Consider the following 57,671-nt stretch of genomic DNA (forward strand, 5'->3'; position numbering starts at 1 on the left):
CGGATATGCTGCTTTCAATATGGATTAGACGTAGGTAGAAAATGAGATGACCAAACACGTCAGGAAGAACCGACTTAAAATAATATATTTCTTCCTCGCTGTTCCCAAATCCCTGTGTTAACACCAACTCGTTCAATTGATGCAACGATCGTTTAGTTATATCAATACTTGCTGAAATGTTTTTAAAAGTAAAACCAGTTACATTCAACTGTAGAAGCTGTTGGTGCAGCTTTTCCCGAATCGCTTCTCCCTGTAGCATAAGGTGCTGATTTATGTGATAGTGATGGGTGTCGGGGAGGGCAAAATACATCAAATCATTGCTTAAGAAAGTGCCAATCAATCCCCGTAGAGAACTGATCCATTCCCGTTTAGGCTGCTCCAATTCCAGCCACTTGCCAGAAAAAACCGTTGGCGATGGGGGTACTAACGCCATGGTATATGTCTAAAATGCCATATATTTAAGTAGTAATTATCCTTAACCATGAAAGGGCTAAACACAATGATTGTCGAAGATCAGAGCGCCATCCGGCGTAATATTCGCTCGATATTGGAAAAAAGTCCTAACGTCGGTAGTATAAATGAAAGTGCCGGAGTGGTCGAAACGTTGGCCATTTTAAAACAGTACCAACCGGATTTGATGTTGTTAGACATCCGCTTAAAAGACGGTACTGCTTTCGATCTTCTCAATATTATTGGGCCTTTTAGCTTCAAAATTATTTTTCTCAGCTCTCACCAGGAATATGCCTTGAAAGCGATCAAGTTTGGGCCGCTGGATTATTTACTTAAGCCAGTGAATACAAATGAGCTACTTGACCTCTTACAGCGGGTAGCGACAAACTTTACTGGTAAAGAAAAAAACATCATCGTCCTTTCTGATGCTGATTGTTTGCATGTAGTAAAAATTGACGATATAATGTATTGTCATAGTGATAATGGGTATACAACGTTTTACTTATCGAATGGTCAGGCCATACTAACGTCTCAACATCTCAAGGCATATGAAGACAGCCTTCCCAAAAATGTGTTTATTCGCCCCCATAAATCCTATTTAATTAACTATCACTATTTGCAAAAATATCGCAAAGATGGTTTTTTAATTTTACGTGACGGAATGGAAATCCCTCTGGCCAGTAGAAAAAAAGAAAGTATTCTGGAATATATCAACAATTTGTAAATAAATATCCAAGTAACCGCTATGCGACACTTTCTTTTTTTACTTGTTGTATTTGCAGCCTGTCAGCAAACGAATAAAATTGGACCAGCATCTCAGACAAACCTAGATACAATAACTCGTCGAATATACAAAACGGTAGAGGCCCATTGGGATAAGGATCTGTGGGATTCCGCGGGACTATATTTGAACCAGGTGAGAGATAGTGTGCAAAAATTAAATTATGGCAAGCTAAATTATATGTGGAACCTATGTAAATCCCAACAGGCAACTATTGAAGGTTTATATGATAGTTCTACTTATTATTTTAATACTGCTTTACAGTTTGGCAACTTCAAAGGAATTCGTACCAAAGACAGCATACATTTTTATTTAGTCTGGCAGCATTTGCTCAAAAAACAGCAGTTGTATGATAGTGCCATCCATCCCCTTAATCAGGCTTACAATATCGCCATATTACGAGACTCCACATATCTAGCTTCAATTTGTTACGAATTAGCTCATGCATACATATCATTTGAAGACTTACCTAACACATACAAATATTTAACACAAGCCTGGAAACTCAAAGACAAAGAACCAGGACAAATCAATCAAATCGCACGGTTGTTTGTCGACTATTATGAAGCCATGAATGATATGGATTCAGCAAGTTATTTTTTGAATGCCTACGGCAATCTTCCTGGTGACGTAAGTCGGCAACCCATTTCCCGTGCCGGTTGGTACGAAACGGTAGGCGTACATTTATTAAAGAAAGGCAGATTTAAGGAAGGGTTGCAAAGCTTGTTGATGGGAAAAAAGATTAGAGATAGTGTGGGAAACCGCAGCGGTTACACCTATAACAACTTGGGCGAAGCATATAGGCAGTTAGGTCAGTTTGACGAAGCCTACGACTACATTGATTCCGCCATACTACTTGGCCAGAAGATAAAAAACTATCATCTTTTAGAACTAGCCTGGCGAACTAAATCGGAAGTGTATTTGAAACAAGATCACTTGAGGAATGCATATACGGCGTTAGATTCTTCCCATACTGCTTACATGTTGCTAATGGATTCATCACTTCGCAATCATGCGCGAGAAGTGGAAACGAAATATGCAGTCCGTGAAAAAGATAACCAAATTAAGACCTTGGAGCAAAGCAATGAGGCTAATGTGAAAATTAGAAATCAGCAACGTTTGTTGATGGCGGGAATGATAATCGGAGGTTTGTTGTTAGGAACCATTGGACTATTATTATGGAATAGAAGAAAGTTAGAAATGCAGCGAGCTGAGACAGTTCTTAAACAACAGTTATTTCGCACACAGATGGAGCCACATTTTTTGTACAATTTTATGTCTGTCATACAAAGTTTTATTTGGCATAGCGAACCGGAAATAGCAGCCGATTATCTGAATAAATTTTCACGCTTGATGAGGTTGAATTTCGCTAATTCCCAAAATGACTTAGTTAGCCTACACGATGAGGTAGAGGCACTGGAGAATTTTTTATCTCTTCAGCAACTCCTGCACGATAGAAAATTTGACTATCACATTGAAACCTCCCTCCCTCATGATGCAGTGTTGGTTCCCCCAATGATTATCCAGCCGTTCGTTGAAAATGCAATCATGAATGGATTTGCAAATACTGAAAAGGGAGGCATGATAAACATTGCCTTAAAAACCGTAGATAATTTTGTTTATTGTCTAATTGAAGATAATGGTCAGGGTTTTGCCAATGGCTTTAGAGTAAAACCAAGTTCAACAGTAATTACCCAGAAGCGATTAAATATTCTATCTCGTCAGACGGGGCGCAAGGCGAAGTTGTCTGTTATTGATCGCAGCCGGAGTAAGGAGGGGCATGGTGTAAGGGTTGAAATTTGGATGCCATACATGCAAAGGCCGTCACCTGCATACGAAAAGTTTCCTGGTGGAGTTCTGGAGCGAAATTTCACAACTTAATATTTTCGCCTATTGTTAAGTCTTGATCTGGTAAAAATGGAAACCGGACGCCTCCCGGTTTCCAACCTTAAACCTTACATCTAGAAACCAATGCCCGGAAGCCCGGATAATATAGAAACAGTCGAAGCCTAAATATTACCACGGAAAAGACGATTTTCTTTTAAATAAAACAACAGCGGCAGGTGACTATGTTAGTTAGTTGCTGATGAATCTCATTCGAAAACCCTATAAGTTTTACTCAGGGTATTATCAAAATCTTTGCGAAGCTGTTGTGCATCTGTTTTAAAAGATTCTCGAATATTCCTTTTCTTAATTGCATCTATCGCCTCATCAAAAATGGAACTTTGACTGAATAATGCAACCACGCTTGCTACAAAACTGACATGGTAAGAAAACCTTTTTTCAGTGTTTATTTTATAGGATTGTAAATATTTCATCATATGTGCATACGATTAAAAAAAGAAGCCGTCTCAGTTCCTTTTGAGACAACTTCGACAACATTCACTAATAAAGTAAATGAAATAACCCATTATATTTGATAACCCTTTAGAGAAAGGGTATATCTCAAATTACAACTATTATTAAAACACCTCATTGATTATTTTGAACCAAAAAAAATCAAGTTTATTATAGTGCAATACATTTGTTGTACAGATTTGCAATTTGCCTTCGACTTACCCAACAATAACAAATTTAGGATCATATGTCTTGGATTTTAAACCGATAAGATCGCCTTCAAAGAATACGAATAAGCTTCTGTTACGTGTATTCTTAAGTGTGCATAGCATCATGGCAGAGGATATTTCCCGATATTTCTTTACTTGTTGGAAATCTCATCCTTATGCAGGGGCTCAGGTGATCCTTCTAAACATTTTTTTGCGGCCGTTGTTAAACTTCCCCCTTTAACAGATTCATCAGTTTCTTCCCAAATTTTGAGACCAATTTTTCCTGATTTACCAAAAAAAATAAAAGTCTCTGCATTAGAACGAATTCTAGCTTGGAGCGATGCTTTTTTTATTGACAGATGTGGAGCATTATTTCTTAACTCATCAATAATCTCGTCTAAAGTTTTTGCGGTTCCGCACTCGTTTAAAAATTTCTTCACATAGAAAAGAGCACTATGAAATTCATTGCAAAAGAAAACGATATTATCTTGATCATCAATTGACAACTCAAGTTCATTTAACAGGAGAATTTTGCAAAAATGGGTAATTCGGTTAATTTGATCCGGATCTTCAGTTGCTGTGTATAATTTCACTACATGATCCAAGCTCAATAAATATTTACTGTCTCTTTTTTCACAGGTAGTCTTAATAATAAATTCAAAGAATTTGTTCCAATCATATAAGCTGAGTAAATCATTTTTGACAAAGTAAACAGCGCTTAAATTCTTACGGCCGCCAAGTGTACCGATTGCCTCACATAGTAATGAGTGACTAGATTGCAACATGACCCTCAATATTCTTGAATAAAATCCATCATTAAAATTTACACCCTCAGCAGTATTCAATTTGATGGTGTAGTCTTTGTTGAGAATAATAAAGTCGGAGTCGGGGTGATAATGATGGGGTGCATGCAGAAACAGAAAAGAAAATAACCATGAATATAATTTTATATATAGTTCCACATCTCTTTTTCGCCGGTACAAGGCCGAATTGATGTTTTTGGGATTGGCAAAATACGAAAGGAATACCTGCTTGTATTTATCACTGAAGACAAGGCCATTTTGAATAAGCAAATCTATGAGTTGAAAAAAACGAATTGTGCCATCTGTGTTGAGCACACATTCAGGATTAAATAGGTTCGTGCCGGGACCTTTTTTACTAAATAGCTGTACCGCTTTATCATACATTTTAGAAATAGTATGCTCTTCATCATGTTTCACAGCGGAGATGAATTTGAAAATGCACATATCGAGATCTAATAATTCGTTTGCACATTTCTTCTTCTTGGGAGCTATATTTTGACTCCAAATTGTTTTGTAAACCACACCAAACATATCACGAACCGGTATTGTTCCATTTAGTTCCGCGGTAAGGAGGTTTAGACTTTTTCTACTAATTCCCAGGATAGAAACAGCCAAAAGCTGACAAAACATTATCTTTTGTATCGGGGTTGACTTTTGTATGGCGGGATGAATATGGGCTTCGCTTTCATTTTGTCTTAAAAGGTATTTCGCACAGATGGTCGCTAATTCTAAATCAGTTGTAATACTACAACCCTTTAGCGTTCTAAATGTGTGATGTGTTTGCCAGTAGCCAATTATTTGCTGTAACGTGAGTAGGCCATAAAAGGAACACAAACATTTGGCACGGTGACTCATTGTTTCTATTAAAGCCAATTTCTCTAAACTCATATTAATTGAGCTAGAATAACTTTGTGACAGTGTAGTCATAAATATATTGTTCCTTTTAATCAACAAATATCAAAAATGTCTTTTAAAAATAAAATTGACCAAACTCAATATATAATTAATTTCTATTTTAGTGCAGTGATTTTGCTGTGCAGATTTGCAGACTTGGGCACTCAAATATTTAAATTGCTGTCGACTGAATCAATATATGCTTGAAAAAGCGATTTATGTAACTTCTTTCAAAAATATCATGTGAATTTTTATCTTATTCTTGATAGCTGTATTTAATGTATGGTGAGAGATACTTTTCCGTTATGAACGAAATGCATTTTGAATTTGAGTCAGGAAAATTAATTGGCAAGATATGTCCCCATCATAAAGGGTTTCCGCCAAGGGACTTCCATGTTTACAGGTATTGGAACGGTAAGCTCAACACTGGCGTGGGATGGTATTACGACGGCCAACTGATTGAGATAGAAAACCAAGGATGGCGGTTGGAGGGTTCTGTTTTTAGCCCCTACAAGGATCAGATAGTGGAAAGATTGTTGTCATTTAAATGGGAAGACAGTTGATTTTCCCAGGAGTTTCCGTCATTGGCTTGCGTCAGTCCAATTGAAATCCGCTATTCCAAGTTTCACTGCACTAGCTGAGTGAATCAGCCAGTACATGGCCGACGGTCTTGTAAGCATGCACGAGCATACATGTTGCACACTGCCGCAGATTAATAATTAAATCACCTTTTTTCAAGGAAATTCTCTGACTTGGCACAAAGGTCAGTCAGTGATTACTTTTAGCGCGACCCCGAAGATATTCTTCGACTTTTTCCCGATTTTCACCTACCTCGCTTACTGCCTTTTTTACTTCGTCGGTCGATACGCCCAATTTTTCTGCGATATGTTGTAGCTCATACTCTTCGTTAATATTCACGCGGTTACGATCACGTGCGCCGCGATCTTCTTTATTATCTGGCATAATTTTACAGTTTCTAAATATGATTAAAAAATGATGCCAGACTATTCAGACGGTTTAAAGTTTGCATAGCTATTGTGATAGCATCACCCCCCGATAGATACGATACTTTGAATAATGATCATGGCTAAAAAAGTAAAAACGATTGCAAGTAGAGGAAGAAAGGCAAAGATGCCGAGTAGGATTTCACCAATGCTTTGCACACTCACTAAAGAAGTTATCCAAAGTGAAGAGTATTTATATGAAGTCAAATGGGACGGCTATAGAATCATCAGCTACGCAAAAGGAAAGAATGTCCGGATGGATTCGCGGAGCGGGCTTGATTATACGGATAAATATCCACCAATTGTAAAAGCGATCCAGCAACTAAAACATGACGTGATTCTTGATGGGGAAGTCGTGGTATTTAATAAAGAAGGGCTACCTGACTTCGATGCACTGCAATTGTATAACGGACACGATCATCCTATCACTTACTGCGTATTTGATATTTTGTGGATTGATGGTTATGTGCTTAAGGAATTGCCACTAATTGAAAGAAAAGAGATATTGGAGGGCCTATTAGCGAATAATGCAATTATTCGTTTCAGCGAGCATTTTGAAGATGGCAAAGCCTTGTATCAATCAATGCTTGATAGAAATTTAGAAGGTATTGTAGCAAAGAAAAAAAACAGCGAATATATTGAAGGTAACCGCGGCAGCAACTGGTTGAAAACTCCCACGAGAAAACGGCAAGAATTTGTGATCGGCGGTTGGGCAGAATCTGATAAGTCCCGGGCCTTCAGATCGTTATTATTTGGAGCTTATGATGGTAAACAATTGAAATGGATTGGCAGGAGCGGTGGAGGGTATAAAGAAAATGAGATGCCTGGGATATTGAAGCAATTACAGGCACTAGAAGTTACTGAATCGCCATTTGTCAATAGGGTACTTGATACAAAAGGAGCTGTTATACACTGGGTAAAGCCAGAATTGGTGGCTAATTTTGAATTCGCTACCTGGACAAAATCAGGCCGGATAAGGAAGCCAGCTACGTTTTTGGGATTCAGAAAAGATAAAAAAGCAAAACAGGTTGTACTGGAGGTGCCGAAAGAAATTCGTGAAAGTGATACTGAGCAATTGATTGAAGACATTGCGCCGGACAAGAAATCGTCCACAGGAAGGACTCCCCAAAAGACTACTGCTGGAAATAGAAAATTATCCACTTCTGCGAAAAGCAACTGGCCGGAAGTGGAAAAACAGAACCATGAGGATAAGGGCGCTTTTCAAATAGACGACTGTTCAATTGATCTATTTAATGTCGATCGTGAATTATGGAAAGGCGTGAGTAAAGCGGATTTGATCACCTATTATCATAATGTGCATGAATACATTTTGCCCCATGTAAAAGACAGGGCGCTATCTCTGCATGTAAAGTTGAATGGTCCCCAAGCACCTGGCTTATATATAAAGGATATGGAAGGCCGTCAGCCTGATTGCGCACAAATATTTAGTGACAGAAGACGACATGTGGGTGCTGGAAAACGCAAGGTTATCGATTATCTCATATGTAACAATGAGGCGACATTACTGTGGTTAATTAATTTAGGATGTATTGATGTTAATCCCTGGAACGCGCGAATGCAAACACCGGATAAACCCGATTATATTGTAATTGACCTAGATCCAACCGAAGATAAGCTGTCGGTAAAGGGATTGCAACGTTTACAAAATACTGCGATTGCTGCCAAAGATTACTGCGACGAAAACAAGTTAAAAGCATTTGTTAAGACTTCAGGGAAAACGGGAATGCATTTTCTTATCCCATGCAGCGGCTTCACTTGTCCTGAGGCAAGATCACTTGGTGAACAGATTTGCAGGGACATTCATGAACTGGTTCCTGAGGAGGCGACGATAAATATAAATAAATCCGGTCGGGGCAATAAAGTGTTTATTGATTTTTCACAGAATGATTATGCCGATACAATCGCAGCTCCTTATTGTGTTAGACCCTATCATATTCCATTGGTGTCTACACCACTGGCATGGAAAGAAGTTAATTCTAAGCTAGACCCTCGAACATTCAGGATGAATAAAACCATTAGCCGTTTAGAAAAGGTTGGCGATTTGTTTGAAAATATCAGCGATAAAAAATTAATTACGGCAAACAATAAAGTCCTCAGCCGAATGTAATTAATCAGCTTCTGAATATATTATTTTCCGTAAATAACCCCTGGGCTAGTTGTGATCGTGAATTTCCCCGCTAGCATTCTGCCGCTAAATACGCATTACTTTGCCTGTGGCACAGGTCTTTTCATAAAGCTTTTTCTTGTCGCATACGTTTATCTGGTGCATCTGCATAAATTTTTAAAGTGTAAGTGGCGCCAGTAGTGGATATCAAATTTAAAAGAGCATAACGAAAGGTAGCAGCAGCCAGTATTATTACATATTAATACAGCTGCTGCTGAGGTTGTTACATCCCTGAACAACTTCCCATTTCGTTTTTTTATTAATTACACGCCTTCCATATTCAATTTCATTTATTATTGTGATCCTCTTTATTAATTTCTATTGAATGCCCAACAATGTTATAACAGAATCGGGTTTCAGAGGCACATATACTGATAAAGAGAGCTAATTCATCGTAAATATAATTATTGCAAGTTATCCCTCCTTGGAAATCGCTAACCGGTTGGGAATAATTGAACAAAATGTTATAATTAAAGGCATGAGCAAGTCGCCCTAAAATTACGTCTATTTCCAAATCATCAAGATCAAAAGAACCATTCGTCATCCATAAACTATCGCTGGAAGCATTTTCATTATGGTACTTGCGAACAGATAAATTATCATAGATAATGATTGTTTCCCCTTTCTTTAAAGTAAAAGTTTTGTGACTATCGTCTATCACAATATTTCCTGCATAGTTCGTGATTCTGGTTTGCCTTAATTCAGAATGATATGAAACAAATAGATGGTTGGCAAACGATACTCTTGTTTTTTGTTTATTGTTTATGACAAAACTAAATGGCTTATTATTTTTAATAAGATGATCGCCGTACAAAAGAATACTAGAACCTCCCCATTCTCCAATATTATAGCTCTTCGTTCTTTTATACACGTGAAATCCATTAGTATCAATTATCTCCGCTGGCTGATAAAAATGTGATGATTCAGGAAGTACAAATAATCTATTTGTACGGGCTTGTCCCTTAATAGAACTACTTATTAAACAGGCACACAAACAGTAGTATAATAAGCGCATTTTCAAAACATTGATCTATATGAATTACGAACTAACGATTACTATCATTTAAGATACGGGGCATTATTCAACCTTGACGATTATATAATAATTTATGTTTCTTCTTTATTGCAATTACCCAGCTAACCGCCTTCTGTCACTTAGGAAGCAATTCCAAACATTCTTTTTTGCCATATCTGAATCTCGTCTTAATATTTATAACGACTGGAACGACCGGATATACTATATGAAATAAGAAATATTTCAATATTTTGTAAATGGTTGGATTTTAATACAGCATATAAAGCACTCCTTTACACGCTTAGGGTAAATACTTTAAAAGACTGTATGATCCTGAGGGGGCCTATCCAGGGCAAAGTTTGATAATATTATTTGTTTATCTTCTGATTGGACACTTACCTTATTAGATTTTCATTTATCGTTTTGATGGTAGTGCAGGCGACCGAGTAAAATTTATTGGAAATAGTGTAGTACCTGTGGTTGTTAAAAGGTGGATTGAATCTCTCGCTTATGAAATAATAATTAAACGAATCGCCGCTTAAAAATACATACATCTTTAAACGCAATTTTGATTGATACGACAATTTGTATGCAGCTATTGACCTATTTTAAGGCATTCCGGAACCGGACGTGTATCTAGCACCGGGGAGTTCCGCCTTCCGTGAACCATTTACCACCGACAACTATTAAACATGCTCATCAAATACGTTAGCATTCAATGCTAGTTGAAGGCATAGAAAAATAATGCGCTTCAAAATTCAATTCGTCAAAAATCTCAGGACCATCCGCAGAGAAAATACCGCGCAATGTTGGATTGTCATAAGTAAAATGCAGATGGTATTTTTCAGTAGTCCGATACGGGTTGCGCAAAATTCTTGCAATACATTCCTTGTTTGGCAATCGATGCTTGTTCTCGCCATTTGAGCTTATCAGATAATTGTTACAACGAACAATTTCAAATAATGGCAATAAATTATTGGCACTGCTGCCGTGATGTGAAAGTTTTACCCAATCACAAACCAATGGATGCGCTATAGTATAACCAAGTGCTTGTAAAGATCGAACTACTAATGAGGAATGTGCATCAGCCAGCCAGAGGATTTGCTTGCCATTTAGGTTGGTCAATACCGATATGGAACTACCATTCTCAATAGAATTATCTTCGATGTGGCTGTTCAATTCGAAGTCGTTTAGTCTGGTGGCATAGTCATTGTTAACTGCAGCTTTAGCGGCACTCACAACAAAGTCTTCTTCCCGTTCAAAGGGCCTATACAGTTCCGGTGCATATTTCTTTCTTAAAGCCGCTAATGCATTGTCATCTGGCGAAAGAAAGGTGATTTCCAGGCCATGGATATTTAGCAAGCCAGTGGAAGTTGTAACCTCTTTGTGGACTCGCGCCCTGGTTGCGAATAGATAGTTGGCAAGTTGATCTCCCTGTACAACACTTTTTGCAGTACTCACTTCACCGGTGAGAGATATGGAATTTTTCATATTTCCGCGTGGAGGATTATATGCCCAAGAATGAACAATATCAGGAACCAGTCCCTTCTTTACATTTTTTAAATAGGCAATTGCACCCCCAATATGATCATCATGGATATGAGAGATTAGCCACAGATCGATACATCCTGTAGTTTTTACAATACTCCTGATATCAGTCGCAAGCGCGTTTCGGAAGGTGCGTTCAAATCCACTGTCGATGAAAATATGATGAAGGCGCCCATCACTTCCCTGGTACTCAATCCGAGCAGCATCACCGCACTCAGCCTGGTAAATAATTAATTTCATGAGGAAGGTTAATCGTCTGATGTTATAATATTAAATACGCCAGTAATCTTGTCGATATCCAGATAGTAATAACCAGAGATTGTAGAATAAAAATTACCAAATTGATTGTCATCCCGGAGTAGGCTTCTCTTCTCTCCCAAAACTGTCCAAAATATTTCATAACCTTGCTCCTGCAAAAACTGTCCAAGATTTTTCTTGCGTATTAGTAATCCTTTTTGATCGGTAAAAAATGCAACCAATATGCCCTGCTTATCATATATTTCACCATCAGTGTCGCCATACTGCAGTTGCATTCCTTCAAACAACAACTGACACGGCATTTCATAACGGACGTGTGCACCGGACTTATCTTCACTTAGCTCACCAACAGCCTCAGAACTCGCTACCATTATTTTTACTCCGGAATCTTCCAGTACTTTCCATTTTTCTTCGCCTTCACTCTTATAAGCAGGTGACCAATAATTTTCACGGTTGAATAAACTCAGGTTTGCCGAATGACTTTCCGGCATCCACCGGCCCTTGAAATTTTGTTCAGCAAGCCATTTGTGGAATTTGACCTTATCTCGTTCACGTATAATATAGGCTTGGCATAAGTACCAGATGTCTTTTCCATCCCGCGAGTATTTATCTTTTCCCACGGGCTTTGGCTCTTCCCATTTTGCCATTGTGTTCAGATATACCCATATTTCTTCTGAATCGTCTTTTCTTTCGATTACAAAACGTGGATCTGGCAAATCCTGTATAATCGTCGGCCAAGCGTCTCCACCATTATTCCAATAATGATAAGGCTCAAATGCCCACCATGGTGATTGTTCAGCTTCTATCAATTCGTCCTCTTCAGTATCATAATCGTCTTTCTTTGTAATAAAAGAAGGATTAATATCTCGCAAATTTTGCTGCCAAGGACCTTCATAAAATTTAAACTTCTTTCCTCTGTACGTATCAACGCACATTTTATAATTATCTGCAACTATCGCGAATGCCTGGTGGAAGGCTATCCATTGGTATTTTTTTCCAATGGTTGTAATTTTTTCCCTTCCATGGTATCGTAGTTCGTCTACCTGAAAATCATATGTTGTGTGATTAGTAAGACTGTATCCCATCTCATGTACCCGTTTCACCATCCACCTCTTGATAGGTTCGGTATCGAAAGCGCCACGGTGCCAATGCTGAACTTTGTTGATTATATAAGGAATGACTTTTTCTGTCACATATTTATATTGTTCGGTTGTGAGAATTAACTCTAAAATGGCAGGTATTTGAGCGAGGTTCTTTTCAACACCAGCTTTCAACAAGTCAGCCACTTCTCGACCAATAGAATGTTTTCGCGATTGTATTTGTGATTTAGTTTTTGTTAACGATTCAAATAATTTGAGTTGTGCGCGTTGCTTCGGCTTCAATGTTTTCAGAAAAGTTTTATACTCTTCGTCAGCCCTGAAGCTGATCGGGCTGAAACCACTAAAAGCATAATCGACCGTTTTTTCTCCGAAGTCCCACCTTAAAATATCAAATTTGATAAAATTGAACAGGCGGCCATGATTCTCTTTGAACTCAGCGCTTTCGTTGTCAATTTCATAGTTCTTCATTTCTTCTAGGGTGGGAAAGTCTGATAGCATTATACTTCCATACGGTGGACGTATACATTTCACGTCAATTTTTATATCTGCTTTTTTATAGAGAGCAAACTCAACCACATTCCTGGCATAATCCCTCAACAGCACATGTTCAGGTGGAATGCGGTCTTTGAAAACGGTATCATAAATATACTGGGCGACCGAGGCTATCGCAGATGCTTCTTTTGTTCTCAGCATGCACCCGTACGCTACAGCCATTAATCTTTCAGCAATGTACAGATCATCAATATTCTCAAATTTGTTAAGTATATCCAACAACGCTACTGGTTGTTCCTGTAGTAGATTCACCATGGCTTTAGTAGTCTCATCCCGTAGATTGCAATTGGTCGAGGATAAAACCCAAGCAAGGGTTTGCCCCGTTAATCTCGCCGTTTCTGCATCAACGATATTTGATATTCCCGGTTGCCATGCCCAGTCGATCAGTCGTCTGAGTGGAAAGGCACCTCCGTCATCCGCATTATGCGAATAATATCGAAAAAAAATCTGCCATTGGGCGTCCCTTTCAGGCATATCAGAGCTCTCAAGAATCGCGAAAAAACGGTCGCTATTAAATGGGTGCTCCGGTATGGTAGTAAGTTCGATTAGCCTGTTATAGAAAGTATGGTAGTCAATATTGAAATGGTCTCCGTTCACCCAATCGGTCAACTTATCGTTGTCAATACTTTGTAAGGTGCGCCATTTTAAGCTATCGAGGAGAAAATGGTTTAACCAATCGTCTATATTACCAATGAGTCTGTCGTCTTCTGCCGAAAAAGCCCAGTCATACACTTCCACAATTTCTAGTTTGAATTTTTCTGGCAACAAAACGGCCATTGCTTCAAGCAAACCCTGATTATACCAAGACGCACGCTCCAACAATTTACCTAACCGCTGATCTTGTTTGAAAGCGGCTCTAACTTCCACTTGATCTTTCAAGGGTTCCAACAATCGTAAGGCGATAAAAAAGTCTGCGAATCTTTCATAGCTGAAATATAACACCTCCAAATCATCTTCATTTTTACTATCCTTGTACGAGCTTTGTATGAATACGTTTTCGTGAATTAGGTCGTTCAGAATAAATTTGTATCTGGGAAAGCGGGTGTCAAACAACTCAATAGCTTCTTGGAGAGTGATCATCCAACCGTTCTCACGTTCTAAAAAGACTTCAGCGACTGCATCGACGGCCTGTTGTAATAAGTTGGGCACAAGTTCATACTCTTCTCTTTTCTTGGAGAGTTTCATCGATATGGCTCTTTGATAATAAGAAAACAGGTCGATGATGCCATGGAAGCCTTGGGGAAAAGTCTTTTGTCCACTACCACTTACGCCAACACATATGAGCTGTAAAAAAAGCGGGTTAGCAAATTCGGGCGCCAGTATCGGGAAGTTAGGTTGGTGCAATTTGAAATATTCACAGAAACGGCGCAGTGCTTCATACTCGTTACCCCTGAAGCCTTCATGTGTAAGCTGCACAATAGAAGGATTTTCCCGCACCTGCGGAGGGATCGTCGACTTCACGTAAGTTGTTCTTACCGTCGTGACCAATCCAATGTAAGGATACCGCTTAACTTCTTCGATAAAACCGGCCAGTTCATCAGACCATAACGCTTTTCCCGCGCCTTCGTTAAGTGCGTCAATCAGTATGAGACAGCGAGATCCTATCTGTTTGCCAATATTATTAAGACTAGTGAGCAATTGTTCTTTAGTGCATGTCAAATGGAGTTGAGATAACAGCTGGCGCCAAACATCATTGGTGTTTTTAAACAGTTGGCCCAGCAATAATATTGTTGGTTTATTTTCAGCAATCCGTCGGGTGGCTACATCACCCAGTAAGTGTGACTTACCGCAACCAGCTTCACCGGAAATCACAATGCATTTGTTATTGGAAAGCTTGATGTTGATTTTACTAAGGTCATTTAGCAATAAGTTATTGTTTTTTATAATTTCTCTTACTCTTGCTATCTGCTCATCGTAAGGGGGGCGGTAGGAATAATGTTTTTTTTCTTGTGGCGTTTGTTTGGCCATTTCAGCATATTGTAAATCAAATAATGATGACCTTTTCTCATCGAGTTGCTGGTTGAAAGTTAAAAAATCAGTTACGATGGGATCAATAATTATAGATTGCTCTGGACTCCAGCCTAGGGTTTCCACAAAAGCAACTGTCTTTTCCCTTAATTTAAGGTACTGTTCCTCGATATCGACCATTTCTGCATGATCGGTACGGTAGTAAGAAAAGTTGCGGCCGATTAGCCACCGATCGAAGGCAATTAGCAGACGTTTTTTAAACAGATTATCTTTTGCCAGGTCATTGAAGATGTGCGCAATAGGCAGTCTGAAGTTAAGTTCCCTGTTAAAACGTGGACCAAGATTATTAACAGCAACGGAAATATGTTGAGCAAAAAAATGCGTACTTAAGCCGTAGTCACCAAAAAAGGTGAAGGTAAGCAGTGGTCTGTGATGACCATTGAGCAGATCGTTAAAAGCAGCAATATACTGACAATAAATAATTCTTCCCCTTCCTTCTTCCCGATAGCGAGTAAATAAGCCAAACAGATAAGCCTGATTGTCTGTCTGAAGAAACGCGCCGCTGCCCGAGAAGCCGTTCATGCTCCAGTCGTCATAGTCCTCACGCATTTCAAGCTGAAACTTATCAACGGCGGTCATGTGCTGTTTCCATACTGGATGTATAGTGACTAATTCCTGCCCAAGGGCAGCTGCGGGAAATCCTTTGATGATAAAAGTATTGGTGGCTTCCCGTGATTTTAATATCTGCACGGAAGGAACTTTACCTAAAATATTTTCTACTTGTGCCCTGTCCAGCAACAAGATGGCAATATCATTATCCTTGTCGGGATTTATTAGTGCAGTCGATGTAGAGTACGAAAGAGTTTGATAGCGGTTTATATTAGGGTTTAAAATATCAATTTCCAGATCGTTAATAAGATTTGTAAAGGAGTCGGGTTCATCGTAAAGATTGTGGGCAGCAGTAAGGATGTAGATAGTGTCAAGGAGGTTGCTGTTAGAGTATATAATCCCTGTGCCTATCAGTTCTTTTGAAATTCCATGGCGCAGCCGCACAGTAATCTTTGATAAAGTGATATTCTCGTTTGTATTCATTGGCAAAACTAATCTTGTGGTTGGCAATATAAAAGAGTCTGTAGAGATTCTTGCATAGCAACAAAAACGCTCGAATCGTCTAGTGTTTCTGATTGGCAAGTATTCGTTCTATTTCTGCTAATGCGTAATCAATTTTAACCGAATAAATGGGAGATTTGCCATTTTGCGAGGATCTACTCCCGACTAATATGCCAGCAACTCTCCATCTGCGGCTTAATTCGTCTAGTACATAAAATGGCGAGCCTGAAAATCCACCAAGAGTGGAGCCACCCTCAATATTCGTTTCCATGCAATAATTGATTGTGTCCTCCAAGCGTCGGATTGTGTCACCCATCGCACGAACAAATTGGAATTCGTTTTGTCGAAAATCCAGCACTGTTGGCCGAAGCGCTTTCAACGTATCCTCGGAAATATTTTGAATTCCCGGGAATCCAATTATGCTTGTCCTGATCACTTTTCGGAACGGTGGTAGTAACATGTGTTCCACGGATCGCAGGTTTTTGGCGTATGGTGACGATATTGGCACAATGACACAGTCCGGCTCCTCCCATCCAGGTAGGCAAGGTTTCGTTGCACGATATGGTGCTATGTTTACCAAAAGCAAAGGGTAAACACTCTCCTGAGAGACTGCTAACAGCATCGATGTGGGAAAGTTTTCATCTGCGTTGCTATTGGAACATCCTGAGAGCACATGTTTAGCCGTAACCAGGAATAATGAATCTCCTGCCCGAATGAAAAAACAAGAGCCGCCGTGCATTTGGGCGGAACCATCGCCATCCACTGCAACGCCAAATAAATGGTAAGAATAAGGCTTTAGCGAATCTAACGTTAGATCTTGAGCAATTACAGTAAATGGAAAGAATAGTGCAATAATAAAACGCATGTAGGGTTGGGTTTCTCAAATATACTGTCATTATAAGTTTTTTTTGCGGCTTTTCCTCCTAAGTTCGTCACATTTGTAAGTAAGGCGGAATGCCAAGCCAAAAATCTACGAGTATTCGTTAATTTTTGACAATACTTCTTCAAATTGTATATATTTGGCTAGACGCCGTCCGGTCCGCTTTAATAAGTCATCTAAAACCCTCTGTTTCAGAGGGTTTTGTCGTTTAGGTTCATTTCTTAGGTCTGCTACTATTTTCTTCCATTTTGTTATTAATTTCTAATCAATCATTTATACTCTGGAATTTTTCATTTGAATAAAATAACAGGGTGCTTGCCAGGAGGCATAAATTATTTTTTTTCTTGGTATCCCAAAATATATAAATGTTTAGCTTCCATTAGTTTGGTAAAGTTTATGCTGCTTTATCTGTAGGCAGGAACCACCTGCCCGTGACAAGAAAGGAGACTTAATTATGGCAACAAAAATGGCTGTCTATTTTATCGGTAAAAAAGCCAGACTTACCCATCACCAATTACTTCCCATTTACCTGCGTGTGGTCATTAATGGAAAACGTTTCGAAATAGCTACGCACCAACATTGTGATCCTTCACTATGGCTGCCTGTTGCTGGGAAAGTCAAAGGCAATGCTGATTCTGTCAGTCAAACAAATATGGCCCTTGATGAAATTCGCAGACAAGTGTATGACTATAAAGAACGCATTGAAAAGGAAGGGCGCATGTTTAGTGTCCAAACACTTCGCGAAAAATGGTTTGGCCAGGATCGAAATTTACGTACACTTCTGGGGGCAGTTCGTTTAAATATCCTTGACTTGGAAAAGCAGGTAATTAAAGGTATTTATAAAAAATCAACGCTTACGAAATACCAAACAATGGAAAAACACCTTGCCAACTTTCTTGCGTGGCGCAACACTGGCAGTGATATACTATTAAAAGATTTAAAGCTTCCGTTTGCCGCACACTTTGTTTATTATCTACAAGCTGAAAATGGAATGGGTGTAAATTCATCTGCCAAAATGGTCAAAAACCTAAAGAAAATTGTTCGCGATTGTGTAGATAAAGAATGGTTGGATAACGATCCGTTTTTTCGGTATAAGGTTAAGCACATCGATCCCAAAGTGCCACACCTAACTGCGCAAGAACTTCAAGTTTTGCAATCAAAAGAAATCTCAATACAACGGCTTGCAGTAGTGCGCGATATATTTTTATTTAGCTGCTATACGGGGTTTGCTTATGTTGATGTTGTAAACTTAACAAGCGATGATCTTCATATTGACATAGACGGCAAAGATTGGTTAATCAAAAATCGACAAAAGACTAATATTTCAGAACGAGTGCCCATGTTTCCAGTCGTTGCAAGCATCCTTGCCAAATACAAGGATTTTCGTGATAAATCACTCAACAAAAAATTGCTACCGGTTCCCCACCAATGTTAATTTCACAAATAACTGCATCTGTATACACTGTACTAAATACGCACTACCTGAATTGTCAGGAAATTTATAAACTCGCATATTACTTAGTTTTTGCACAGACTCCCGGGCGTTTACAGTTATTGCTTAAAACGACTTATGGCATATTTACCCCTGTAATAGTCACATTTGCACATCTGAACGTCGATGTAATATCCGCAGCTTTGACTTGTCAAAACATTTAAATATTAAAGAGTAATCATTTCAAGCATATCTGGACAATATCAAACGAAAAGTGGTAATTTCGCCAATCAGTTCAAAAAGCTAGCTAAAAAGAAAGGATTCGTAAAGAAAGATGCTTTGACCGAAGAAACAAAAGCAGGAGATCATAAAATGGGTGAAAGAAGATTATGATCGCGGTCATGGACATGCTATGGTATTGGTAGCCTATTTTAAAGGTAAACGGGAATGATGGAATGGAATAAACAACTGAACCTTTATATGCTGGCTCAGTTGTTATAAAAATCATTTAGTTTATTTAAATCTCTTTAACTGCTTATCCCCATTTGTATCGCAAGTTCAACTGGAGAAAGTTCTCCATCCTCATTTTCCTGCATCAGATCTCTCTTAAGCAACAATGAAGGTTGTGCAAGAAAACGTGGCTCTGTGATCCGATGACAACATCGCCAGATTAACACAATTCATAATCCGAACATTGAGTAAAATCTTCATAACTTAGAACTATGGCCCGTCTTTAAATATGTTGAAAGTAAATGTACAATTTGATGTAGGAACTGCAGTAGGACAATTTATAATCGGCCTGATGGTTGCCCATTTTACGTTAACCCCAGGTTGAGTACTTTCAATGGTTTCAACTTTGGGACAAGTAACTGCTCCACCTGGAACATTTGTATTATAGAGACAATATAATGGGTTTTTGGCTTTAAATGCCAATGCGCCGCCAACAACTGCAAGTACAACAAGCGATGTCAAAATTACTTTTGCTCTTTTCATAATATTGATTGTTTTGTTAGCTACAATCTAAATTTTACAAAAACTATCCATCTATTCATTATACAATATTAGATGCCCATTTTTCTTTAAATGTAGCTAGTATGTTAGTATGTTAGTATGCGATGCACTATTATTGAATCTCCCGACATGTATTTTTTATATGAATTACGTTTAATCTGATCTAACAACGTATTGGTGTAAGCTAAAAAGAACAGGGGGATAAATCCATGCATGGTTACGAAAAAAATGCGATATCACACCCTTAGATACTTTTCCAAGCAAGTATAAAAAAACGTATTCATCATCAGAAATAATAAGATCCGTCTTGAATCTAATTAGATAATCAGCGCGTACCGGCGGAAACCTTATCCTATAAAGGATAGAATCTTCATCTACTCTTCGGTAGAAAGTATAGTAGTTTCTTATAGCTATTTGGACTTTGCAGATAGTTAACCTGAAAGTTGATATTGTTGAATTACATTGTCAGATGATTAGGAATAAATCGTATGATGTGCCTTAACCAGCTTTTGCAATCTTCCGGTGGCAATTGTCCGGAGCATCATTCATTCTACATGCAAGTTACATCGCCTTGTTGTTGATTTTTGTAAGAATGTTGTAGATAATTGTTGAATTATTATCGAAAAATGTAACATTCATAACCGTTTCATTGCATATGAAGACTGTCATTGAGATGGTGTCATTTTAAACTCCACCTTGAACGCATCGGCAAACGAACTTTGAGAATGATAAAAACACTTCGATGCCACTTGCTTTTTGGTCACTCCTTCTTCCAGGAATTTCTTCGAGGCTGCAACAAATTTGGAATTTACACTTACAATTTCACATTACTCAAAAGGGTATCATGTATTTAGGACACTTAGAAAACAACCCGTCGTCGATTCCAGTTCAGATCAATTCTATAACATTAGGCAATATCCATTCACCTGTTCAATTGCAACAAGCATCTTCTCAATCAAACCAGCACTTGGTTATGGGAGGGAATTCGGAAGCAATTTTAGAGCTTTTAACTCAACTAGAAAAAGATATTAAAAAGGTAGATTCAGCTTTTCAAGCCGATTTTCAAACTGAAATTGATTATGCACGAAAACAACTTGGACGCTCAAAGTCTCCTGCAGAACAATTGGGAAATATTGGAAGCTTGATCAAAGATGTTGGGATTAATGTTTTGCAAATGTAATAGCATCCCCAATTTACGAGTCAATTAAGCCACTACTATTTCCGTAGTCTAATTATCGGCTTGTATTATCATCAATTTCCTGTGATCACTTCCAGACTTCGATTTTAGTCTCTATTGTATAAATTGGGGGCTTAATTAATTGAGAACCGCGCTAATTTGTTTATCTTTATCAAGTCATGTCAAGAGATGTAAAGACATGTAAGTTTTTTGAAAAAATCAGGATTCGTCGAGGAAGCGTTGAAACCCCAACGATTATACGCTTCATTTTCAATATACTGCATTTCGGATATGGATTCCCGTCCGGTCCGCAAAAGAGGATCATCAGCAATGGTGATCCTTTTTGCATTTTATACCACTTTACTTCCAGCCGGCCTGATTTTCAGTCTTTCATAACAGCGCGGCGCTTTTATTCTTCCGACCTTTTAATTCAGGTAGACACATTGTTAAATCGACCAAAAAATGTTGTTACCGATCAAGCCAATTTGCAGAGCAAAAAGAATTCGAAAAGACGGAACTGCACCGATTTTTTTTACAGTACTGTTTTAGTGCAACGAAACGTACACTATTAAACACCGGCATTTACATCCCACCACAGTACTGGCATCCCAAACAATTACGAGTATCGCTACAGCTACCGCCTGAGTATGGTAGTCCGGTAAAATTGAATGATGAATTACATCGACAAAAAAGATTAGTCGAAGACTTGGTTGCTGAAGCGACCAGAAAACAAATTGCCGATAAGGGGGCATTTGTAAAGAAGGCGTTTTCTCCAACACTCGATTTAAGCGTCCTCGATGAACGCATTGTTACTGTCGCTAAACAGGAAATGGCAAAGAAGGAAGCCAAGCAGGATATTTATTATCAGTTTGACGAGTACATTAAAGCCAAAGAAAGCAAAGAAAGAAAAGTAAGTAAAGCTACATTGACAGTTTATTCAAACGTTAAGGGCCATCTACAGGCATTTGAAAAGTACCGGAAGGAGAAGATCAGCTTCGCCAGTTTCGATTTTAACTTCTACCACGACTTTATTGACTACCTCACCTTTGAGCATGTGCATATGCGTCGCCAGGAAGTATTAACTGGGTTAAAGCTGAACACCATTGGTAAAACCATCAAACACCTGCGCGGTTTTATAAAAGACCGGGTGAAAAGAAAGATCATTACACCCATTGATCTTACCGATTTCAAAATACCCGAAGAAGAATGCGATGCTATTTATTTAAGTCATCAGGAAATAATAGCCATTTATCAAACTGATCTCTCTGCTCATGCTCATCTCATCGAATACCGCGACCTGTTTGTGTTGGGTTGTTTAACCGGCTTACGCTTCTCCGATTTCTCTCGTTAAAGCCCGAAGATTTGCAACGGTATATGCTATATAAGAAGCAGGGGAAATCAGATCACTGGGTGATCATACCTTTACGTGAAGAAGCAAAACACATCTTCACGCGGCAGTTCAAAGAAAAGATACCAGCGCTAACCAATCCAGAATTTAACCGCCATATTAAAACCATTGGTAAACTAGCTGGATTGAACCGCTCTATTAAATTCTCCTACAAAAAGGGAAACAAAAACATAGAGGTCATCAAGCCCAAATATGACTGGATAACTTCGCATACTGCCCGCCGATCTTTCTGCACTAATGAATTCCTGGCTGGTACACCGGTAGAACTGATCATGAAGATCAGCGGCCATAAGCGAACGAAAGACTTTTACAAGTACATCCGCATTTCACCGGAAGAGGCAGCTAATAAAATAAAGGAGTTGTGGATAAAGAGGGATGGGATGCGGTTGGTACAAACCGATACTACAATTGTTTTAAAGAAAGACATTAACCATTAATATAATAAAATGGAAATAATTCAAAGTATTCAATATAGAATTTATGAAATAAGAGGCGAAAGGGTGATGCTTGACAGGGATCTGGCAGCCCTTTACGATGTAGAAACAAGAATATTTAACCAGTCTGTTAAGCGGAATGGAAAGCGTTTTCCCGCCGATTTTATGTTTCAACTAACAAGAGACGAAAGGGAAAGTTTAAGAATGCAGATGGAGAGTTCACAGAAAAGTATGTCATCACAATTTGTGATGACATACCCAAGTAGGCGCCCCAATAGTGCATTGCCCATGCTTTTACTAAAGTGCATCAAGCTTGAAAAGCTCAAACCTTACAAAATACGTTCAAGGCTTTATTTTCTGTGGGACGATATTCAAAAACTACTAAATCCAAGTCAGGCAGGTTGACTAAAGTGCTGGTCAATAAATATGTTGACATACAGATACAAAATTGTATCTAAAACTACTTCAGTTACAATTAGGAGTTAGTCGGCAGAACATACCGTTGGTATCGATGGTTGTCTCTGGATAGAGCAACGACGCAGGAAATCGAAAACATCAAAATACAACGACTGACTTAAAGAGCTCGCTGCTATTTGCGACATTGCGAAGGTGCTGACTACACACGTCGCTTGTCACACGTTTGCTACGAATTTGACCTTGTTACAATTTATACCGCAGGTCGTTGTGGATATGCAACCCCGGTGTTCGTATCGGACGAGCACCGGGGATCAGAAAAGGATCAAGACCAGTGATGATAAACGGCTTAAGCTAACATCTCCCTGAGTCCGTAGGCTTCCATGGTCTTGTTGAATTCAATCTGCGTGCCTTCGTTGATGGCGCCGATGAACTGCCCGGTGGTCGGGTCGACCACGGTTCTTACCGGTCGCTCACCCTTCGGCGCGCCGATCAGTTCGACCACCGCGTCGGCGATATCCTGTGGGTCCGGCTTATGGGTCTCAAAAAGCTGGCCGATGGCGCTAAATATTTTTCCGGGATAATCGTCAAGCGCTTTGTAGCCTTCGGCGACTGCGATGTCAGTACCCGTCTGTACTTTTGAACCCATTTCGGTGGGAAAGCCACCTGGTTCAAGAATGACCACATCAACGCCTAAGGGCCTGAGCTCGTAATAAAGGCCCTCACTCAGCCCTTCCAGGCTGAACTTTGAAGCACAATACATGGTAAAGAACGGGAAGCTGACCCGTCCAAAACCGCTGGTCACGTTGATGATCAGACCGTCAGACCGTTCACGCATCCCGGGCAGGGCCAGTTTCATCAGTCGCCACGGGCCGATTACGTTGATGTCCAGCATGCGCTGCAGATCGGCGGGGGTGGACGTTTCTCCTACGCCGAACATACTTGCTCCCGCATTGTTCACCAGAACATCGACCTTTCCTTCCGCGGCGATAATGCTGTCGAAAGCTTTTTTGACACTTGCTTCATCGGTCACCTCAAGGTCCACGACGGTAACATTCTCCACCCGGGACAAGGCCTGTGCCTTTTCCGCATTTTTACCTGCTGTATCTCTCATGGTGGCATAGACCTTATGCCCCAGGGCTGCGACACTTTGAGCCGTCAGCCAGCCGAACCCGCTGTTGGTACCTGTGATCAGTACGACTTTTTTACTCATTTTTTACCATTTATACAAATGTTGGAATCTTTTACTCGTAACTGTTTATCATATGGTAAAAAATGAGCTAACGCAGATTTTTTCTGATCCTGCTGAGCGATTGCTGGGTAACGCCGACATAGGAAGCGACGTAGGCCAGCGGGATGCGGGTGACCAGAGTGGGAAAGCTTTCAAGGAATGATAAATAACGCTCGGTAGCATCGTTGGATACCATCGGACTGCGTCTCGATATGGATTCGTTCAGGCATTTTTTTACCATTTTGGTCTCTATGGCCTCCCAGGTCACGATCGTCGCCAGCAGTTCGTCCCAGTCTTTCCTCGTAAATACGAGTAGTTTGCAATCGGTGACGGTCTGTATGTATTCAGCCGAAATGATCTGCGCCTCGAATCTTGGAAAATCCGTGATGAACTGGCCTTCGCCGACAAAATAGTGGGTGACCTCCTGACCTTTATTATTGTAATAGCAAAACCGAAGTACGCCTTCCAGAATGAAGCCGACCTGCTTTGGCACTTTGCCTGCTTCGGAGAAGTAAGCCTCTTTCGGAAGTTCGAGAAGGTTGGCTTTGCTGGTCACCAGTTGCGCCTGCTGTTCATTCAGTGTACCGAATTGCTGTAAATAATCAAGGAGTTCTTGCATACAATAAAGATCACAATAATTTCAGGGCAAACATTTACCATATGGTAAAAAATAACGACGCTAACGATTCAGGCGAGTATCGCTTTATCCCGGCCGGCCGTATGATCCGGATCTGCAGATTGCTGCTGCGAAGTCGTCCAGCTAAAAAAAAATCATCGGCATTGAGCTCCAGTGATCCGTCGGTTGCGTTTTGCTGCAGTCGACATAGAGCAGGCTCCATGAATGGTGTAGCGCTTGTCGTTGGTGAGATAGCCGAAGCCACTATCATTAGAAAAAAGAAAAGACCTATCTTTAATTTATATGACATCTTTTCACTTAGCCTATTTGTCGCTCATACTTTCAATGATAGGTTTTGGGATCCGGGCGAGCGCCCAGATCTTTGAAAAAAAACCTATACTACATGGGGATTCTATTGTCTTTCCATTGATACTAATAAACGGATATCCGTTCATTACAGGATCCGTAAACGGTGTAAGCGGCAAATTTATGTTCGATACAGGCTACGGGACATCAATATCGCTAAATGATAATTTGATCAATCTCCCCGACAAAAAAACGAAAAGTACCGGTATCACCGGCAGCGGGCATGGCTTCACGACCAATACAAATGATACCATCAAGGAAGTCACATTCACAAACGGTATTATCTATCGAAATCTTGAAAACATCAGCAGTGGAAACTATGATTTTCTGGAAAAATATATAACGCCTGATTGCCTTGGCTACGTAGGCCATGATTTCTTTACCGGCTATCTTTTTAAGCTGGACTATATCCACAGAAAGGTCACCTTCTATAAAAGCTCTGCTGAAAGGAACAAACACAAGGATTTCCTCAAGGGCGAGAAGGTATTGGCGGTTATCAGTTTTGAGAACAGAAAATTGCCGAATCACCCGATGGTCAAACTATCGATAGAAGGGATCAGTGTTTTAGGGGCCTTTGACACGGGCCAGAATGGTTTGCTGCAATTGGATGAACCATCCGGCAAGATATTGAAAGGGCGTGGTTTTGTTCGAATTTCCGGTATTGACAGCGGAGGCGATACAATATTGACCGTAAAGAATCTGATCATTGACGGAAAATATAAATTTACCTTAAAAGGTGTAGAACTCTCTTCTTTGAAAGGAACGCAGGTCATAAGAAGAGAGCTTGCGATAAGCGAACCGAACCTGATGAATTTGGGTTATCGTTTCTTTTCGCAATTTAAAACGATTTGGAATTACGCCAATAACAAGATTTACTTACTGGAATACTGATCGATCCTTAGGAAACCATTGGTAATGCAATGAATTTAACACTTAAAGCTTCAGGTCTAATCATAATTGCTGCCGGCATTGTATTGTCGTTCAAGCCCGACCTGGTAAGTCCATCCGCGTCCCAATATACCGGTTATGAGATGATAGAAAGCAGGGTCAAGTGGGGCCTACTTATCGGGTTTGGTATTTTCCTAACTGTCTTTCAGCGCTGGGGCCAATGGGGACCAACAACATGGGCAATATTGGCAACATTGACCTTTGGTATTATTATGGCAAGACTGATCGGATTTGTCCTGGACGGATTTTTTATTAAGCAGATTCTTTGGCTGTTGATAGAAGTTGTAATAGCCTTGATTTTTTCTTTATTGATCACATCCTTCACCATTTTATGGCTTACAAAACCTAACCCAAAAGAAAATATTCATACAAATGGATGAAGGGTATCGCTCATACCTTTTGCTTTATTCCTTCTAGCTTTAATAAATACTCTTTTATATTAAAAGCAGGATTAGGATTATCGTTGTACTCTCTTGTTATCACTCGTTGAGATAGAAAGAAATCGTACCCTCTCTGGAAACATCCTCTTTCGTTATATTCTTTGGCCAATAGATATTTATTTTCCCAGCCTAAAATATCATTTATCTTTTTTAGCACAGATGGAACTCTGTAATGGTTTAAGTTATATCGCTCCAAATTCCAAACAAATGAATAGCTATCTTCATCAAAAGACATAGGTAGCCAAATGTCAGACTTTGTTGATAATGCAAAAGATTGCTGGAATGTCCGAAAACCATCTAAACAAAATATATCAGAATGAATTTCTTCGCCCTGTTCTGTATAGATAATTGTATCTCCTTTTATCCCAAAATCAAAACAGTTGTGCAGAAAATTATCTGCCTCAATTAAAGTAACCAACTCGTCTACATTATTATATTTCAGTTCTTCGTTCTTGCCTTCCAAAGATCTTGGAAGCAACATCTTAGATTCTATTAGAATAAACAACACTTTTTTTAGATCTGACACAATCTCTGGATACGGTGCTATGTCATAGTCATAACCATATTTTTTACTATCAAAATGCCAGCTTCCCCTTAATTTCCTTGGTGTATATAATTCCATATCCTAATAATTAACGCTCTCCTTTAAACTGAGTTCCGTTAGTAGTTTCATCACACGAAACCCCTAAAAAATATCTATCTCTAAAATTGGCTTTATAAATAACTTTACCCGGCTCTGGTTTTTGACCTTTTGAATGCAATGGGTAAAAATAATAATCATAAAATAGCGTATGTTTTTTGCTGCCATTGAAGTGAATAGATGAAAGGTTAAAAACAATATTCTGAAAGAAATCATTCTCGTAAACCTTTTTATTTTTCACCTTGAAAAATGCCCAAAGCACAGATCTGCAATTTTCTACATTATTACCTGTCATATGGCTTGTAAAGTTTAAAAAAATAATCAGATCAGTCACGCCTTTCCAGTCTATAGCATTGTTCTTTTCGGCCACATCAATCACCAGGTCAATTGAATGGTCAGGCACCAGGAACTTATTGTCCGTGCTCCGCCACTTATTTAACTGCCCATCAAAGAAAAATTTATGTAGGGTGTCGTTAACTGACAATTCCATTATTTCTTCCTTCATAATTTTATTTTAATTGAAACCTGTCTTTAATGAGCCTTACTGTAGATTATATTGTACGTTTAAGAGCTGATCGCCCCTGAAGTTTACTTCCCATGAACTGGAGCCTAAATCTTCACCCCAGTGTGCGTAATAAGGGAAATATAAAAACGAGTACCCGAAAACATTTTTCTGATCGCCTGCTTTGTAACAACCCTTATATGTAATTCCGGATGGTTCAAAAATAACATCCTTTAAAAATGCGTCAGAATAATACTTTTTATGTGTGGCCTTAAAAAATGTCTCCAAAACAAATTTTGCATCGTCCAGCTGTTCATTTACCTGCTTGCTGCTCCCGGTGATAAAATCAATAAAGCCGGTTATTTCGTTCCAGTTTATCGCTTCGCCAGTATGTTCTACTTCAATTTTCAGGTCAACGTCATAGGTGCCTATCAGCGAAATATTTTCAAGAACCAGCCATGTATTTGCTTCTTTCTCAAAATGGAATGAATAACTGGCTCCATTGACTGTTATTTCTTTCAACCTTTCGTTCATATATTACAAATTTTCCTGACTTTATTAACAGTTCTTAAACATCTAAGGTAAAGGTTAAGAATTAAACACTAAAGACCGGCAAATAGGCTCCATTAAATCTTTTCCACGTCAGAAGATTGGCTAATATTGCATTACGTAAACAGGTGCTGGAATATTAAGGATGGCTCCTACGTTAATTATTAATCGAAAAATCGGGTTTTACTATCAAGATATGTTACTAAAAGCACTTACCGTTGCCGGCCTTGCCACTTTTGAGATCTATGCAGCCATTCCCGCCGGATTTGCCTTCGGTTTATCACCATGGACAATTTTCTTCGCAAGCATTACGGGTGGTTTAATTGGAACTTTTGTCGCAGCTTTTTTAGGCGATAAGATCAGGGCGTTTTTTCACAAGAAGAAGCCTACTAAAGATGCCGCAGAAAAAAAGCATCCTATGATGCTTCGTTTATGGAATAAGTATGGCATAATTGGACTGGGTTTTATAGGAACAATGTCTGTTGGCGCACCAATAAGTCTGGCTGTGGGTATTGGGTTAAATGCAAATATCAAAAAGCTGGTTACCTGGTGCTGCATTGGTGTTATTACCCGTTGTATTGTATTTACAATGGTTGGACATTACGGATTAAAGTTGCTGTAGGTCTGGCAGTAATTAATAGTTATTTTGCCCCAATTAGCTTTAAATTTTCGCTTGTAATTTGTTTTTCATCTGCTATAGATCATTTTTCGTAAAAGTTAGATTAAAATGGAGCCTGGTTATCGTATAAACGAGAACACTTGGTATTAAATGTGTAGCATTTAGTATTAAATCGGCAACACTTAGTTTGTTTTTAGCGATTATTAGGTTATGGAATAGAAAAATTAGATTAATTATCACATACCATAAGTTAATGATCGTAGCAACTAAGCTTATGATCGAAGTGATAAAGCTTATTATCGGAGTTACTAAGTTTATGATCATAGTCACTAAGCTTATGACCATAGCAACAACCCGTTTGATTGCCATTATTAAGCCTGTTTTTATAATACTAAGTTTAGTATTACCTATAGTAAGAATTTTGTTGCGATCATGAGGGTTATTTTGGGAAAAGTTTATTTTAAATTCCCGATTGTAGCTTTATAACGGTCAAATAATCATTATTATAACCGGGTTTAAGCTTAATAGCAGGAAAATGATGCTATAACCGGGTGATTGTATGCTATAATCCCTGCATATTAATTTATGATGTCAGGGTTTTGGTTTAGAAAAGCCCAAATTGTGATTATAGCGCCATAAAAGAACTTATAATGGTAATTTCTTATCTTATAATAGCTGCATTTCAACTTATATCTCCAAAAATATCCCTATCTCACCCCGTACCCGTAAAAATACGGAACTAAAAACCGTGAAACATTTGGGCTGGCTCAATTTCAAACGAAGTAAATTGAGGCATAAACTTGATCCCAACTCAAATGAACACTATTCACAATAGCATAGAAGAGCAACGCTGGGCCATGTTGGAAATGCGCATCTTATTAGAGCAGGTGCAAAGTACATACGGTTCCAATCCACCCGCAGATATCCTGCTTGCAATAGCTCAAATAGCCAAAGCGAACCTGGCCAAATCAATGCCTCATGTGCGCAAGCTGAACGATACCGAAGGCATTGAAGAGTTTTACAAAAAGAATGATCTTTCTCTTGGCTAATGAGTAAACGTCAGGGGATTATTTTTAAACGGTCGACCCGCTTTTATCCAATATTTCCTGAACGGCATTTTTTTCAACAAAACTTGCTACTATCTTCCATCTAAATTGCGGGCCTCTATTTTATCAATTAGTACCTTCAGGAACATTTGTTTGATAGGGCTCTGCCGGTAAGCCGGCCTTATTATAAAGATTGGGTTGTGCATCTTCTTTCCAGGCAAATCGTAACGCCTTTGGCCTGGGTACTTCAGCTGCGCTTACCTGAATATACTTATTATCCTTAATTATTCCAGTAGCAGGGTAAAACCTGCCATCTGCTCCCGCCAGTTCAAAACCTGTTACCTTGCTGCTGTCATGTGCTATCAGTCCTAAATGAGCATTCACGAAATTTACACGGGCCACATGGTTGTTAAAACTTACACCTGCAATACGCGGACCTTCCGATACCTGCTTTATATGATAGGTGCGGTCGAGCGCCAGCCAGGCCAGCCGTTTTCCAATTTCCCATTTGTAAGCAGGGTGAAGGTCTTCCACTTTATCAACCAGGTCGGTGGTAATTATACGGGCAGTGTTCTTTGTTAACGTAAGCACTTTATCCTGGGCCGCGCGAAAGTAAGCCAGGCTGCGATCATTGAGTTTGACTTTACCTTTGTAACCACTATAGTAGTAAGGGGCAATCTGCACGTAATAAAAAGGAAGGTTGCTATTATTCCAAAGCCCTCGCCAGCTGTTAATGAGCAACAACATACTCTGCGTATATTCTTCCCGCTGGTTCAACATACAATTGGTTTCACCCTGGTACCAAAGGAAACCGCTTAATGCGTATGGGGCTAAGGGTTGAATAAGACCGGTGAAAAATTTCCCGGCCGTTTCTTCTGTTGATTTTGATGTATCGGTTTTTGGTGTGGTAGAACGTGCCGGTAACCAGGGCTCAATAGCCGAGCCGGGCATGGAGGCGGCAATCATACCTACAGGTACATGCAAACGCGATTGCAATTCTTTTGCATAATAATAACCGGCTGCGGAAAATTGACCTACCCAGGGATTTTCAGCCCTTTGCCAGCCTTTATTTCTATCACCGGGTTTGTTAAGATCGCGATGCACAAGAAAAAGCCGTATGGATGGATTGTTTTCTTTGGTCACCTGTATCGAATCTAAACCCTGCGATCGTTTCGCATTATACCAATGGCCGCTTCTGTTCATGGTATATTCCATATTGCTTTGTCCCGAACAAAGCCAAACTTCGCCTACCAATACATCTTTGTATACAACGGTATCTTCACTAATTACAAATAACGATTGTCCAATGCTGTCTGCAGGCATGGCATCGAGCGAGAGTTGAAAAGAGCCATCTGCACCGGCTACGCCTTCTTTTACCTGTTTACCAAAGATCACTTTTACCGGAGCACCTGCCGTTGCCTTACCCCAAACAGGTACCGGTTTATTGCGTTGCAAAACCATATGATCGCCAAATACCAGAGGCAATTTAGGCCTGGCGCCTGCGCTCAATGCAGCAACTAATGCTGTGCAAAAAAGAAAATGTTTCAGATCTGTAGTGTTTTAATGAAAAAAAAGATCGATCGTTTAACAAACTGGCAATATAAGATCAATTTTTTGTTCCCCCGTCCTTTATGTATTTCCATCTCGCTACATATCTACATAACTCATTTTTCATATCTGTTATTTTAAATAGATAAGGCCCGGGTATTTGCCGGCCAACATTACACTGAGTGTACAGGTAAGTATTGTTGGCCGGGATGTACAACAGCTGCACCGAATTTCCAACGCCATCTCCTTCATGCCCAAATTGTGGTTCACTGCCAGGTGCATATTGAAAGTATTCAAGCCCAAGCCCATAATCGGGCTGTGTAGATTCCCTGCCCTGTACCCAGGTTTTCATTTCCTTTAGTGAAGTGGTATTTACTACTTTACCCTGTTGCAATGCCTCATAAAATAAGATCACATCTTTTGCAGAGGCAGCTATATTCCCATAACCATAACTGGCATTGGCCAAATGATTATTCCATTGTGTGCCGTTTTCCAGCTGGCTATTTCCCTTTCTGTCAAAATAATAGTTGGGAAAACCTAATTTGTCAATGGCCGTTTGCGATAGTACACACCAGGTATGCTCAAGATGTAGCGGTTGTACGATCTCTTCCTTTACAAGCTGCTCATACTTTTTGCGACCTGTCTTTTCCAGTATAAAATAAAGCAACAGATAATTGGTATTGCTGTACAAATAGTCTGTGCCCGGTTCAAATTCCAACGCCTTGCCATGTACGTACTTTATAGCCTGCATAGGCGTTGGCTGATCATAAGGGTGGTTAAACTGGTCCATCTGAAATTCCGGAAGCCCTGTAAAGTTCACCAGGCCCGAACTATGGTTCATTAACATGCGTACCGTTATCTTTTCAGGGTTTTCAATATTGGCCAATACCTCAGCTGTGAGGTAGGTAGAAATAACCTTGTCGGGGTTAATAAGCCCTTTTTCTTTATAACGCATTATTAAAGCGGCGGTATAGGTCTTGGTTAAACTAAACAACCAACCCGGCGTACAGGATTTAAAACTTTCCTGTTGTTCTGTATTCGAATAACCACCGCTGGTGAAATACCAGCCCTGGTTGTTCTTTACAACTACCTGTATTCCCGGAATGCCCTGTGCTATATATTTATTAATGATCTTCTGAATAGAATCCTTCATAGGATGGTCCTTGTTAACCTGTATATTCTCATTGCAGGCCGCCCGATGCCGTTTGTAAAGGTTTTTGTGACAGCTTACCAGGGAGAGTGTTATTAACAAAATGACGGCAAATAAAATACGATGACCGAATGATTGTTTCTTTTGCATTGAAATAGTGTTAGGGTAGCAAATTAAAATGCGGGCTACAGCTAAAAACCTTAAACCGGATACGTCAACTTTTGCGAAACCTGAAATGTCGATAAGGGATAACGAAATGCGTGGTGGTCTGAAATAGAAAAAGACTTTTCGTATTGGAAAAGTCTTTTATCAATAAACTTCTATGTATAAAATTTTATTGTTGCTGGTCTGCGATGTTCAATCTGTAAAAGCGAACGGCATTTACCCCAAATACATTTTCCCGGTCTTCAACTGTATACCTGTCTTCCATGTATTTTTTTACCAGGCTTTTCCATTGTACATAATTTCCCGATAACAGCATCGAAGGCCAGTCGCTGCCAAAGATCAGGCGGTTGGGGCCAAATGCATCAAACACCACATCGAGGTAGGGGTAAAAATCACTGGCATGCCATAAGCGCCAGGCTGCTTCGGTAAGCAAACCCGATAGTTTACACCACACATTCTGATGGCTGGCAAAATCTTTTATCCAGCTTTTCCAGTCTTCAATATGATTGTGTTTAATATCGGGTCGCGCACAATGATCTACTACAAACCTTTGGTAAGGGAACTTTTCAACCAGCGCAGCTGCTGCAGACCATTGCCGGGGATTCATTTGTAAGTCGTATGTGTATTTATATTTCTCCAAATAACTCAGCCCTCTTTGCCATTCTTCGTCAAGAAATATATCACCATTCTCATCTTCGCCTGCTGAATAACACCAGCCTCTTATTATTGGGAATTGTGAAAAATGTTCCAGTTTTTGCTTTACCAATGGGTCTTTAAGGTCTATCCAGCCGATAAAGCCTTTTATCTCGGGGTGAGTTTTAGCTATTTCAACCATAAACCAGGTCTCCAGCTCCGTTTTCCGGGCCTGAATAGCTACCAGTCCGTCAATATGATTTCTTTTTTCTGCTAATTCCAGGTGTTCAGGAAGATAGTCTTTGTGAAGAACTCTCATATCCTTGTTGATCCAGTCTGCCGGGGCTTCATATTTCCAAAAACGAACATGTGCATCTATAACCATAATAAATCAGTTTTAAGTTTTTAAACTTCCAATAAATGCGAACAATGCTATTAAATAAAGATGCTGAAAGAAGTTATGGCCATTCTAATGTTACTATACCATAACAAGTATTACAATCCAGGAGACAATAAGTGTTACTTAAATATACGAATATTTAGGTATTACAAATACCCTAAACGTTGTTCGAATGTTAAATACAGGGGATAAAAAATAAGGGGGCTTCGCCTTAAAGGCGAGGTCCCCCTGTTCTCATGGCTATACCCGGTTCCAGCTTAGCTGGTCATATTCTCCAGTGCTCCGAAAGCATGGTCTATCACAATTTTCCAGGTGCCATCGGGCTGTTCTTTCATTACTTCAATACCTTTGGCGCTGATTTTTACCTCCTGGCCATCGGTTATATTCCATTCCGACCGGCCTACTGCCAGGTTGCCTGTTTGCAAACAGTACACGGTTTTGATCTCCATTTTACCTTTTATCGATAAAATGACCCTGATGGCTGCTTCAAATTGTTCCCTGCCCGAAACCGGTTTACCGGGTTCCGGAACAATAATGCCATTGAAATCGTACATGCTTAAAACCGTATCTACATTTCCTGTATTAAAAGCCGCGGCTAAGGTGGCATGCGCATCCTGGGCTCTTGTAGGTAAGTTCATGGTGTTTGTTTTATTAATGATGAATAAATTGACTGAAATATTAAGCAAACAGGGGCGTGAGCTCATTGGCCGCAGTAATGGCTTTGGCCAATGTGGCAATGTTATCGTATACTTTATTGAACAGGAAGGGGCCCAGGCTTACCCTTTTTACACCCAGGTTTTGTAAAGTATCAAGATGGGGCAGGTTGGGTATACTCATTACATTAATGGGAAGCTTTGTATGTTTTACTGCCGCTTGTATATCTGCCGGTTCACTAATAAGTGGTAAAAAAATGCCATCGGCGCCGGCAGTTTCATATAACGACAGGCGCTTTGCTGTTTCCTGTTGTTTATTGGCAATGTTTAAAATATAGGTATCGCAACGAACATTGATAAACAGTTCAAGTTGTTCGGCTGCCAGTTTGGTTTTTATAAATGCAATTGTTTGCGCAAAGGTGCTGGCGTCTTTTAATGTTCTGCCTGTTGGTATTATGGTAGAATCTTCAAGATTAATGCCCGCAACGCCCAGTTTGGCCAAGGTTCTGCAATTGGCATAAATTTCTTCGTTTGTTTTGCCATAGCCCATTTCCATATCTATCGTAAGCGGTATTTTTACAACGGCTAATATTCTTTTAATGATAAACAGGTAATCTTCAAAGGGCATGTCTTCTCCATCCTGGTAGCCCAGCGCATTGGCAACAGCTGCACTGGAAGTGGCAATGGCAGCATAATTTTCCTTTTCAAGAATTTGTGCGCTTTTAGCGTTCCATGCGTTTGGTAAAACAAATAATGAACCTGACTGATGTAATTGTTTGAATTGTTGAAATGCAGTAGCCATTTTAAATTTATTTATGGTGTTTGAAATATGTATGCGTTGCTGTTATGCTTTGCAGGAACAAAATTAGTGGGGCTATGCGGCGGGAAATTGTATAAAACGGAACTAAATTGTTTCGGTGTGTTCTTGTGTAGTGTGGTTGAATGCCAGGGTTAACGGTGAAATGGCTGGGGTGTAGGCCGAAGGGGTATAACCGGTAAATGTTTTGAATTCTTTTATAAAGTGTGACTGATCGGCATAACCGCATTCGTAAGCAATGGATGTTAACGAAATGTCACCCGTTGTTACCAGCTGCAGGCTTTTTTGAAAACGGTGTATCTGGCTGTATAATTTGGGGGTAAGCCCTGTATGTTGTAAAAACAGTTGTTGCATATACCGGGCTGTAATACCATACCTGGCAGCCATGGTTTCCATAGTGAGCGGTATATCCTGGTGCCGTAGTGCATACATGAGGTTGTTAACAACGGCCAGTTTGGGTAACCTTTTGGTTGAAAGCGAAAGTTGTTGCAGTAAGTATGTTTCTACCAGCGCTATCCTTTTGCTCCACGAGCTGGTTTCAAGCAGTTGATTATGTAAGCCGCTTACGTTTTTGCCGTTAATGTCGCTATAGCTGCTTACCTGGTTGTTGAATAAACTAATATTGTCGTTTAATATGGCAGCCGCGCCATGCGGCAGCAACCGGATGCCCAGCATAATGTTGCGGCCGGTTGACTTAATTGAAAGTGGCCGGGCAAGTTGACCCCATAATTCAATAGGGGGTGTGGTAACAAATGTTTCTCCGTTAAGTGTATGCCAGTTACCACTGCCCAGGTTAAAGATGATCTCTGTACTGCCACTCGGAAATACCGTGTCTTCGAACGTTACAGCAGTATCAGCTTCATACACGAAATAGCATTTCACGTATGGTTGTAATGGCTTGCCTGGTTTTATTTCATGGTAGGTCATGACGGTAGATAAAGATACAAAAGGTTGATACACGAAATTATCAGGCGCCCGCTGGCTGAAATTGTATAAATCGGAACCTATCGCGACACTAAACCTACCATGTTGCCCTCGGGGTCGGTAAACCAGGCGAATTGTTTGTTATTGGGAAGAATTACCGGGCCAAACAGTTTTTTGCCGCCAGCTTCTATAATTTTCGTCAGGCTATCGTTAATGTCGTCAACCTGAATATAGAATAGCACATAATTGTTTGGTTCATGGCCCATTGAGGTGATCTGGCCCTGAATACCATCTACGGAGTTGGTGTTTATCAATGATGCCATGGGAACGCCGGTGGGCGTCCAGCCAAAAAGATCGGAGTAAAAAGAGGCCGTTTTACTCAGGTCCTTACAGCCGATCTCAAAAAAAACTACGGGGTTGGCAATAGACATTGTCATATAGTGTATGTTTTTAAAGTATTGTGGTTGCCTGTAGCGGGAAGCAATTGATGTTTATGCGGAGGATAATGGAAAAATGTTCACTATAATTTACTGAATTTTTCGCTATAAAACAACTGAATTATTGGAGGCAGCGAACCCCCATTTTAACATGTTAATGTAAGCTCAATTGGCAGTTGTTTTAACCTACTGCGAATGAGGGTATTATTTATATTGTTAACGTTATCAGAAATAAAATAAAATAATGGTACTAACGGTGAAAAGTTTTATTATAACGATGCCTGGCAAATGATCTGTCGCCGGCATATCATACATGCAGGGTTAGATGTAGGAGAATAACCTGCTGCTGTGTTTGTAAAGGATTTCTTTACTTTGTGTTATGTTAGTACGGTTTCCCACTTCAACTGTTGATAAAAGTGATTTAAGCGTTCTTCAATTAGGTAATACGCCCCTGGCGCGTTACCGAAAAGCAACTGCTGCCGGTAAAAGAACCAGCTTTATTACGGAACATACGTTGATCTTTGTTTTGCAGGGACATAAATACCTGCATATTGAGGAACAAACACATACTGCAGAGACCGGTCAACTGGTGCTGTTGAAACGAGGTATTTATGCTTTGAGTGAATTTGTGCCCGATGGATTGGATTATGAAGCACTACTGATATTCTTTACCGACGATTTTGTAAAGAAATTCCTGCACACACATCAGTTGTCAACAACAGGCGGTGCCGCAACTACAGCTCATTTGGTTATTCCTGTTAATGAATTACTGAATTCATTTAAGACCCAGTTCATGGGTTACTTTGGTAAAACCATACAGGGGCTCGAAAGCATTCTGCAATTAAAGTTGCAGGAGTTGATGTTGCTTTTGCTGGGTGGCCCGCAGGGACAGCAGGCATTGTCGTTTATGCAGGGTATTGCCTATGGCAAACCGCTCGATATTGATTTTATTGTTCGCAAACATTTACTGCAACCACTTTCTTTGGAAGAACTGGCCAAACTATCGGGCCGCAGCCTGGCTTCGTTTAAACGCGATTTTCAACTACAATATAACTGCGCACCCAAAAAGTGGATCAATGAGCAGCGTCTTGAGCATGCCCGCATGTTGCTTCAGCATTCAGGGAATAATGTTACCGAAGTAGCGCTGGAATGCGGTTTTGAGAATATTCCCCATTTTATAAAGATCTTTAAACAGAAATTTGGTTTCACGCCCAACAGTTTGCGGGGCAAAGAATCGGAGATCATCCCCGGCTAAAAACGAAATTATTTGAGCTTTTCCCGTTACCTCAATAGTTAGTTGCTGAAATACCTTAGCGGTATTAAAACTATTAAGGATGAAAAGAATGATCTCATTTGTAGCTGGTATAATGCTGGCAGGCAGCGTATTGGCGCAGGATTCAACCGGGTTGTCCTATCCTGAAAGCGTGATCTCCGATGGCAAATATCTTTACGTTAGCAATATCGGAAATGGAGGCCCTACGGGCAAAAATGGCGATGGTTTTATCAGCAAACTAACGCCAGATGGCAAGTTGATCTCAACCACCTTTTTCGAAGGAAAACTGAATGCGCCCAAAGGCTCAGCCATTATACAAGGCGCTTTATACGTGGCCGATATTGACCAGGTTATTGGGTTTAATTTAAAAACAGGAAAGCGGATCGTTGAAGTTAATGTGGCCGGCTCCGGCTCTTCTTTTTTAAACGATCTTACCGTTAAAGACGATCATACCCTGTTTGCTTCAGCTACCGATATAGGTAAAATTCTTGAAGTGAATGTAAAAGATGGAAGTAACAAAGCAGTTATTGACGTAAAAGGCGCCAATGGTGTTTATTACGATAAAGCCAAACAACGTTTATACTCCTGTAGTTTCAGCTTCGACAACCTGAAGGGCGGTGAAGTGGGCGTTATAAGCTGGAAGAACAACAGTCCGGTATATGAAAAGATCGGCGACATACAAGGTGCTTTTGACGGCCTTGCACTTATTAACGATCATACCCTGGTGGTATCTGACTGGGGCGCGTTAGACAAACCCGCTGGTTTTGTAGAAACAATCAATTTAAACACAAAGCAAGCCACCAAACTCAATTGGCCAGTGATCGCCGGCCCGGCAGATTTTTATTTCGATGCCGCGAAGAAGCAGCTTATTATACCGGCGATGGTGGAGGGGAAGGTGTTGTTTAAGAAGTTGTAAATATGTTAAAAGGCGGTTCCCTTTCAAAGGGAGCTCGCCTTTTAAATTGGCAATCGTGAATCGGCAATATCGGCAATCGTGAATCGGCAATCGGCAATGCCCCCGATTGTGCAGCTTCAAAATAATTATAAAGCCTTGAGGAGTATAAACCTCAGGGCTTTTGCATTTTCAGCAGCTTACCAATAGGCCGACTGCTGCATTATTATTGCCGATTGCCGACTGCCGATTCACGAATTAGGATCGGAAACTCATCATTTCCTAACATATCGTTAAACCAATATAGATGAATTGTTAAATAACTTCTGGCAGGGTTTTCTCCCCTACAAAGAGCATTCCATTTTATGTTTTCTTTACGAAGCGCACATTCGCAAATCAACTATTTTTAATTCGTACAAATGATCGCTGTAAACCAGGTTAAAACAGGAAATTCCATGAAGAAAAAATCAGGGGATTTTTTTTCCGCCCTCAAATCAATAATACTACCGGAAAGCAAAGACCAACGTTCAGCAAACGGCCCGGTTACCAACAACGTTATCTTAAAGGAGCTGCTCGATTGTTTCGACAATTCCTGCAAACGTGAATCGGTTGGCAAAAGTTTGTTGTTCAATATGCACTACCTCATCATTCTTCATCCCGAAGTATACGAGGAACGCTTACCATCTCTTCCCATCATTGTAAAAGAAGCGTTGAAGGCATTTTACGGTAAGCTTAAAAGTTATCAAAAGAATTATGATGAACTTTCGCCCGTGTCGTTTCACTGGCAGTTCAGGTTTGCGCCCGGTACCGATTTCAACCAGGAAAGAATAACGGTTGAAGATGTACGGGTTATTGGTATGCTTACGGGCCTGAAACCCATTGGCAGCGGCGGCGGCGACAGACACAATACGGCCAGGGTTACCATGAAATCAAAGGCTACCAATGTTTTTGATAAAATGGATATCAACCTCGATGTGCTGCGTCATTTACATTTTGCCGAGAATGGCACCTTTACGGTCAAGTTCAATCCCGAGTTAAACGTAACAAATGTGGCCGTTACCAACAATGCTGTGCAAAGAACGGTGCGTAACGATGCTGGGCTGGCGCGTATTGAATATTATACCGCTGACACCAGTAAAGATGCTGTTTATATCATGAAGGATACCGAGATCGTGATAGCCCGTAAAGAACCGGAGAACCTGGGTTACAGTAATTACCTGTTAATTGAATCGGGTTTTGTATCAAACCCGCATGCTCGTATCAGATGGAACGAAGCGCAGCAGTCGTTTCAGATAGCCTCTTTCAGTAACAACGAAACCCGCGTAAATGAAACGGTGATAGAGAAAAGTGAAGCTGGTAACCCCCGCTGGTTCGATTTGCGCGATAAAAGCCAGGTATTGCTGAATGGCATGGTAACGCTTACGTTCAAACAATTGTAAAAGGAAATTTCAAATTCCAAATTCCAAGTTCCAAATGTTCCGTCATTTTGAGATTTGTGATTTGGTATTTATTTGGAACTTGTGATTTGAGATTTGGAATTTTGTATTAGAATCTTCATAGCCAATGTTAAACACCATATCATCAATATCGTTATTTGTTTTTGTGATCATTTTACTAATTCGGCATTTTAAAAATCTGCCACGATAATATGAAAACTATTTTGCTCAGTGGCAATACGCATCCCGGTATGCGGCGTACGGAAAATGAGGATACCTATACCTGCCGTCAGCTATGGTCGCCCGATAAGGCGCTGCTGGTTGTAGTTGATGGGGTAGGTGGGTATGCAGGTGGAAAAAGGGCGGCGGCTATTGCCAGGGAATCTATTGACCAGTACATGCAAACGCCCAAAGGCGATACGCTTACCATGTTGCGCGAAGCGGTGATCTTTGCCAACAACCGTATAGCCGAAGAGCGTGCGCTAAATCCAAAGTACAGCGAAATGTGCTGTGTGCTTACTGCCGCTGTGGCCGATGCCACTGCCGGCACCGTTCATTTTGTACATGTGGGCGATACCCGCATGTATCGCTATCGCAAAGGCGCACTGCAAAAACTTACCAAAGACCATTCATTTGTTGGCTTGCGTGAAGATGCCGGTGAAATAACCGAACGCGAAGCCATGAGCCATCCGCAACGGAACCAGATCCTGCGCGAAGTAGGTTCTGCTATTCATCGTATAGACGATGAAGATTTTATGCAATATGGCCGGGAAGAATTATTGCCTGGTGATGGCTTGTTGTTGTGTAGCGATGGACTTACCGATATGGTCACCGCAAAACAAGTGGCCGAAATACTGGCCACCTCTGCCGCATTGAATACAAAGGTGAATAACATTATAGCACTGGCTAATGAAGCCGGTGGCCACGATAATATTACCGTTGTACTGTTAAAGAACAACCGCGCCAAACAAACGGTACAACCTGCCAACGGAACAAAAGTTAAAAAGACGGTAAAAGCAAAGACCTACACAACCGAAGTCGTTGCTGCAACTACTACTATTGAAAAAGCTTCCACTGAAACCACACCATTACCAACAGAGGACACTATAATTGTTAAAAAGACCGGCGGCAGTAACAAATGGGTAAAATGGAACATACTCGTAGTGGTGTTGCTGGCAGCCAGTAGCTGGTTCTTCTTTTCGCGTGAAGATTCACAAACAAAAACGCCTGAAAAGAATGACGAAGCAATTGCGCCTGCCAATGAAGATACCGGCAGCAAAAAGCCATCTTCCATTTTCAGCGGTCAGCATGCAGCGCCCTCAGGACCGGTAGTAACCAAAGCGCCGGATACTATAAAGTTGTTGGCCACAAAGAACATTGTTGATGTGCAACATTATGCCGATAGTGTAGGCAACAACCTGCTGCTGATGCCAGCCAAAGAGAAGGTGAATAAGTTTGCGGCAATAGAAATTAACAAATCATCGGGCAAGGCAGGCGATACAATTGTCATCAAAAACCTGCGGCTAAAAGGCTTTGAAACCGGTATTAAGATAAGCATACCGGTTCATGTAAAATTGGAGAACACATTTTTTGAAAACGTTAAGTATCCAGTGAGTAACATGGTTAAACCTGATACTACAAATAAAGGTCTCTCTGTACAAATGTCCAATACAGAGATCCAGTAATATATGGCAACATCCATTTTTAGAGAATATTTTAAAGGATACGAGATCCTGGGTGAAATAGGCAGGGGCAACGCCCGCGTGCTTAAAGCAAGGCACCTGGTTTCGGGTAACCTGGTTGCCATTAAACATTTTGCGTTTAATACCGATGCCGATACACTGCGCCGCTTTCAGCGCGAATCGGAGATCATGAAATCAATACAGCACGATCATATTGTTAAAATAGTCGACGTGCATCTTGATGCCGAACTGCCCTATATCGTAATGCAATTGATAGAAGGTGGTGATGTGCGCCGTTTGCTAAAAGAACGCGGCACGCTGGAAGTAGATACGGTTATACAACTGGCGCAACATATGACCGATGCCCTGGATGCCATTCACGCCAAAGGCGTGGTGCACCGGGATATAAAACCCGAGAACATCATGTACCGCCGTTTGCCCAATGGCGAACTGCATTTTTTGCTAACCGATTTTGGTATTGCCAAATTACGCGAGCAAACCAATACGGTCACCGGTTCTTCCATGCTCACTTATGAGTATGCTTCGCCCGAGCAGTTCAGTCATGCCCGAACCGTATCAACACCCACCGATTATTATTCATTAGGTGTTGTGTTGTATGAATGTTTAACGGGCACGGTTCCGTTTGCTTATAATGACGAAGACCTGTTGTGGCATATTAACCGGGTTATTGAATGCCCGGTACCCGAAATTGTGTTGCCCGACGACCGGTATATGCCGCCGGCCCTGTTACACTTGCTGCATTCGTTGCTTGGCAAACAGGCCATGCACCGGTTGAGCGATACCAATGTGGTAAGGCAATTATTACAAAAGGCCGCTCTTGAAAATGCACAGGGCCGGTTTAGAAAAAAAACATTACAGGCGCCGAATGTAAAAAAGGTTACCGAAGTATTTACTAAACCACTGGCTGCGCCAAAAGCGGTGGCCGGTAAAAAGAAAGAAATTGTATTTACCATATTAGGTGTGTTGCTGTTCAGCGGGTTTATGATGGGTATGTGGGCCGTGTTCCCGCATAAACAAACAAATGCATCGGGTGAAGAAGATACAGCCACTGTGCTGCCTGTTGATTCGGTAAACGTGGCTAAGGTAAACCGAAAGAGCGGCACGCCGCCCAATCAGCATTCGCTGGTATCACCGGCAGTACATGAAACACCTGTGCCCGAAACAGAACTGGTGTCTAATGCCAGTACTCCTGCACAAAACGATGCCGGCGTAAGCTTACAAAATGGAATGTATTACGATGATTTCAGTGATGGGGCCGATACCATTTGGGAAACCGGTAAAGATGAGAACAGCGAGTTCAAATTTGAGCGGGGAAAATATATCATCAAAGGACTAACCGATTCACTCACCTATCATGCTACCGTAAAGTTCGATCTGGATATACAACGGAACTTTAGTGTTTCGGCCAGCGCTACCCAATGGGGTAATGAACCCGATGAAGCCTATGGTATAAACTTCCTGGGCAATACCGACAGCGATGCCTATTTTGTTTATTACATAACGGCCGGCGGTTATTACGCTATTGGCGCCATGACCAATGGCGACTGGCACCCCATCATAGACTGGACGCGCACCGATAATATTCACAGGCATAATGAAATGAATACGCTTAGCATCGAGAAAAGAAATAACTCTATCTTCTTTTATATAAATGATAAAGTAGAAAATGTATTGCCCTTTACCGGCGGCTATGGCAATTGCTTTGGCATGCGGGTAGATGGCGCACAAACGGTAGCGTTTGATCAGTTGGTTGTTAAAGGAACTAAGTAGCATGGTTGAATGCTACAAGTTTATACCATAAAACAAAAGGCTGTAAGCTATAAGCTGCAAGCTGCAAGCAAATACAGCGGAGTTCCGAGCAAAGGAAATTGAAACCTGAAACTTGCAACTATTACTGGCGAGCCTCGAATGAGGAAACTGAGAACTAAAAACTAAGAACTAAGAACTAAAAATTGATGGACAACCCTCCAAAACATAGTTCCTCAAAAACCGAAGGCTGGATCTTACTAGCTGGGTCAGCCATATTAATGCTTGTTCTCTTCGTAAAACTATTCTTTACGCTTTATCCCAATTTAACCCGCGCCAATGAAGCCTTGCAAAGCGGCCGGGCCATAAAAGTGGAAGCTGTTCTTAATAAAGATTCTCTTAGGAAAATAATAAACAGCGGCAATTACTTCGCAGACGAGCGCGATGTAAACCTTTTGGTAGATTCTTTAGCTGCCCGTTTAATGACGGGTGGTGAAATAGATAACCTGGGCGCCATCAATAAAAGCGCATTTGGTTTATACGCACCCGTTAGCTGGAAGGCGCCTGAAGGGGGCGTTGATTTTCAGGGCCGGTTACAAGCTTCGCGCCAACGGCTGGGTTTCGATTCGGTGCTGTATCAAAAAGAATTAAAAGACCCCACCAATTACCCGTCAACCGTAAATGTTTCAACCGGTAATTACGAAATGGGTGGCCGCATTGTATTTCAGGGCGAACCAATGGCCGGTACGCTGGTTCAATTGCGCGAACATATTGCTACACTCGATGAAGATTCGTTGTACGATCATGTGGTATATGCACGCACCGGTAGTGATGGCGAATTTCATTTTACCGGGCTGAAGCAGGATTCTGGTTATAGCGTACTGCCATTAAAACCCGGTTATGAATTTGGCGCCCGCCAGGGAACCGCTAAGTTGGGTAAGAACAAGTCGTATACCTTCAACGCCAAACCGCATAAGATAAGGTTGATAGGCCCCATTGCATATGCTCAAATAAAAGAAGATGGCGTGTTGCTGGTGCGTACACCCGAAGAGTTCATTACCTCATACTGGCTAATAGCCGGCGGTTGTATACTGGCTTTCTTTTTATCGTACGTTATTTTATGGTTGCGTAAAAAAGAACCCGATGTATTTATACTGCCACTGCTGTTGTTGTTATGCGGCATTTCGATCCTGTTACTTTTTAGTATACAAAACCCGCTTACCGATACGCTGCATGCTGCCCAGGCATTACAGGGAGTAATAGTTGGTTTAGTTGGCTTTGTTGCATTTGCGCTTATAGATATTCGTAAACTCTATACCCGCTGGTGGTTCGATGCGCTGTTCAACTTCAAAAAGAAAAGTGTATATGGCCTTCGTGGGTGGACGTGGCTGGCCCTTGCCATCGGCATGGCATTACTTACCCTGTTGATAGGCACCGGGCCCGAAGGCAGTGGTGTAAAAGTGAACATACAGTTGGGTGGTTTTACCTTTCAGCCCAGTGAAATAACCAAGTACCTGTTGTTGCTGTTTTTGGCCGGGTTCTTTGCCTCCAATGAAGAAAACATCAGGAACCTGTCAGACATCCGATGGCGTTTTATTGTAAGCATGGGCGTGTTACTGGGTGTTGGTGTTGTGTTGGCCCTGTACCTGTTAATGGGCGATATGGGTCCGGCCATGGTAATGTGTTTTACTTTCTTATTCTTCTATAGCATAGCGCGTGGAAATTTATTAATTACACTATTAGCCGGTGTGGTGTATTGTGTGTTGCTTAATTACCTCCCCGGCTGGCTGGCAACCGCTATAAGTTTTGCTGCTGTTATTGTAACCATGATCGCGCTACGCCAGGTTAAAACGGTGAAGTGGTATGGTACTTTAGCGATATTGGCCGATGCACCATTAATTGTATTGCTCGTGATTGCCGCTTTTGCTTTTGGCGATCAGTTGCCCGGCATTGGCGACCGGCTGGCCGATCGTAAAGCCATGTGGTTAAGCCAGTGGGATAATGACGTTTTTGGCGGCGATCACCTGGCCCATAGTTATTGGACGCTGGCTTCGGGTGGTTTAACAGGGCAGGGCCCCGGCCGTGGTTTTCCCAACACCATGCCCGCCGCACATACCGATATGATACTGCCCAGTATTGGTGAAGAACTGGGTTGGTTAGGCCTGGTGGCTGTGTTCCTGTTATTTGGTATTCTTATTCATCGTTCATTCCTGCATGCCCGCCGTGCCGGGCAACCGTTTAGTTTTTACTTATGCGCCGGTATTGCCATTGCAACAGGTATTCAATTCCTGTTGATTGCCGGTGGTTCTATAGGCCTGTTGCCCCTCACCGGTGTAACCGTTCCTTTCCTGAGTTATGGAAAAATATCGCTGATCGTAAACTTAGCTGCTATGGGAATAGTAGCTGGTATTTCTTCCCGGCCCGGTCTTGCCATTCAAACAGAACACTTACGCAAATACTATGATTTTGTATTGGGCACCGGTATTCTGTTCTTCCTGTCGGGATTGGCGGTGCTGATGGTAAAACTGTACCAGGTGCAGGTGGTGCATAGTAAAGAAATTCTGGTAAAGAGTGCCCGCGTTATAAATCGTAATGGCTTGCCTATTTATAGTTACAACCCGCGTATTGATAAACTCACCCGCGTGCTGGCGGCCGGTTCTATTTACGATCGCAATGGTTTGGCCATAGCTACCAGTGAGCCCAATGATGTTAGAAAGAATATGAACGCTTATCTGGCTGCCGGTATCGATACAACACAGTTAGAAGATCTGATGCAGAAAAGGGTAGTGCGTTTTTATCCGTTCGAAGAAGACCTGTTCTTCTGGACCGGCGATTATAATACCCGTTTGTTCTGGGGACAAAGCAATGGTTATTTTGCCGAAGCGCGCCATCTTACATCACTGCGTGGTTATGCAACCAGTCCCGAAAAGCGGGATTATGTAAGTACCGAATACCGCCCCGATAAATTTACCAGGCCCGTACAAAAGACAATTAAACTGGTGAGTTATGATTATTCGCCACTGGTTGAAAGCCTGCAATCGGGCATTGATACCACCAACGAAGCGGTGCTAAAAATAAAACACAAAGACCGCGATATTCATTTAACCATCGATGCGGCCCTGCAAAAAGAAATTCAGGATTCATTACATAAAAGCAATTTCAAAAACGATCGTATTGCAGTGGTGGTAATAGATGCCGGCACTGGCGATCTGCTGGCCTCTGCATTAAACCCGTTGCCTGATTTGCAAATGCCCGATCTTATGATGTTGCCCGATAGGGAGCGTAACAAACTGCCCAAGCCGGTAACTGATCGCGATCTGGGTATGACGTATGCTACCGCGCCCGGTTCTACCGCAAAAATATTAACGGGTATGGCAGCCTTTAATAAAATGGGTACCGATGCCGCCAGGGTAAGATATAAGGATATTTATCGTAATGAGATATTCCGCGATAACCCCACCGAGCAGGAGCCCTTTATACCCAAGGTGAATTATGTTGATATGCATGAGGCCATTGTAAACTCAAGCAACATCTTCTTTATACGTATGGCCAATGAGAACAATTTGGAAGATCAGCTGGCGGCCTTATACCAGGCAACCGGTATGAATATAAGTCAGCGTGGTGGGTATGATTATGCACCAACGCTTAATAAACAAAAACAATCGGAAGAGCTGGCCTATTGGCAAAAGGAGGTGTTGAACCACGATCGCCGGGCGTATAACAACCCGCGTTTGTTAGGTACCAAAAACCGGTATCGCAGTCCGTTCAGTGGCCTGGCCTGGGGGCAAAGTACGCTTACCAGTACACCGGCCGCCATGGCCCGTATGGCGGGCGCTATTGCCAATAATGGGGTTATGATGCCATCGCGTTATATACTTAAAGAGGCGGGTATAAAACAACCTGTAGCCAGTGGTGTAGATGTAGCAGAGGATACAACCTATGCAGGTATTCTTACGCGGTATATGATAGATCAAAGTAATCAACCGTACAAACAGAAAATAAAGAACCTGGTGGTAGCTGGTAAGTCGGGTACGCCCGAGCGCGTTATTAATGGGGAAATTGAATCAGACGGCTGGTATGTGTTCTTTGCGCCAACACCAAATGGTAAGTCGCGCACCGTAACCTGTATTCGTATAGAAAGAGGTAAAGGCTCTTCCAATGCTGTGTTGGTAGCGAATGCTATTGCGAAGGTGTTGGAGAAGAGGGGGTATATAGTATCATTCTAATTTTAAATTGCAACTTAATGGTGCTAACAATAAGTTGCCGGTTTCCGGGTTCCTGTTGCCAGGCCTTGAATTTCGGAGCACCGAAATAAAATCGCGAATCCTGAAATATAAAGCCCGGTATCCGGTAACTGGTAACCGGTAACAGTTTAAATAAAAACGTAGAGGTAAAATCATACATCATTACAATAAAGTAGTATGAAGAATTTTTTGAAGCGTTTGCTTTCCAACCCAACTCCCGCGGCCCCGGAACAGCAGGGCGAACCATCGTCGGCCACCAATAATGTGCAGCCGGCATTATCTATTCCGGCAACGCGTGCAAAGCGCGAGGAGATCGTACGGTTCATCATCAACGGACTAAAACCCTATATTGATGAAAAGGGACATACCATTGCCGGTTTGCGCTTATACGTGGTATGCAATAATAAAGAACTGGAAGAAACGCTGCAGGTAGCTTTGTGCAGCGATACGCCGGGTATGTTTCAAAAAGATCATCTTGAGCGCAAACTGGTGAACAATTTTATACAGCTTGCCCATGACTGGTTCTTTGAACATCACCTGGTTAAAGATAAAGTACCTGACTATTGCATAACGCATGGCTCCATGGGGCTTGAGGTAATAAGGCGCGGACAGGATTTTGTACAACAATATTCTATTGCAAAGTTACAGGTGCTGGTAGGCCAGGCAGAGTTGCCCGAGTATGAACTGAACCCGCAACAACAGCTAAAGTTCAATATAGGCAGAACAAAGAACCCGCAGTTGACATCGGGTAGAATACATACCAATGATATTGTATTTTGGGGTAGTGAAGATGCGTTGTTCGATGCGCAGGCAGGTATTGCCAATTTGCATGTGAGCCGTAATCATGCTTATATAGTATATAATCCGCAATTAGATAAATTCTTTCTCTTCCCCGATAAGGGCGGTTTACCCGAGAATGGTAACAAAACGAAGATCTATACTGCAGATGATAAAGTGAAGTCGTTGAATGTACCAGGTGTGTCGCACGAGTTGATGAACGGTGATCAGATCGAATTAGGTGGGTCGGCAATCCTTGTCTTTAAGAAATAGAAGTGATTGATTGATGGTTTGAGGTTTTGAGCGAGCGAAGTAAGAAGTAGGAGGTACGAAGTACGAAGTTGACGAGTTAACGAGTTAACCAGTTAACTCGTCAACTTTTCCTATTTCTTACTTCATACCTCTTACTTCTCAAGCCTACTACATCAAAGCGCTCATTTTAAGAAGGTTATTCTTACAACGACCTCATCGCCCTCGCACAAGTCAACGTATCAAAGCAATCCCTGAAATGGACCACCTCTTCATTGTCATTAAATTCCCAGGTCATTGACCACAAAGTAGAGAAGCGTTTATTTGTTTTTCGGGCCAGCGCTGTAAAATGACCGGTTGCAATAACCACGTTACCGTTTTCAAGAATATGTTCAACCGTCATGTCCTGCATATCCAGCGTATCCATTAGTTTGCCAAAGAATTCCTTTACATCATCACGTCCATGGTAAATACCGCCAAAGGGAATTTCAGGTTGACCCATTACTTCCCAAATGCAGTCGTTGCTCAATGAATTCAGAATGGTATTCAGGTCGCGCCGGTTAAAGGCATCGTACATGTCATTTACTTTCATTCCATAATGAACTAACGTTTCCATAAACAATTTTTTTTGAGAGGTTAAAAAAATAGGTATACTGTTTCAAAAGAGCTCAGAAGAGGGGAGCGGAGCATTTACAGATAAGAAAGAATGGTTGAGATAAGATATTATAAGCAGCACTACTAAATATACTACTTTTTAAAAGCGATATATGTTAAGCAATAAAGCTTTATTTTATAGTTATGATCATGGTCATTATAATCAATTGTGTATGGCAGATGACCAGCTTATTGTATAGATTAATTGATGTGGTTTTTACGGTCAATGATGCAACAGTGGTTAACTTTAACCATATGACATACACCGTAAAATGACGGGATTTGCAACTAAATGTTGTTAAACATTTTTATTTTTCATTTGAAATATTTAATTTTCCCCTCGATTGAAATCAAAAGCCCAAAAGACCACTTTCATTTGCGTTAAGGATCACGGTTCTCTCTCTGATTATTAGTATCCTGTACCGGATTAAGAAACACTGTTATTGTGAATCGCTATTGGATGAAAAACCCAATAGTTTCTGAGAAGAGTAATTACCTCGTGTATTTACCTGATTTGTATTGTTTACTGTTATTACTAATAATAATGAGTCAAAAACCTTTTATTTTGATTGCCGACGACGACCAGGAAGATCGTTACTTGTTGCATACTGCATTTGAAGAGATTGGGCGTTCGAACGATATTTACCTGGTTGAAAATGGTTTGCAGGTGTTCTCTTACCTGGAGACCTCAATAGAGCAGTCAGTCATGCCCTCATTGATAGTGCTCGACCTCAATATGCCAATTCTTAATGGCATGGAAACGCTATCACGCCTCAAGTCTCACAATGTTTACAAAAACATTCCTGTAATTATGTTCACTACCTCGGTGCATGAGGTAGAAAAAGCAAAATGTCTTGAAATTGGGGCGGCTGATTTTATAAAAAAGCCGGCCCGCTTTCAGCAAACTATTTCCACAGCGCGGTATTTACATGATTCCGCTATTGAAAATCGTCTTACAGCATCTAAAGATTGTTAATGCTGGCTACCTGCCAGCACTGTTTCAATGACCTTCATATTATTGATGGCATCCTGTAATGGAGTAGGTACCGGTGTGTTGTTTAAAATGGATTGTGCAAACAGATCGCCCTGCAGGGTGTATTGATCAACCGGTTCAAATGTCATTTCTTCTGAACCGTTCTTTGTATGCAGCCACAAACGGGTAAGTTCTGTGGGCGGTGCATTGAATGGTATTTCTATTTCAATGCGGCCTTCGGTACCGAGTATCTGTACCCGTTGGTAAGGCATTAATTGGGTTGAACAGGTGAAGGTGGCTGTTCCGTTTACGAATTGCAAAATGCCCGATGCCATGGTATCGGTTAACAAAACAGGATCAATGGTTACATGACCTGTTATTTTCAGCGGTTCGCTGTTGAAGATAAAGCGCGCCAGCGAAACGCAATAACAGCCAATATCCATCATACCGCCGCCGCCCATGTCTTTTTGGTTGCGAATGTTATTGGGGTCGGCGTTATAATAGGAGAAGAAAGAATGAATGGTTTTTAACTCGCCAATGCGCCCTGCATCAACCAGCTCTTTTGTTTTTACCCATTGCGGATGAAAGCGGTACATAAAAGCTTCCATTACTTTCACCTGCGGGTGGTTCTGCAATGCTTTTAGTAATTGCCTGGCTTCGGTAGAGGATAATGCAATAGGCTTTTCGCACAACACATGTTTGCCGGCCTGTATGGCTTTCAACGCCCACTCCACATGCATATGATTAGGCAGGGGAATATATACGGCGTCAATATTGGCATCGTTCAGCAATTCTTCATACGAACCATATACGGTAGGGATCTTCAGTTTGGCCGCAGCGTCTTTTGCCTGGTCAATATTGCGTGATGCAATGGCAGTTATATCGCAATATTTACCACGTTGCATGGCTGGTATCACTTTCTCTCTGGCTATTTTGGCAGTGCTTAGTATTCCCCAACGAATTTTATTCATATGATGAAGCTGTTTGGTAATGTGAATGGTTTTCAAAAGTAGGAATAAGTTCCAAGTTCCATGTTTCAGGTTTCATGTTCGGTAATTATTACTACCGTTAGCTTCGAACACTTTTAACTTTTAAATAATAGAAGGTTGGGAGGAAAGGAGGCGTTTAAATGATGTATTATAGGTGAAATTGGGCAACGCCTTGTGGGGTAAAATACATCTTTAAGTGGTATAACGATTGTATAAGTAGTGTATCGTTTAAACAAGTGGGTTAAAAGAGGGGCAGGATAGACATCCGCCCCCGTTTTAATCCAAAAATACTCTTTGAAAAACTAATGTAACTTAGTTCAAATTACACGCCAATCGCATAATAAACTAACTTTTGTATATCTATTTTCGGGCAATGTGAATTAATTTCCTCAATGCTTGTAATTTTCATCCTAATCAGTTGATATTTTTCCCAGTTTAGGAACGTTAATGTACTATAATACAATGACTTTGATGTTTGTTAATTTAGTCGAACGCCAATAGGGGAGCGATGTTAATCCATCTTCTGTCCCATCTTTCTATAACCTGCATAAAAGAATAACGGAAACACGAGTAAGGTCAATACCGTAGCCGTTATAAGTCCGCCGATTACCACAATAGCTAACGGTTTCGAGGTTTCGGAACCTATGCCATGCGATAAAGCTGCCGGCAGTAAACCTATGGCCGCCATCAGGGCCGTCATAATTACCGGCCGTACCCGGCTTTGCACGCCTTGTTTTATGGCCTGCTCCAGCGAATGGTGGTCAAATTCCTGTTTCTTTATCTTTTGCAGGTTGCTTTTAAATACCGAGATAAGTATCACCCCGTTTTGAATACATATTCCAAACAATGCAATAAAGCCAATACCGGCCGAGATGCTGAAGTTGGTGCCTGTAATAAGTAAGGCGGCAATACCGCCGATAATGGCAAAGGGTACGTTCAGTAACACCATGCCGGCATCCTTTACATTACCAAACATTACAAACAGTATCAAAAAAATGATAAGCAAACTCACCGGCACTACCTGGCCCAGGCGGTTGGTGGCGCGTTGCTGGTTCTCGAAGTCGCCGGCCCATTGCATTTCATAGCCTTTATTCAATTTCACCGCTTTGTTCACCTTTGCCTGCGCTTCGGCAATGGTGCTGCCCATATCCCTGCCGCGTACCGAAAACTTGATAGCGCTGTAACGGCGGTTATCGTCGCGGAAAATAACGCTGGGCCCCGTTAGCCGCTCAATGGTAGCAATATTCTTTATAGGCACCTGGGCGCCGCGCAAAGTAGGCACTAACAGGTTACTGATGGCTTCGGCATTGTTACGATAATTCTCCTGGTACCGCAAACGTAATTGAAATTTCTTCTCCCCTTCATAGATCTGCGATACGCCTTTACCACCAATGGCCATAGAAATAATGGCATTGGCATCGGCCGTGGTAACGCCATACAGGGCCATCTTGTTCTGGTCAAGGTCTATTCGCAATTCGGGCTGACCAATATTGCGAATAACACCCAGGTCTTCGACCCCCTCCACCTTCTTCATTACATTGTATACTTCATATGCTTTCTTTTCGGTATACGCCAGGCTGTCGCCATAGATCTTTACACATAAACTACCTTTAACACCCGATACGGCTTCTTCCACATTATCCATAATGGGTTGCGAAAAGTTAAGATCGATGCCGGGGAATACCGACAGGCTTTTTTGCATTTTATCAATCAACTGCTCCTTGGTAAGCCCGCTTTTCCACTCGCTTTTGGGATATATATCAACATGAAACTCTATGTTATAAAAACCGGTAGCATCGGTACCATCGTTTGGCCGGCCGGTTTGCGACATTACCTGCCGCACCTCGGGGTAGCTAAGCACTATCTTACGCATTTTGTTGGCCAGCTCGCGGCTTTCATCGAGGGAAACGCTGAGCGGACAGGTTGCCCTGATGTAAATAGCCCCTTCATCAAGCTCGGGTAAGAACTCGGTACCCAAAAATTTAAACGAGAACAAACCAACGGCAACTGCTGCAGTGGCTATAAGTATAGTAATGCGTTTTTTTGCATAAGTAAAGTTGAACAACCGCATTACGCCTTTTGTAAGCCCTTCCACAAACACATTGTGTTTTTCGCGAACATTCTTGCGTAGCAGAATACTACTCAGTAAAGGAATTAATGTAAGGGTTAAAAGAAGTGCGCCCAGTAATGCAAAACCCAATGTCCAGGCCAGTGGAGCGAACATCTTACCTTCTACTTTTTGAAAAGAAAAGATAGGTAACAGCCCAGCAATGATAATGAGTTTTGAAAAGAAGATGGCCTTGCCCAGTTCGCCGCCGGTATTTTTTATCATGCCCAGTTTCGATAGCCGGTTAAACCGCTGCATACCGTAGCTATGCGCTTTTTGATCGAGCAATACAAAGATGCCTTCTACCATCACCACTGCGCCATCTATGATAATACCAAAGTCAATAGCGCCCATGGAAAGCAGGTTGGCGCTCATGCCGCGCATGGTTAAACAAATAAATGCAAACAGCAGCGAGAGTGGAATAACAATGGCAACTATTACGGTGGTACGCCAGTCGGCCATAAATAAGAATACGATCACGGTAACAAACACAATACCTTCCAGCATGTTGTGCAAAACGGTATGTGTGGCGTAAGTAATAAGATCGTTGCGATTGTAAAAGGTGTTTATCTTAACATCAGATGGTAACACTTTTTCGTTCAGGTAATCGATCTTCTCCTGTACCCGTTTTATTACCTCGCCGGGGTTTTCGCCTTTACGCATTACAATGATGCCTTCAATCACATCGTTTTGTTTATCGCGACCCACCTGGCCAAGGCGGGGCAGGGCGCTGATCTCTACATCGGCCACATCTTTTACCAGTACCGGTGTACCATTGATATTATCAACAATGATATTGCCTATTTCTTCCACGTTATTAATAAGACCGATGCCACGTACTACGTACGACTGTGAATTGTCAACGATCACATCGCCACCTACATTGATATTACTTTTTGATGCCGCATTAAATACATCGAGCGGCGTAATATTATACGAAGCCAGCTTTTGCGGGTTTACTTTTATTTCATAGGTCTTTACTTCGCCGCCAAAACTTACTACATCACCAACACCGGGTACACCCAGCAGCTGCCGTTCAATAACCCAGTCTTGCAAGGTCTTAAGATCACGCACCGATTTGGTAGTGCTTGATAATGTATAACGGAATATTTCACCGGTAGGCCCTGTTGGGGGTTGAATATCGGGGTCGGCGCCTTCGGGTAGTTCAATATCGCGCAGCAGGTTGTTTACCTGTTGACGGGCAAAGGCATCGTCAACGTGATCGTCGAAAATAACTTTTACAACCGACAGACCGAACACCGTGGTACTGCGCACCGATGTTTTCTTTTGCACCGGGTTCATGGCCACTTCAATGGGAACGGTCACAAACTTCTCTACTTCTTCGGCGCTACGCCCCGCCCATTGGGTAATGATTGTTATTTGAGTATTAGTTACATCGGGGAAGGCCTCAATTGGAATATTCTTAAAAGCAATTGCACCCCAGATTATTAGTATGATGGTAGCCAGGAATATAAATAGCTTGTTCTTTAACGAAAAAGCTATTATTCGTTTTATGAGTTTGTTCATTCTTAGTTCTAAGTTTTTTAGTTCTCAGTTAAAGCCTGATAAATGAATACCTGCGAGTTGGTAACAACCTGCTCGCCTTCTAACAATCCCTGCACATACGCCTTATCATCAACTCTCTTAATAAGCTGCACTTCTTTTATATGCAGTCCTTTGGCATCTTTAACTACTACATAGTTCTTGCTGTTGTCGAGCACAATGGCTTGAGAGGGAATGGTAAGCATGTTATCGGCCGATTTACCAAACACTTTAACTGTAACAAACATTTCGGGCATCAGCTCATTGTTGGGGTTGGGCATACTAATGCGCACCTTCATGGTACGGTTGGCCGGGTCAAGCACATTGTATATTTTATCAATAGTGCCAAAGAAAGGCGTGTTGGGGTTGGCCAGGGTGGTTACTCTAACTGTATCGCCTAAATGAATGCGATTGATGTCGGCTTCATATACATTGGCTATAGCCCAAACGGTGCTAAGGTCGGCCACCGTAAACAATGAATTGTTATTGTCCTGTCGTACTTCAGAGTTGCCTGTAATATTTCTTTCAATAACATAACCGGTAAGTGGCGCTTTTAATTCGTAAACGGCGTTTTTGCCGCCGGTGATGGCCAGCACCTGTTTGGCGCGGTTCAATTCAGAAAGCGCTTTGTTATAATCAACCTGGGCGGTAGTGTATTCACGACTGGTAGCCAGGTTACCTTCGTACAGGTCTTTAGTGCTTTCGAGGTTCTTTTTTGTCATGGCCACATTGGCTTCGGCCAGCGACAGGTCGTTTGAGCTGCCGGCCACTTCCATACTCTGCAACACCGCCAGGGTTTGCCCTTGTTTTACTTTATCGCCCAGGGCTACGTTCACACTTCTTATTTTACCACTGGCAAGGGCATATACTTTTGCCTGGTGGTCTTCATTGGCCTGTATTTTTCCGTTTAGCTTAAATGATTCAGCGGCGTTTTCCATAGTAACAGGGGCCGTTTGCACCGTTTGCATAATACTGTCTAGCGGGTTGTTGTTGGTTACAGGGGCCGCTTCGGGACTGTTACATGCCGTAGTTGCTATGTATAGAAGAATGGGGATGATGCTTGTTTTATAGGAGATCATGTTGAATTAATTAAAGGTTTACAATGGGTTTTCCAATGGTGAAGTTCAGCGACTCAATAGCCTGTATGCGATCGTTCTGCAGCTGGTTATATTGCAACACGTTTTGTTTATAGCTGTCGTAGAAATCGGTGAACTCAAGTAAGCTGATATTTCTTTTTTCAAAATTCTCGGTAATACTTTTAAGCAGTTTGTCAAAGTCCTGCTGAAAACCGGGGTCAATGCTTGTGATCATCTTTTCGGTATTCAATGCTTTACTGTAAGCCTGTTGCACTTCATTTTCTACCGTTTGTTTTTGCAGGGTGAGTGTGGTATTGCTTTGATCGATGGCGATCTTAGCTGCTTTTATATTACCCTGGTTGCGGTTAAAAAAGGGCAGGTCCATAGCCAGGGTAAGAAAAGAGGCATTGTTAACAAAGCTGCCGCGTTTATCAAACTGGGCGCCGGCGGTAAGGTCGGGCACCTTCATTGCTTTTTGCAGGTTATAGTTTTGTTGGTTAAATACCACTGTATTGGCTGCCAGTTGCAGATCGTACCGGTTGGCATAGGCGCTGTCGATAAGCGTAGGCAACAGGTATTTTCTAATAGAAGCCGGGTTGTTAGCAGCTGCTGTTACCGGAATAAACCAGGTATGGTTATTCTGTAGCAGTAATTGCAGTTCGGCTTCTACATCATTGAACTGGTTTTGTAAGGTTGTTTGTTCGGCCCTGAGGCTGTAGAGTAACGATTTTACCCGCACTACTTCTTTCAGGGTGATCACACCTTTCTGCTGCAATTCGGTATAGTTGGCAGTTAGCTTTTCCAGGGCGGCAATAGGCACCTGGTAGGCGGTGATAGCATTGTGCAGAAAGCTGGCCTGGTAAAAATCGCTGTGCAGGGTGTAGCGTAAAGTGCGCAACAAATCGTAAAAGCGGTTTTCGGCCATCAGGGTATTGGTTTCGGCCATTTTTATCTGTTTGTTGCGTTTGCCGGCCAGGGTGATCAGTTGTTGAAAGCTGGCCACATACTCACCGGTTCGGTCGCTTACATCGAACCATTTCTTTCTGTCGGGATTATAAGCATTGGCTGCAATTTGAATATTGGGATTGTTGTATAAACGGGCTTGCATAACCTGGGCGCGGGCGATATCAATATTGTATCGTTCGGCCATTAATGACAGGTTTTTGCTGGTAAACTGTTGTTCGGCTTCTGATAATGTAACGCGCAGCGTATCCTGAGCGGTGCAGGTAATAACAGTGCATAGTATGCCTGTTAACACGCACGCTGTGCGCATGAATAGGGTGATCTTCATTTTAATCTTGTTGAATAATAAAATGTCAGTTTGAAAGAATAACGGGTAGCTGAAGGCAACAAACA

General features: G+C 41.3%; 48 protein-coding genes (1 of these 48 only partly in view). 21 read left to right on the plus strand and 27 right to left on the minus strand.

What is annotated here, in order from left to right; translation table 11 throughout:
• Positions 1-433, minus strand: partial view of an RteC domain-containing protein gene (locus tag GGD38_RS31260; RefSeq protein ID WP_375303312.1) — the beginning only. 542 nt of this gene lie to the left of the window's left edge; the window shows 433 of its 975 coding nt (coding positions 1-433); the start codon lies at positions 431-433; the stop codon falls past the left edge of the window.
• A 48-nt stretch (positions 434-481) separates the two neighbouring features.
• On the opposite strand from GGD38_RS31260, the gene GGD38_RS31265 reads away from it, so the two are divergent.
• Both GGD38_RS31265 and GGD38_RS31270 read left to right on the plus strand, forming a co-directional pair.
• Positions 482-1,174, plus strand: coding sequence for a LytR/AlgR family response regulator transcription factor (locus tag GGD38_RS31265; protein ID WP_375303311.1), 693 nt, complete (start codon positions 482-484; stop codon positions 1,172-1,174).
• Between the two features lie 21 nt (positions 1,175-1,195).
• Positions 1,196-3,112 carry a histidine kinase gene (locus GGD38_RS31270; RefSeq protein ID WP_375303310.1) on the plus strand — a complete coding sequence of 639 codons (1,917 nt, stop codon included), beginning with the start codon at positions 1,196-1,198 and terminating at the stop codon, positions 3,110-3,112.
• Between the two features lie 212 nt (positions 3,113-3,324).
• Here the strand turns inward: GGD38_RS31270 and GGD38_RS31275 are convergent, their stop codons facing one another.
• The 3 genes from GGD38_RS31275 to GGD38_RS31285 all read right to left on the minus strand — a co-directional run bounded on the left by GGD38_RS31275 (position 3,325) and on the right by GGD38_RS31285 (position 6,437).
• Complete coding sequence (locus GGD38_RS31275; RefSeq protein ID WP_375303309.1) at positions 3,325-3,552, minus strand: hypothetical protein; 228 nt, start codon at positions 3,550-3,552, stop codon at positions 3,325-3,327.
• A 377-nt stretch (positions 3,553-3,929) separates the two neighbouring features.
• Entirely contained in the window at positions 3,930-5,507 is a 1,578-nt protein-coding gene (locus tag GGD38_RS31280; RefSeq protein ID WP_375303308.1) for a hypothetical protein, read from the minus strand.
• Positions 5,508-6,242: 735 nt separating this feature from the next.
• A complete protein-coding gene (locus tag GGD38_RS31285; protein WP_375303307.1) occupies positions 6,243-6,437 on the minus strand; it encodes a DUF3606 domain-containing protein in 195 nt (64 codons plus the stop codon).
• Positions 6,438-6,557: 120 nt separating this feature from the next.
• Here GGD38_RS31285 and ligD point away from each other — a divergent pair, with 120 nt between their 5' ends.
• Positions 6,558-8,606 (plus strand): DNA ligase D, encoded by a 2,049-nt coding sequence (ligD, locus tag GGD38_RS31290; RefSeq protein ID WP_375303306.1) that lies wholly within the window; start codon positions 6,558-6,560, stop codon positions 8,604-8,606.
• 343 nt (positions 8,607-8,949) lie between these two features.
• Here ligD and GGD38_RS31295 read toward each other — a convergent pair whose 3' ends face one another.
• From GGD38_RS31295 to GGD38_RS31310, 4 genes are all read right to left on the minus strand, one after another.
• Positions 8,950-9,678 (minus strand): hypothetical protein, encoded by a 729-nt coding sequence (locus GGD38_RS31295; RefSeq protein ID WP_375303305.1) that lies wholly within the window; start codon positions 9,676-9,678, stop codon positions 8,950-8,952.
• Positions 9,679-10,386: 708 nt separating this feature from the next.
• Positions 10,387-11,466 (minus strand): hypothetical protein, encoded by a 1,080-nt coding sequence (locus tag GGD38_RS31300; protein WP_375303304.1) that lies wholly within the window; start codon positions 11,464-11,466, stop codon positions 10,387-10,389.
• A gap of 8 nt (positions 11,467-11,474) precedes the next feature.
• On the minus strand, positions 11,475-16,196 hold the full coding sequence (gene avs2 / locus GGD38_RS31305) for an AVAST type 2 anti-phage system protein Avs2 (RefSeq protein WP_375303303.1): 4,722 nt from the start codon (positions 16,194-16,196) through the stop codon (positions 11,475-11,477).
• A gap of 79 nt (positions 16,197-16,275) precedes the next feature.
• Positions 16,276-17,079, minus strand: a complete 804-nt coding sequence (locus GGD38_RS31310; protein WP_375303302.1) for a hypothetical protein — start codon at positions 17,077-17,079, stop codon at positions 16,276-16,278.
• 469 nt (positions 17,080-17,548) lie between these two features.
• Between GGD38_RS31310 and GGD38_RS31315 the strand changes: the two genes are divergently transcribed.
• Complete coding sequence (locus GGD38_RS31315; RefSeq protein ID WP_375303301.1) at positions 17,549-18,529, plus strand: phage integrase SAM-like domain-containing protein; 981 nt, start codon at positions 17,549-17,551, stop codon at positions 18,527-18,529.
• A gap of 364 nt (positions 18,530-18,893) precedes the next feature.
• Positions 18,894-18,977, plus strand: coding sequence for a DUF4287 domain-containing protein (locus tag GGD38_RS31320; protein ID WP_375303928.1), 84 nt, complete (start codon positions 18,894-18,896; stop codon positions 18,975-18,977).
• A 269-nt stretch (positions 18,978-19,246) separates the two neighbouring features.
• On the opposite strand, the gene GGD38_RS31325 is transcribed toward GGD38_RS31320, so the two are convergent.
• Positions 19,247-19,519: a hypothetical protein gene (locus GGD38_RS31325; protein ID WP_375303300.1), complete on the minus strand. Its 273-nt coding sequence runs from the start codon at positions 19,517-19,519 to the stop codon at positions 19,247-19,249.
• 760 nt (positions 19,520-20,279) lie between these two features.
• On the opposite strand from GGD38_RS31325, the gene GGD38_RS31330 reads away from it, so the two are divergent.
• From GGD38_RS31330 to GGD38_RS31345, 4 genes are all read left to right on the plus strand, one after another.
• Positions 20,280-20,717 carry a hypothetical protein gene (locus GGD38_RS31330; protein ID WP_375303299.1) on the plus strand — a complete coding sequence of 146 codons (438 nt, stop codon included), beginning with the start codon at positions 20,280-20,282 and terminating at the stop codon, positions 20,715-20,717.
• A gap of 703 nt (positions 20,718-21,420) precedes the next feature.
• Entirely contained in the window at positions 21,421-22,065 is a 645-nt protein-coding gene (locus GGD38_RS31335) for a site-specific integrase (RefSeq protein ID WP_375303298.1), read from the plus strand.
• Positions 22,066-22,088: 23 nt separating this feature from the next.
• A complete protein-coding gene (locus GGD38_RS31340) occupies positions 22,089-22,559 on the plus strand; it encodes a hypothetical protein (protein WP_375303297.1) in 471 nt (156 codons plus the stop codon).
• A gap of 9 nt (positions 22,560-22,568) precedes the next feature.
• Entirely contained in the window at positions 22,569-22,961 is a 393-nt protein-coding gene (locus GGD38_RS31345; RefSeq protein ID WP_375303296.1) for an ORF6N domain-containing protein, read from the plus strand.
• A 358-nt stretch (positions 22,962-23,319) separates the two neighbouring features.
• On the opposite strand, the gene GGD38_RS31350 is transcribed toward GGD38_RS31345, so the two are convergent.
• From GGD38_RS31350 to GGD38_RS31360, 3 genes are all read right to left on the minus strand, one after another.
• On the minus strand, positions 23,320-24,183 hold the full coding sequence (locus tag GGD38_RS31350; RefSeq protein ID WP_375303295.1) for an SDR family oxidoreductase: 864 nt from the start codon (positions 24,181-24,183) through the stop codon (positions 23,320-23,322).
• Between the two features lie 67 nt (positions 24,184-24,250).
• Positions 24,251-24,820: a Crp/Fnr family transcriptional regulator gene (locus tag GGD38_RS31355; RefSeq protein WP_375303294.1), complete on the minus strand. Its 570-nt coding sequence runs from the start codon at positions 24,818-24,820 to the stop codon at positions 24,251-24,253.
• A 34-nt stretch (positions 24,821-24,854) separates the two neighbouring features.
• Entirely contained in the window at positions 24,855-25,127 is a 273-nt protein-coding gene (locus GGD38_RS31360; RefSeq protein ID WP_375303926.1) for a hypothetical protein, read from the minus strand.
• Here GGD38_RS31360 and GGD38_RS31365 point away from each other — a divergent pair.
• Entirely contained in the window at positions 25,121-26,074 is a 954-nt protein-coding gene (locus tag GGD38_RS31365; protein ID WP_375303293.1) for a hypothetical protein, read from the plus strand. The genes GGD38_RS31360 and GGD38_RS31365 overlap by 7 nt on opposite strands.
• Before the next feature lie 29 nt (positions 26,075-26,103).
• Positions 26,104-26,511, plus strand: a complete 408-nt coding sequence (locus tag GGD38_RS31370) for a DUF4345 family protein (protein WP_375303292.1) — start codon at positions 26,104-26,106, stop codon at positions 26,509-26,511.
• A gap of 10 nt (positions 26,512-26,521) precedes the next feature.
• Here the strand turns inward: GGD38_RS31370 and GGD38_RS31375 are convergent, their stop codons facing one another.
• Genes GGD38_RS31375 through GGD38_RS31385 form a run of 3 tightly spaced genes read right to left on the minus strand, consistent with a single transcriptional unit; the run spans position 26,522 to position 28,247 of the window.
• Complete coding sequence (locus GGD38_RS31375; protein WP_375303291.1) at positions 26,522-27,193, minus strand: hypothetical protein; 672 nt, start codon at positions 27,191-27,193, stop codon at positions 26,522-26,524.
• A 10-nt stretch (positions 27,194-27,203) separates the two neighbouring features.
• Entirely contained in the window at positions 27,204-27,716 is a 513-nt protein-coding gene (locus GGD38_RS31380) for a hypothetical protein (RefSeq protein WP_375303290.1), read from the minus strand.
• 36 nt (positions 27,717-27,752) lie between these two features.
• On the minus strand, positions 27,753-28,247 hold the full coding sequence (locus GGD38_RS31385) for a hypothetical protein (RefSeq protein WP_375303289.1): 495 nt from the start codon (positions 28,245-28,247) through the stop codon (positions 27,753-27,755).
• Between the two features lie 211 nt (positions 28,248-28,458).
• On the opposite strand from GGD38_RS31385, the gene GGD38_RS31390 reads away from it, so the two are divergent.
• Entirely contained in the window at positions 28,459-28,884 is a 426-nt protein-coding gene (locus GGD38_RS31390; RefSeq protein ID WP_375303288.1) for a small multi-drug export protein, read from the plus strand.
• An 812-nt stretch (positions 28,885-29,696) separates the two neighbouring features.
• Positions 29,697-29,930 (plus strand): hypothetical protein, encoded by a 234-nt coding sequence (locus tag GGD38_RS31395; protein ID WP_375303287.1) that lies wholly within the window; start codon positions 29,697-29,699, stop codon positions 29,928-29,930.
• A gap of 123 nt (positions 29,931-30,053) precedes the next feature.
• Here GGD38_RS31395 and GGD38_RS31400 read toward each other — a convergent pair whose 3' ends face one another.
• The 7 genes from GGD38_RS31400 to GGD38_RS31430 all read right to left on the minus strand — a co-directional run bounded on the left by GGD38_RS31400 (position 30,054) and on the right by GGD38_RS31430 (position 36,654).
• Positions 30,054-31,388, minus strand: coding sequence for a sialate O-acetylesterase (locus tag GGD38_RS31400; RefSeq protein ID WP_375303286.1), 1,335 nt, complete (start codon positions 31,386-31,388; stop codon positions 30,054-30,056).
• Between the two features lie 145 nt (positions 31,389-31,533).
• Positions 31,534-32,775 (minus strand): serine hydrolase domain-containing protein, encoded by a 1,242-nt coding sequence (locus tag GGD38_RS31405; protein ID WP_375303285.1) that lies wholly within the window; start codon positions 32,773-32,775, stop codon positions 31,534-31,536.
• Positions 32,776-32,959: 184 nt separating this feature from the next.
• Positions 32,960-33,808, minus strand: coding sequence for an amidohydrolase family protein (locus tag GGD38_RS31410; RefSeq protein ID WP_375303284.1), 849 nt, complete (start codon positions 33,806-33,808; stop codon positions 32,960-32,962).
• Between the two features lie 272 nt (positions 33,809-34,080).
• Complete coding sequence (locus GGD38_RS31415) at positions 34,081-34,461, minus strand: YybH family protein (protein WP_375303283.1); 381 nt, start codon at positions 34,459-34,461, stop codon at positions 34,081-34,083.
• Between the two features lie 40 nt (positions 34,462-34,501).
• Positions 34,502-35,278, minus strand: coding sequence for an isocitrate lyase/phosphoenolpyruvate mutase family protein (locus tag GGD38_RS31420; protein ID WP_375303282.1), 777 nt, complete (start codon positions 35,276-35,278; stop codon positions 34,502-34,504).
• A gap of 102 nt (positions 35,279-35,380) precedes the next feature.
• On the minus strand, positions 35,381-36,220 hold the full coding sequence (locus GGD38_RS31425) for a helix-turn-helix domain-containing protein (protein WP_375303281.1): 840 nt from the start codon (positions 36,218-36,220) through the stop codon (positions 35,381-35,383).
• Between the two features lie 77 nt (positions 36,221-36,297).
• Entirely contained in the window at positions 36,298-36,654 is a 357-nt protein-coding gene (locus GGD38_RS31430) for a VOC family protein (RefSeq protein WP_375303280.1), read from the minus strand.
• 379 nt (positions 36,655-37,033) lie between these two features.
• Here GGD38_RS31430 and GGD38_RS31435 point away from each other — a divergent pair, with 379 nt between their 5' ends.
• The 7 genes from GGD38_RS31435 to GGD38_RS31465 all read left to right on the plus strand — a co-directional run bounded on the left by GGD38_RS31435 (position 37,034) and on the right by GGD38_RS31465 (position 48,998).
• Positions 37,034-37,909, plus strand: coding sequence for a helix-turn-helix transcriptional regulator (locus GGD38_RS31435; RefSeq protein WP_375303279.1), 876 nt, complete (start codon positions 37,034-37,036; stop codon positions 37,907-37,909).
• A 79-nt stretch (positions 37,910-37,988) separates the two neighbouring features.
• Positions 37,989-38,843 carry a hypothetical protein gene (locus tag GGD38_RS31440; RefSeq protein ID WP_375303278.1) on the plus strand — a complete coding sequence of 285 codons (855 nt, stop codon included), beginning with the start codon at positions 37,989-37,991 and terminating at the stop codon, positions 38,841-38,843.
• A 431-nt stretch (positions 38,844-39,274) separates the two neighbouring features.
• Positions 39,275-40,258, plus strand: coding sequence for a hypothetical protein (locus GGD38_RS31445; RefSeq protein WP_375303277.1), 984 nt, complete (start codon positions 39,275-39,277; stop codon positions 40,256-40,258).
• 209 nt (positions 40,259-40,467) lie between these two features.
• Positions 40,468-41,940 carry a PP2C family protein-serine/threonine phosphatase gene (locus GGD38_RS31450; protein ID WP_375303276.1) on the plus strand — a complete coding sequence of 491 codons (1,473 nt, stop codon included), beginning with the start codon at positions 40,468-40,470 and terminating at the stop codon, positions 41,938-41,940.
• 3 nt (positions 41,941-41,943) lie between these two features.
• On the plus strand, positions 41,944-43,728 hold the full coding sequence (locus GGD38_RS31455; protein ID WP_375303275.1) for a serine/threonine-protein kinase: 1,785 nt from the start codon (positions 41,944-41,946) through the stop codon (positions 43,726-43,728).
• Positions 43,729-43,985: 257 nt separating this feature from the next.
• The gene (locus GGD38_RS31460; protein WP_375303274.1) at positions 43,986-47,930 is read left to right on the plus strand and encodes an FtsW/RodA/SpoVE family cell cycle protein; all 3,945 of its coding nucleotides are present in this window, start codon (positions 43,986-43,988) and stop codon (positions 47,928-47,930) included.
• Between the two features lie 195 nt (positions 47,931-48,125).
• Positions 48,126-48,998: an FHA domain-containing protein gene (locus tag GGD38_RS31465; RefSeq protein ID WP_375303273.1), complete on the plus strand. Its 873-nt coding sequence runs from the start codon at positions 48,126-48,128 to the stop codon at positions 48,996-48,998.
• Between the two features lie 181 nt (positions 48,999-49,179).
• Here GGD38_RS31465 and GGD38_RS31470 read toward each other — a convergent pair whose 3' ends face one another.
• Positions 49,180-49,590: a nuclear transport factor 2 family protein gene (locus GGD38_RS31470; RefSeq protein WP_375303272.1), complete on the minus strand. Its 411-nt coding sequence runs from the start codon at positions 49,588-49,590 to the stop codon at positions 49,180-49,182.
• 582 nt (positions 49,591-50,172) lie between these two features.
• Here GGD38_RS31470 and GGD38_RS31475 point away from each other — a divergent pair.
• Positions 50,173-50,604 carry a response regulator gene (locus tag GGD38_RS31475; protein WP_375303271.1) on the plus strand — a complete coding sequence of 144 codons (432 nt, stop codon included), beginning with the start codon at positions 50,173-50,175 and terminating at the stop codon, positions 50,602-50,604.
• On the opposite strand, the gene GGD38_RS31480 is transcribed toward GGD38_RS31475, so the two are convergent.
• The 4 genes from GGD38_RS31480 to GGD38_RS31495 all read right to left on the minus strand — a co-directional run bounded on the left by GGD38_RS31480 (position 50,601) and on the right by GGD38_RS31495 (position 57,606).
• Positions 50,601-51,572, minus strand: coding sequence for a Gfo/Idh/MocA family protein (locus GGD38_RS31480; RefSeq protein WP_375303270.1), 972 nt, complete (start codon positions 51,570-51,572; stop codon positions 50,601-50,603). The two genes, GGD38_RS31475 and GGD38_RS31480, sit on opposite strands and share 4 nt — an antisense overlap.
• Before the next feature lie 529 nt (positions 51,573-52,101).
• Positions 52,102-55,224 carry an efflux RND transporter permease subunit gene (locus GGD38_RS31485; protein ID WP_375303269.1) on the minus strand — a complete coding sequence of 1,041 codons (3,123 nt, stop codon included), beginning with the start codon at positions 55,222-55,224 and terminating at the stop codon, positions 52,102-52,104.
• A gap of 17 nt (positions 55,225-55,241) precedes the next feature.
• The gene (locus GGD38_RS31490; protein ID WP_375303268.1) at positions 55,242-56,318 is read right to left on the minus strand and encodes an efflux RND transporter periplasmic adaptor subunit; all 1,077 of its coding nucleotides are present in this window, start codon (positions 56,316-56,318) and stop codon (positions 55,242-55,244) included.
• A gap of 10 nt (positions 56,319-56,328) precedes the next feature.
• Positions 56,329-57,606: a TolC family protein gene (locus tag GGD38_RS31495; protein ID WP_375303267.1), complete on the minus strand. Its 1,278-nt coding sequence runs from the start codon at positions 57,604-57,606 to the stop codon at positions 56,329-56,331.
• Positions 57,607-57,671: the final 65 nt, after the last annotated feature.

This window comes from Niastella sp. OAS944 (genome assembly GCA_024809215.1).
GTDB lineage: Bacteria > Bacteroidota > Bacteroidia > Chitinophagales > Chitinophagaceae > Niastella.

What these genes read in the sequence shown, in the direction of transcription:
- GGD38_RS31345 (WP_375303296.1), top strand. Translation starts at nt 22,569, where the DNA reads ATGGAAATAATTCAAAGTATTCAATATAGAATTTATGAAATAAGAGGC.
- GGD38_RS31315 (WP_375303301.1), top strand. Translation starts at nt 17,549, where the DNA reads ATGGCAACAAAAATGGCTGTCTATTTTATCGGTAAAAAAGCCAGACTT.
- GGD38_RS31275 (WP_375303309.1), bottom strand. Translation starts at nt 3,552, where the DNA reads ATGATGAAATATTTACAATCCTATAAAATAAACACTGAAAAAAGGTTT.
- GGD38_RS31380 (WP_375303290.1), bottom strand. Translation starts at nt 27,716, where the DNA reads ATGAAGGAAGAAATAATGGAATTGTCAGTTAACGACACCCTACATAAA.
- GGD38_RS31340 (WP_375303297.1), top strand. Translation starts at nt 22,089, where the DNA reads ATGCTATATAAGAAGCAGGGGAAATCAGATCACTGGGTGATCATACCT.
- GGD38_RS31325 (WP_375303300.1), bottom strand. Translation starts at nt 19,519, where the DNA reads ATGAAAAGAGCAAAAGTAATTTTGACATCGCTTGTTGTACTTGCAGTT.
- GGD38_RS31375 (WP_375303291.1), bottom strand. Translation starts at nt 27,193, where the DNA reads ATGGAATTATATACACCAAGGAAATTAAGGGGAAGCTGGCATTTTGAT.
- GGD38_RS31395 (WP_375303287.1), top strand. Translation starts at nt 29,697, where the DNA reads ATGAACACTATTCACAATAGCATAGAAGAGCAACGCTGGGCCATGTTG.
- GGD38_RS31410 (WP_375303284.1), bottom strand. Translation starts at nt 33,808, where the DNA reads ATGGTTATAGATGCACATGTTCGTTTTTGGAAATATGAAGCCCCGGCA.
- GGD38_RS31440 (WP_375303278.1), top strand. Translation starts at nt 37,989, where the DNA reads ATGAAAAGAATGATCTCATTTGTAGCTGGTATAATGCTGGCAGGCAGC.
- GGD38_RS31445 (WP_375303277.1), top strand. Translation starts at nt 39,275, where the DNA reads ATGAAGAAAAAATCAGGGGATTTTTTTTCCGCCCTCAAATCAATAATA.
- GGD38_RS31270 (WP_375303310.1), top strand. Translation starts at nt 1,196, where the DNA reads ATGCGACACTTTCTTTTTTTACTTGTTGTATTTGCAGCCTGTCAGCAA.
- GGD38_RS31475 (WP_375303271.1), top strand. Translation starts at nt 50,173, where the DNA reads ATGAGTCAAAAACCTTTTATTTTGATTGCCGACGACGACCAGGAAGAT.
- GGD38_RS31415 (WP_375303283.1), bottom strand. Translation starts at nt 34,461, where the DNA reads ATGAACTTACCTACAAGAGCCCAGGATGCGCATGCCACCTTAGCCGCG.
- avs2 (WP_375303303.1), bottom strand. Translation starts at nt 16,196, where the DNA reads ATGAATACAAACGAGAATATCACTTTATCAAAGATTACTGTGCGGCTG.
- GGD38_RS31385 (WP_375303289.1), bottom strand. Translation starts at nt 28,247, where the DNA reads ATGAACGAAAGGTTGAAAGAAATAACAGTCAATGGAGCCAGTTATTCA.
- GGD38_RS31295 (WP_375303305.1), bottom strand. Translation starts at nt 9,678, where the DNA reads ATGCGCTTATTATACTACTGTTTGTGTGCCTGTTTAATAAGTAGTTCT.
- GGD38_RS31435 (WP_375303279.1), top strand. Translation starts at nt 37,034, where the DNA reads ATGTTAGTACGGTTTCCCACTTCAACTGTTGATAAAAGTGATTTAAGC.
- GGD38_RS31330 (WP_375303299.1), top strand. Translation starts at nt 20,280, where the DNA reads ATGCCACTTGCTTTTTGGTCACTCCTTCTTCCAGGAATTTCTTCGAGG.
- ligD (WP_375303306.1), top strand. Translation starts at nt 6,558, where the DNA reads ATGGCTAAAAAAGTAAAAACGATTGCAAGTAGAGGAAGAAAGGCAAAG.
- GGD38_RS31405 (WP_375303285.1), bottom strand. Translation starts at nt 32,775, where the DNA reads ATGCAAAAGAAACAATCATTCGGTCATCGTATTTTATTTGCCGTCATT.
- GGD38_RS31350 (WP_375303295.1), bottom strand. Translation starts at nt 24,183, where the DNA reads ATGAGTAAAAAAGTCGTACTGATCACAGGTACCAACAGCGGGTTCGGC.
- GGD38_RS31365 (WP_375303293.1), top strand. Translation starts at nt 25,121, where the DNA reads ATGACATCTTTTCACTTAGCCTATTTGTCGCTCATACTTTCAATGATA.
- GGD38_RS31425 (WP_375303281.1), bottom strand. Translation starts at nt 36,220, where the DNA reads ATGACCTACCATGAAATAAAACCAGGCAAGCCATTACAACCATACGTG.
- GGD38_RS31280 (WP_375303308.1), bottom strand. Translation starts at nt 5,507, where the DNA reads ATGACTACACTGTCACAAAGTTATTCTAGCTCAATTAATATGAGTTTA.
- GGD38_RS31310 (WP_375303302.1), bottom strand. Translation starts at nt 17,079, where the DNA reads ATGCGTTTTATTATTGCACTATTCTTTCCATTTACTGTAATTGCTCAA.
- GGD38_RS31285 (WP_375303307.1), bottom strand. Translation starts at nt 6,437, where the DNA reads ATGCCAGATAATAAAGAAGATCGCGGCGCACGTGATCGTAACCGCGTG.
- GGD38_RS31485 (WP_375303269.1), bottom strand. Translation starts at nt 55,224, where the DNA reads ATGAACAAACTCATAAAACGAATAATAGCTTTTTCGTTAAAGAACAAG.
- GGD38_RS31390 (WP_375303288.1), top strand. Translation starts at nt 28,459, where the DNA reads ATGTTACTAAAAGCACTTACCGTTGCCGGCCTTGCCACTTTTGAGATC.
- GGD38_RS31265 (WP_375303311.1), top strand. Translation starts at nt 482, where the DNA reads ATGAAAGGGCTAAACACAATGATTGTCGAAGATCAGAGCGCCATCCGG.
- GGD38_RS31465 (WP_375303273.1), top strand. Translation starts at nt 48,126, where the DNA reads ATGAAGAATTTTTTGAAGCGTTTGCTTTCCAACCCAACTCCCGCGGCC.
- GGD38_RS31480 (WP_375303270.1), bottom strand. Translation starts at nt 51,572, where the DNA reads ATGAATAAAATTCGTTGGGGAATACTAAGCACTGCCAAAATAGCCAGA.
- GGD38_RS31400 (WP_375303286.1), bottom strand. Translation starts at nt 31,388, where the DNA reads ATGGTTTTGCAACGCAATAAACCGGTACCTGTTTGGGGTAAGGCAACG.
- GGD38_RS31455 (WP_375303275.1), top strand. Translation starts at nt 41,944, where the DNA reads ATGGCAACATCCATTTTTAGAGAATATTTTAAAGGATACGAGATCCTG.
- GGD38_RS31460 (WP_375303274.1), top strand. Translation starts at nt 43,986, where the DNA reads ATGCTTGTTCTCTTCGTAAAACTATTCTTTACGCTTTATCCCAATTTA.
- GGD38_RS31430 (WP_375303280.1), bottom strand. Translation starts at nt 36,654, where the DNA reads ATGACAATGTCTATTGCCAACCCCGTAGTTTTTTTTGAGATCGGCTGT.
- GGD38_RS31490 (WP_375303268.1), bottom strand. Translation starts at nt 56,318, where the DNA reads ATGATCTCCTATAAAACAAGCATCATCCCCATTCTTCTATACATAGCA.
- GGD38_RS31300 (WP_375303304.1), bottom strand. Translation starts at nt 11,466, where the DNA reads ATGAAATTAATTATTTACCAGGCTGAGTGCGGTGATGCTGCTCGGATT.
- GGD38_RS31360 (WP_375303926.1), bottom strand. Translation starts at nt 25,127, where the DNA reads ATGTCATATAAATTAAAGATAGGTCTTTTCTTTTTTCTAATGATAGTG.
- GGD38_RS31470 (WP_375303272.1), bottom strand. Translation starts at nt 49,590, where the DNA reads ATGGAAACGTTAGTTCATTATGGAATGAAAGTAAATGACATGTACGAT.
- GGD38_RS31420 (WP_375303282.1), bottom strand. Translation starts at nt 35,278, where the DNA reads ATGGCTACTGCATTTCAACAATTCAAACAATTACATCAGTCAGGTTCA.
- GGD38_RS31450 (WP_375303276.1), top strand. Translation starts at nt 40,468, where the DNA reads ATGAAAACTATTTTGCTCAGTGGCAATACGCATCCCGGTATGCGGCGT.
- GGD38_RS31370 (WP_375303292.1), top strand. Translation starts at nt 26,104, where the DNA reads ATGAATTTAACACTTAAAGCTTCAGGTCTAATCATAATTGCTGCCGGC.
- GGD38_RS31355 (WP_375303294.1), bottom strand. Translation starts at nt 24,820, where the DNA reads ATGCAAGAACTCCTTGATTATTTACAGCAATTCGGTACACTGAATGAA.
- GGD38_RS31495 (WP_375303267.1), bottom strand. Translation starts at nt 57,606, where the DNA reads ATGAAGATCACCCTATTCATGCGCACAGCGTGCGTGTTAACAGGCATA.